This window comes from Xanthomonas axonopodis, assembly GCF_001304695.1.
Classification (GTDB): Bacteria; Pseudomonadota; Gammaproteobacteria; order Xanthomonadales; family Xanthomonadaceae; genus Xanthomonas; species Xanthomonas axonopodis.
This window is the reverse complement of record NZ_JFAQ01000102.1, coordinates 1-53,181: the sequence shown is the minus strand read 5'-3', so window position 1 is coordinate 53,181 and position 53,181 is coordinate 1. Positions and strand designations below refer to the sequence as shown.

Here is a 53,181-nt window from a genome sequence, read left to right as displayed (position 1 = left end):
CTTCTGGGTATCTCGCGCCGGGAGCGGACTTCACATCGACATTTCCCGGCTCGAACCACCCTGTGGTTTGCTAACATGCCTCCGCGCCTTCGGGCGCACAGGCCGGGCGGCAACACGGGGGGATAGGGTCGTCTTCCATAGGGTGCGCCCGAAGGCGCGGAGGCATGTTAGCAAACCACAGGGTGGTTCGAGCCGGGAAATGTCGATGTGAAGTCCGCTCCCGGCGCGAGATACCCAGAAGAGGTCATGGAACGGTCATAATTCGCGCCTGGCGCCGTTTCTCTCTCGACGGCAGGAAGTTGTCCACCCATGTTCTCGTTGCAGACCATTTTCGGTTCCGGCAAGCAGTTCTATGCGCTTCTGAACGAAGCGGCGCAGGCCGCCTACGACAGCACCAGGGCGTTGCACGCCATGATGCGCGAGTCCGACCGCCAGCCCGCGCTGGACGCCTTCAAGCTGGCCCGCCTGCGCGAACGCGCCGTCTCCGACAAGATCGGCCAGGCGCTGGTGGACAGCTTCATGACCCCGATCGAACGCGAGGACATCGAGGCGTTGGGCTCGGCGCTGTACAAGATTCCCAAGCAGGTCGAGAAATTCGCCGACCGCTACTCGCTGGCGACCAAACACCTGGAACACATCGACTTCGCCCCGCGCGCCGCGATGCTGGAGCAGGCCGCCGCGGTGGTGGTGGAGATGGTGGCCGACCTGCCGCACATGAACATCGACCGCATGACCGCGCTCAACGACAAGCTGCGCATGCTCGAAAACGAAGCCGACCGGCTGATGCTGGAGCTGTATCGCGACATCTATTCCGGCCGCCTGGACACGTTGCAGATGTTCCTGCTCAAGGAGTTCTTCGAGATTCTGGAAAAGGCCATCGACCGCTGCCGCGAGGCCGGTGTGGTGGTCTACCAGATCGTGCTGAAGAACAGCTGAGGTCGCCGCGTGCTTACCTTAGTTCTGGTGGTGATCCTGGCCGCGTTGGTGTTCGAGTTCATCAACGGCTTCCACGACACCGCCAACTCCATCGCCACCGTGGTTGCCACCAAGGTGCTCTCGCCTAGTTGGGCGGTGATGCTGGCCGCCGGCATGAACCTGATCGGCGCGCTGAACGGCACCGCCGTGGCGCTGACGATCGCCTCGGGCCTGCTCAATACCAACGTGGTCGAGGTCACCCCGCGGGTGATCCTGTGCGCGTTGCTGGGCGGCATCATCTGGAACCTGATTACCTGGTGGAAGGGCCTGCCGTCGTCGTCCTCGCATGCGTTGATCGGTGGGCTGTGCGGTGCTGGCCTGGCCGCGGCGCACAACAACTGGGACGCGCTGATCTGGTCGGAGAACATCGGCAACTGGGCCAAGAACAAGGGCCTGTTGTGGAAGGTGTTCGTCCCGATGATCACCTCGCCGATCGCTGGTTTCGTGCTCGGCATCGTGGTGATGGTGCTGCTGTGGGCGATCATCGCCGGCATGTCCAAGCTCGGCGGCCCGATCGGGCGGCTGGCGCGGCCGCGCTGGGTCAACGCGTTCTTCGGCAAGGCGCAGATCGCCTCGGCCGCGTACATGGGCTACGCACACGGGCACAACGACGCGCAGAAGACCATGGGCATCATCGCCATGACCCTGATCGGCGCGCAGTCGGCCGGTGCGCTGGACGACCTGCCGAGCTGGTTGTCGTTCCTGCATCCGGGTACCGGCCTTGCGGCCGGTGCCAGTATCCCGATGTGGATCGTGCTGACCTGCGCGGTGGTGATGGCCGCCGGTACGGCGTCGGGCGGCTGGAAGATCATCAAGACGCTCGGCCACAAGATGGTCAAGCTGCACCCCATCCACGGCTTTGCCGCAGAAACCAGCTCGGCGACGGTGCTCACCGTGGCGGCGCATTTCGGCATGCCGGTGTCCACCACGCACAGCATTTCCACCGCCATCATGGGCGTGGGTTTTGCCAAGAACCCGCGTTCGCTGCGGCTGGGCGTGATCGAGCGCATCGTCTGGGCCTGGATTCTCACCATCCCGGCTGCTGGCGGCGTGGCGTATCTGATCCTGACGCTGTTCGAGCTGTTCGGCTGGACCTGAGCGGTGCCGCGCTGCGGTCACGCACCGTCGGCAGACTGCACTGCCGTTGCCGTATCGACCTGTTCCTGGCAGGTTGCCCGCATGCCATGAGTGAGACCCTTTCCCGATGATGCTTGCCCTGGTGTGCGTGTTGTTCGGGTTTGCCTGGTTGATCGACCGCCGCGGATTGCGGCGGTTTTCCCGCGTGCTGGGCCTGGCCAGCTTGCTGCTGGTGTTCGCGGTGGGGTGCGGTCCGTTGCCCTCCTGGATGTTGCAACACCTGCAACGCACCGGGGTCAACGATTTCAACGCGTGGGGCGCGCGCAACGTCATCGTGCTGCTGGGTGCCGGCACCGTGCGCCCGGAAGGTCGCGACGCGGCGGCCGAAGCCAATCTGTTCGCCTACGGTCGCATCGTCGAATCGGCGCGGCTGTACGGGCAATGCCGGCACAGCGGGGGCGATTGCAAGATCGAGATCAGCGGCGGCGATGCACGCGGCCTGGGCCTGTCCGAAGCGGTGGTTTACCAGCGTGTCTTGCTGGGCCTGGGCATTCCGCGGGCAGATCTGATCATGGAGCCGTCGAGCATGAACACCTGGCAGAACGCGCAGTTCAGCCAGCCCTTGCTGCGCGCCTACCGGCCCGATCGCATTGCGCTGGTGTCCTCGGCCACGCACCTGCGTCGCGCCGAATTGTATTTCCGCCATTTCGGCATCGATGCCACACCGGTGCGTGCCGATTGGCTGACTGCCACGTGGTCGATCCTGCCGCAGAGCTACAACTTCACCCTGGCCGATGTCGCCCTGCACGAATACCTGGGCATTGCGCGCTATCAGGTCTACCAGTGGTTGGGGTGGAATGTGAAGGCTAGCGAGCCTGGTGCGTTGTAATCGGGATTTGGGATTTGTAACAGCTGGTGCGCTGCTAGATCTGCTTGGCTGATGTGCTTGCGACGGTGCTTGCCAGTTCCAGGTTGACGATGGCAACGCAGATGCGCGGCACTCGGAAATGATGGTGCTGCCCGATGGCCTGGTCGCCGGCCGCGTGTGCGGCCGGCGCTGGCTGCGCTCAGCGCGTTTCGTACATCGCCTTGACGTCGCTGCGGAACGCGGCCTGGCTGTCGGCGCGGTTGTAGAACATGTGGCCGCCCGGATATTCGCGCACCTGCACGCGTTTGCTGTCGCTGCCCATGGCCGGCATCTGGTCTACCGTCAGGACCGAACCCATGAACGGGCAGGAGAGGTCGTTCCAGCCGTGCGCGATCAACACGCGCAGCTTCGGATCGATCGCCACCGACTGACGCAGCTGGGTCACTGCGCCCTTGCGGAGTTCGTCGTTCCAGTCCCAGAGCTTGTTCACGTCGTAGTTGAGCGCGCGATACTGCGCATCGATCTTCCAGCCGACCACGCGGGTCACGAAGTCCACCATCGCGGTAGTAGTGGGCGCAATAATGCTGTCCAGCAACGGGTCGTTGGCGCGTTGTTCGGCATCGTTGGGAAACGGGTCGAAGGCGGTCACGTTGGAGTCGTAACGGCTGCCCAACTCCCCCTTGTCGCGAAAGACTTCGCGCAGATACGCCTGGGTTTCCAGGCGACCGCCGGAGCGCCGCACGTACGCTGGGTCCAGTCCGGTCATGCGGGTGACCTGCTGCAGCATCGCCTCATGCGCCTGCGGGTCGGTGCGTCCCTTCATCAGCGCCACCGCGTAATCGCCGCGGGTGTAGTCGATCACCTGGCGCATCGCGCTGTCGCTGAGCTGGCCCTGGCGCTCCAGGTGCGCAGCAGCGATCGAGGGAAGCGTCAGCATCCATGCCAGGGGCGACACATCGCCGTTGTCGTCCAGGGTCGGGTTGAGATACGGCGACACCAGCACCACGCCGTTCATCGCCACACCCAGCTGCGTCTGCAGGTAGTGGGTGATGCGCGGGCCGCGGAAGCCGCCGTAGCTTTCGCCGATCAGGTACTTGCGCGCCTGCAGGCGACGGTTCTTGAGTAGCCAGTCGTAGATCACCCGCGAGAGATATTCCACATCTGCTTGCGGGTTGTAGAACTGCTTCTTGGCATCGTCGTCGCCGATCAACGCGCGGCTGAAGCCGGTACCGACCGGGTCGATGAAGACCAGGTCGGTGAAGTCCAGCCACGTGCCCGGGTTGTTGCGCAGTGTGGCCGGTGCCGACGCACTGTCGCCTTCGGCACCGAAACCGACGATCTTCGGTCCGATCGCGCCCATGTTGAGATACACCGATGCGGCGCCCGGCCCACCATTAAACGCGAAGGTCACCGGGCGGTCCTTGCCATCGACGGTGTAGGCGGTGAACACCACTTCGCCTGTGGTCTTGCCCTGCGTATCGCGTACCGGCAGCGTGCCGACCGTGGCGGTGTAGCTCAGGCTACGGCCGGCCACCCGCGTGCTCTGACGCACGCGGGCGTCGGCCGGCAATGGCGCCTGTTTGGCGGCAGCTGCATCGGGTTTGGCATCGCTTTTATCGGTTTTGTCTGGCGCTTCGGCCAGCGCCGTCCCGCTGAGCAGTACGCAGGCCAGCAGGCCGGCACGGAGAAAGAAGGGCATGGGCATCGACATCGGAGCAGGGAGGTGCCGATGCTAGGCCGCTGCAGAGTCCGGTGGATGTGCAGGAAGGCATGGATGTCGCGTGCACCGCAGCTATGGGGGAGCAGGTCCCCAAAGGGTGGATGAGGTGCGGGCGAAGCCTGCTGCACCTAACTGCTGCCTGGCTTCGCCCGTAGCCTCGCCCCATCCCCTCTCCCGCAGGAGAAGGGCGTCAGGCAACGTATTCATCACCGCGGTTAAGACTCCTCGGAATCACGGCAACAACGTGCCGAGGCGGCAGCGGGGGGGCGGAGAGTGGCACTCAGGATGTGCCGCGACGGCAAGTTAGCCAGGATGTCTTCCGAGCCGCGTAGCCAGTCCCCGGCCGCGCTGACGCCCCTTACCGAAGCCAGCAACCGATCGCCCGCGCGTGCACGTACCCTCACTCCAATCCTCACCCCACCCCCTTGCCGACGGGAAAGGGGCTTTCGCTTCTTGGGGCTTCTGAAACTCCCGGTATCCTCAAACTTCCAGCGAGGCCAGATCGCCCTTGGTTTCCAGCCACTGCTTGCGGTCGCTTGCGCGCTTTTTGGCCAGCAGCATGTCCATCAACGAACGCGTCTGCTCGCCGTCGTCGATGGTCAGCTGCACCAGCCGACGCGTGTCCGGGTGGATGGTGGATTCGCGCAGCTGCTGCGGATTCATTTCGCCCAGGCCCTTGAAGCGGGTCACGCTGATCTGGCCCTTCATCTTCTCACGCGCGATCTTGTCCAGCAGCGTGGTCTTTTCTTCTTCGTCCAGCGCGTAGAACACCTGCTTGCCCACATCGACACGGAACAAGGGCGGCATCGCCACGAAGACGTGGCCGGCAGCGACCAATGCGGGGAAATGCTGCAGGAACAGCGCCGTCAACAGCGTGGCGATATGCAGGCCATCGGAGTCGGCGTCGGCCAGGATCACCACCTTGCCGTAGCGCAGCCCGGTGATGTCGTCCTTGCCCGGGTCGCAACCGATCGCGATCGCCAGGTTATGCACTTCCTCGGAGGCCAGCACGCTGCCCGAAGCCACTTCCCAGGTGTTGAGGATCTTGCCGCGCAGCGGCAGGATCGCCTGGAAATCCTTGTCGCGCGCCTGCTTGGCCGAGCCGCCGGCAGAATCGCCTTCGACCAGGAACAGTTCGGTACGCGACAGGTCCTGGCTGATGCAATCGGCCAGCTTGCCGGGCAGGGCGGGGCCCTGGGTGACCTTCTTGCGGACGATCTGCTTTTCGGTCTTCAACCGTGCGCTGGCGCGATCGATGGCGATCTGCGCGATCTTCTCGCCGATCTCCACGTTCTGGTTGAGATACAGGCTGAAAGCGTCATGTGCGGCGCCCTCGATGAAACCGGCAGCCTGGCGCGAGGACAACCGCTCCTTGGTCTGCCCGGAGAACTGCGGGTCGGTCATCTTCAGGCTGAGCACGAAGGTGACGCGGTCCCAGACATCTTCCGGCGCCAGCTTGACGCCGCGCGGCAGCAGATTGCGGAAATCGCAGAACTCGCGCAGCGCATCGGTCAGGCCCGATCGCAGGCCATTGACGTGGGTGCCGTGCTGCGCAGTCGGGATCAGGTTGACGTAGCTTTCCTGCACCAGCTCGCCTTCCGGTATCCAGGCCGCGGCCCAGTCCACGATCTCGGTGTCTTTCTTCAGGCTGCCCACGAACAGCTCGGCCGGCAGCAGTTCGTGCTCGGCCATCTCACCTTTCAGGTAATCGCGCAGGCCGTTTTCGAAGTACCAGCTGTCCTGCTCGCCGGTTGCCTCGTCGTGCAATTTGACGGTCAGCCCGGGGCACAGCACGGCCTTGGCGCGCAGCAGGTGTCGCAATGCACGCACATTGAATTTGGGCGTATCGAAATACTTGGGGTCGGCCCAGAAACGCAGCCGCGTTCCGGTATTTTTCTTGCCGACGGTGCCGACCACTTCCAGCTTGGACGCAGCATTGCCATCGCGGAACTCCATGCGGTGCTCGCTGCCCTCGCGCTTGATGAACAGCTCGACCTTGGTCGACAGCGCGTTGACCACGCTCACGCCCACGCCGTGCAAGCCACCGGAGAAGGTGTAGTTGCGGTTGCTGAACTTGCCGCCGGCATGCAGCCGGGTCAGGATCAGTTCCACTCCCGGAATCTTCTCTTCCGGGTGGATGTCCACCGGCATGCCGCGGCCGTCGTCGGACACCTCGCAGCTACCGTCTCTATACAACGTGACTTCGACCTGCTTGGCGTGGCCGGCCAGCGCCTCGTCGACCGAGTTGTCGATCACTTCCTGCGCCAGATGGTTCGGGCGCGCGGTGTCGGTATACATGCCAGGACGGCGTTTGACCGGGTCCAGGCCCGACAGCACTTCAATATCGGCGGCGTTATAACGGGTGTTCATGTATCTCGTTGGCACGTGAAACGACGCGCAAGTGTGGGGGCTGAGCCGATTTTTTGCACGCGACCGGCGTTCAGTGGGGGGCCGGGCAGCATTGGCTACCCTGGCGTTGGTTTCGAAATCAAACGTCCCCACCTGAGGATGTCACCGAAGCCAAAGAGGACGCCATGAAGTTCAAGCACATACTGATGCTCACCCTCGGTGCGGCCGCAGTCGCAGCGCTTCCCGCCATGGCCCAGGCGGCTCCACAGCAGACCGGACAGGGCGCCGCCGCTCAGAAGGCCGACGACGCCAAGGCCAAGACCGAAGCAGAGCGCAAGGCCGAACGCCGCGCCGCCGCTGCCGCTGCCGCGCAGAAGCCCAAGGCCGATAGCGCTCAGCGCGAGGAAGAGGAAGAAGAAAAACCTGCACGCTGATCGCGCGGACTAGCGACCAGGTGTCACGAACGCCCCGGCATTGTCGGGGCGTTCGCTTTCAGGGAGCCTAAGTTAAGACGACTCAGCAGTCGACCTGCTGGGCTTGGCCGGTACCTGGAACTGGCATGTAAAGCGCGTGCATGCCGTTTGCTGCATGGAGCCTGTTCCTGCAAAGGGTCCGCAATTGCCTGGCGGCCGCCCATCATGTCTGTCAGTCGATCGGGCCCTGCGCGGCCTGCACTGTTTCAACCGGTGATGACCTCGTCGTCACGCAACCCTTGGGCATTCGCCCGTCACCCGCTAAACTATGGCTTTCCGGGAGGCTTCAAGCCCCATGACCCCCCTGATTTTCGTTACCGGCGGCGTAGTGTCCTCGCTAGGCAAGGGCATTGCCGCCGCTTCGCTTGCGTCCATTCTTGAAGCGCGTGGCCTGAAGGTCACGATGATGAAGCTGGATCCGTACATCAACGTAGACCCGGGCACGATGAGCCCGTTCCAGCATGGCGAGGTCTACGTCACCGACGACGGTGCTGAAACCGACCTGGATCTGGGTCACTACGAGCGTTATGTGCGCACGCGCCTGTCGCGCAAGAATTCGGTGACCACCGGCCGCATCTACGAGAACGTCATCCGCAAGGAGCGTCGCGGCGATTATCTGGGCGCCACCGTGCAGGTGATTCCGCATATCACCGACGAAATCCGTCGCTGCATCGACGAGGCCACGGCCGGGTTCGATGTCGCGCTGATCGAGATCGGCGGCACCGTTGGCGACATCGAATCGCTGCCGTTCCTGGAAGCGATTCGCCAGGTGCGCACCGAGCGCGGCGCTGAAAAGGCCATGTTCATGCATCTCACGCTGGTGCCGTACATCGCGGCGGCCGGTGAGTTGAAGACCAAGCCCACACAGCATTCGGTCAAGGAACTGCGCTCGATCGGCATCCAGCCGGACGTGCTGCTGTGCCGCTCCGAGCAGGCGGTGCCGGATTCGGAGCGCCGCAAGATTGCGCTGTTCACCAATGTCTCCGAGCGCGCGGTGATCAGTTGCCCGGATATCGACGTGCTGTATGGCATGCCGCTGGAGTTGCTGCGCCAGGGACTGGACGAACTGGTCATCGAACAGTTCAAGCTGCGCGACAAGGTCGCTGCCGCCGATCTATCGGAGTGGGCGGCCGTGGTGGATGCGGTCAAGCATCCGCTGGACGAGGTCAACATCGCCGTGGTCGGCAAGTATGTCGATCACCAGGACGCCTACAAGTCGGTGGCCGAAGCGCTGCGTCATGGCGGCCTGCGTCAGCGCACCAAGGTCAACCTGAAGTGGCTGGAAGCGCAGGATCTTGAGGGTAGCGACATGTCTGCCTTGCAGGATATCGACGGCATCCTGGTGCCGGGTGGTTTCGGCGACCGCGGTTTCGAGGGCAAGGTGCAGACCTCCAAGTTCGCGCGCGAGCACAAGGTGCCATACTTCGGCATCTGCTACGGCATGCAGGCGGCAGTGGTGGACTATGCGCGCCACGTCGCCGAGCTGGATGCAGCCAACAGCACCGAGAACGATCGCCAGTCGCCGCACCCGGTGATCGGTCTGATCACTGAATGGCGCACTGCCACCGGTGAAGTCGAAAAGCGCGACGAAAAATCCGACCTGGGCGGCACCATGCGCCTGGGCTTGCAGGAGCAGCGCCTGAAGCCCGGCACGCTGGCGCGCGAGGTCTACGGCAAGGACGTGGTGGCCGAGCGTCATCGTCACCGTTACGAGTTCAACAACCGCTATCGCACCCAGCTGGAAGACGCCGGGCTGGTCATTTCCGGCAAGTCGATGGACGACACCCTGGTGGAAGTGGTGGAGTTGCCGCGCGACACGCACCCGTGGTTCCTGGCCTGCCAGGCACATCCGGAATTCCTGTCCACCCCGCGCGACGGGCATCCGTTGTTTATCGGCTTTGTGCGTGCAGCGCGCGAGAAAAAGGCTGGCGGCAAGTTGCTCAAGGAAGCGCGTGCGTGATTTGTGCCTTCTCCCCTTGGGAGAAGGTAGAAGGTGCCCAGAAGGGGCGGATGAGGGTGCGGGCGAAGCCCCACGCACCAAACGCGTCAACTACTACGTGCCAGCCTTACCCTCACCCCAACCCCTCTCCCGATGGGAGAGGGGCTTTATCAATTGGTGACCTGATGAAACTGTGTGACTTCGACGTTGGGCTGGATCAGCCGCTATTCCTGATTGCCGGCCCCTGCGTGATCGAATCGATGCAGCTGCAGCTCGACGTGGCCGGCAAGCTCAAGGAGATCACCGGCAAGCTCGGCGTCAACTTCATCTTCAAGTCGAGTTTCGACAAGGCCAATCGCACCTCCGGCACCAGTTTCCGTGGCCCGGGCCTGGAAGAAGGTTTGAAGGTGCTGGATGCGGTCAAAAAGCAGATCGGCGTGCCGGTGCTCACCGACGTGCACGAATACACGCCGATGAACGAAGTTGCGGCCGTCGTCGATGTCCTGCAGACCCCGGCATTTTTGGTGCGCCAGACCGACTTCATCAAGAACGTCTGCGCCGCCGGCAAGCCGGTCAATATCAAGAAGGGCCAGTTCCTGGCGCCGTGGGACATGAAGCCGGTGGTGGACAAGGCCAAGTCCACCGGCAACGAGCAGATCATGGTCTGCGAGCGTGGCGCGTCCTTCGGCTACAACAATCTGGTCAGCGACATGCGCTCGCTGAGCGTCATGCGCGACACCGGGTGTCCGGTGGTGTTCGACGCCACCCATTCGGTGCAGTTGCCGGGCGGGCAGGGCAGCAGTTCCGGAGGTCAGCGCGAGTTCGTGCCGGTGCTGGCGCGCGCGGCGGTGGCGGTCGGGATTTCCGGGCTGTTCGCCGAAACCCACCCGGATCCGTCCAAGGCGCTGTCCGATGGTCCCAATGCGTGGCCGCTGGACCGCATGGAAGAACTGCTCGAAACCCTGATGGAGCTGGATGCCGTCACCAAGAAACACGGATTTGCGCGCTTTGCGTGAGTTCTGATCAGCGCGCGGTCGCTGCGGCGCACCGCCAGGGCCGGCGGTGGCGCCACGGGCCGTGGGGCTGGTGGGCACTGGCCACGTCGATCGCGGCGTGGGCGTGCATGGTGGGGGTGGTCTTTCTGTTTGCCGCGAGCATCGGCATGCCGGGCGATGGTGACCATGCCATGCAAGCCACGCGGCTGCCGATGCGCATCACGCTGACGATGGCCACGATAGCCGCTGTCGGAAGCCTGGCCACCGGCTCGGCGCGTTGCGGCTGGGTCGCCAGCCTGGTGCGGCGATCGCCGCGCTGATCTTGCTGTTGCTGCTGCTGTCTGGGTTGTCGCTGTTGGGCTTGATGGCCTAGCGGTCCGCCCGCGACGCGCTGCGTATGGCTGCTGCATGCGATTTGGCAATGGACCGGTGTGCAGCGATAATCCGGCAGCTTGTTTCCGGTGTACTTCCCCCCTTACTGGTAACCGAACGGACCTATGACCACTATCGCCAAGATCCTCGCCCGCGAAATCCTCGACTCCCGCGGCAATCCCACGCTGGAGGCCGAAGTCACGCTGGACGACGGTTCGTTCGGCCGCGCGGCCGTGCCGTCGGGTGCCTCGACCGGTACCAAGGAAGCGGTGGAGCTGCGTGATGGCGACAAGACCCGCTACCTGGGCAAGGGCGTGCGCCACGCGGTGGACAACGTCAACGGCACCATCGCCGAGACGCTGAAGAACTTCGATGCGGCCGACCAGCAGGGCCTGGACCGTCGCCTGATCGATCTTGACGGCACCGAGAACAAGGGCCGCCTGGGCGCCAACGCGCTGCTGGGGGTCTCGCTGGCTGTCGCGCATGCCGTGGCCGCCTCGCGCAAGCAGCCGCTGTGGCAGTACCTGTCCACCATCACCGAATCCGACGTGGCCCTGCCGGTGCCGATGATGAACATCATCAACGGCGGCGCGCATGCCGATAACAACGTCGACTTCCAGGAGTTCATGGTGCTGCCGGTCGGCTGCGCCTCGTTCTCCGAAGCGCTGCGCGCCGGTACCGAAATCTTCCATTCGCTCAAGTCGGTGCTCAAGGGCCATGGCCTGAGCACGGCGGTGGGCGACGAAGGCGGCTTTGCGCCGGACTTCCGCAGCAACGTCGAAGCGCTGGACACCATTCTCGAAGCGATCGGCAAGGCCGGTTACACCGCCGGCGAAGACATCATGCTGGGCCTGGACGTGGCCTCCAGCGAGTTCTACGACAACGGCAAGTACAACCTGGTCGGCGAGAACAAGCGCCTGACCAGCGAGCAGTTCGTCGACTTCCTGGCCGACTGGGTGGCGCAGTACCCGATCATCAGCATCGAAGACGGCCTGGCCGAAGACGACTGGGCCGGCTGGAAGCTGCTGACCGAGCGCGTCGGCAAGAAGGTGCAGCTGGTAGGCGACGACCTGTTCGTTACCAACCCGAAGATCTTCAAGCAGGGCATCGATTCGGGTACCGCCAACGCGATCCTGATCAAGGTCAACCAGATCGGTACGCTGACCGAAACGCTGGAAGCCATTGCGATGGCGCACGCGGCCAACTACGCCTCGATCGTGTCGCACCGTTCGGGCGAAACCGAAGACACCACCATCGCCGACATCGCAGTGGCCACCACCGCCACGCAGATCAAGACCGGCTCGCTGTGCCGCAGCGACCGCGTCGCCAAGTACAACCAGCTGCTGCGCATCGAGCAGGCGCTGGGCTCCGGCGCGCGTTACGCCGGCCGCGACGCGTTCGTTTCGATCAAGCGATAAGCCGTGCGCAACTGGCGCTGGCTACTGCTGGTGCTGGCGGTACTGCTGGCTTGGCTGCAGTACCGCTTCTGGTTCGGGCCTGGGAATTCCGGCGAAGTCATGATGCTGGAAGCCCAGGTTGCGCATCAGACACAGGACAACGAAGGTCTGCGCCAACGCAACCAGGCGTTGGCAGCAGAGGTGAAGGATTTGAAGGACGGCGAAGCGGCAATCGAGGAACGCGCGCGCAGCGAGCTGGGCATGATCAAGCCGGGCGAGACGTTCTACCGAGTGGTCGAGGATGCGCCGCTGCCGGCCCCTGCATCGCCTGACGCGACGCCCCCCGCACATCAAGCGCCTGAGCCGATCGATCCGGTGGATCACCCATGACCGGCTCCATTTGGGCAATCGTGCCGGCCGCCGGGCGCGGCACCCGTTTTGGCGGGCCGCTTCCCAAACAATATTTGCAGGCCGGCGGTCAGCCATTGATGGCGTACACGCTGGCGGCGCTGGCGGCGCATCCGGCGCTGGCCGGCATTATGGTGGCAATCGCCCCGGGCGATGCCGATTGGCCCGGCTGGACCGCAGTGCAGTCCAAGCCCGTGCTGACCTGCCTGGGGGGAGCGACCCGCGCAGCCTCGGTGTTGGCTGGCCTGCTGGCCTTGCCCGAGAGCGTGCGTGCCGACGATTTCGTGCTGGTGCACGATGCCGCGCGGCCGAATCTGGCCCTGACCGATCTGGAGCGCCTGCTGGAAATCGGTCGCGGTGACCCGGTCGGCGCAATCCTGGCTGCACCGGTGCGCGACACGCTCAAGCGGGCCGGCGACGATGGCGGTATCGACGGTACCGAGCCGCGCGAACGCCTGTGGCGCGCACTCACGCCGCAGTTGTTTCGTCGCCATCAACTGATCCGTGGACTCACCGAAGCGGCGGCGGCCGGTGTCGAGGTCACTGATGAAGCGATGGCGATGGAGCGGATGGGGCTGCGCCCGTTGCTGGTGGAAGGCGCCGAAGACAACTTCAAGGTGACGACCCCTGCGGATCTGGCGCGCTTCGAATTCGAATTGGCACGCCGCGGCATTGCCGTCGATGCCGACGCGCTGCAGGCGCAGGTCGCCGCTGCGCAGGTCAACCCGCGCGACGCTGCAGCGCAGCTCGCTACCGTCGGCAACGGCAACGACGCCTCTGAGAGCGGATAAGGCGACTGCGTTCACAGCCAGGAAGGCGCGAGGCCGGTGCGCGGTACGGCATGTACAACGCATGCGTTGCGGCTCCAAGCGCGCTGCCCGCACCTAACTGACGACTGCTCGCGACGTATTATTTTCCACCTCAATCATCACAGGTTCTCCATGTCCTTTAATTTCCGAATCGGCCAAGGCTACGACGTGCATGCATTCGGCCCCGGCGACCACGTGATGCTTGGCGGCGTGCGCGTGGCGCACAGCCATGGCGTGCTCGCCCATAGCGATGGCGATGTGGTGTTGCACGCCCTGTGCGATGCGATGCTGGGCGCGCTGGCGCTGGGCGATATCGGCCGGCATTTCCCGCCTTCCGATGCACGCTGGAAAGACGCCGATAGCGCGCAGTTTCTGCAGCATTGCGATGGCTTGCTGCGCGAGCGCGGCTGGCGCGTCGGCAATGCCGACATCACCGTGATCTGCGAGCGCCCCAAGGTTGGCCCGCATGCGGTGGCCATGCGCAAGCGCATCGCCGGCCTGTTGGCGATCGAACTCGATGCGGTCAGCGTCAAGGCCACCACCAGCGAACAATTGGGCTTCACCGGCCGCGGCGAAGGCATCGCCGCACAGGCCGCGGTGTTGCTGGGCAGGATCGCTGCATAATTTGTCCCGACACGCGCAGCGCTTGGCGCCGGAGTCGGCGCCGATGCTGCCAGACGCAATCACCGCGCCGAACGACTCGGTGCACAGCGCGCCAGCTCCGGCGCGAAGGCGAACCACACCATGAGCGAGACCTCTTTGCTGCCGCGTGCGCATGGTGCCGCCGTGCTCAGCGCGGCGATGCGCAGCACCCCGGACGACTTTCAGGTCGACGAGCTACCGGCTTTCGAGCCCTCCGGCGAAGGCGAACACCTGCTGCTCACCGTGCGCAAGCGCGGCCAGAACACGGCCTATATCGCCAAGAAGCTTGCGCACTGGGCTGGCATCGCCGAGATGGGAGTGAGCTATGCGGGCCTGAAAGATCGTCATGCAGTGACCACCCAGCGCTTCAGCGTGCATCTGCCCAAACGCATCGCGCCGGATATCGCCGCGTTGGATGATGCGCAGATGCAGGTGGTCCACAGCAGCTGGCATAACCGCAAGCTGCAACGCGGTGCGCTGCACGGGAACCGCTTCGTGCTGACGCTGCGCCAGGTGCAGGGCGAGCGCGAGGCGATCGAGCACCGGTTGCAGGCGATTGCTGCGCGTGGCATCCCCAACTGGTTCGGCGAACAACGCTTCGGTCGCGATGGCGCAAATGTGGCGGCTGCGCTGGCGATGTTCGGTCATGTGCAAGCTGCCGATGGAACGTTGCTGCCGGCGCCCACATCCAGAAGGCGGCTACGCAACGATCAGCGCTCGATGTTGCTGTCGGCAGCCCGCTCGGAGCTGTTCAATCGGGTGCTCGGCGCACGCGTGGCGCAGGGCAGTTGGGATAGCGCATTGCAGGGCGAGGCGTGGATGCTGGACGGCTCGCGCAGCGTCTTCGGCCCGGAACCGTGGAGCGAGGCCCTGGCAGAGCGACTGGCGCGTTTCGATATCCATCCCAGCGGGCCCTTGTGGGGCGCTGGCCAGTTGCGCTCGGCCGATCAGGCGGCAGCGGTAGAGCAGGGCGCGTTGTCCGACCCGCCATCCGTGGCGCTGCGCCAGGGCCTGGAAGCTGCGGGACTGAAGCAGGAGCGCCGCGCACTGCGCTCGCGACCACAGGGGCTGGACTACCAATGGCTGGAGGCGCAGACCCTGCAGCTTGCCTTCGCGCTACCCCCTGGCTGCTATGCCACCGCAGTGCTGTGGGAATTGGGAGAGGTCACCGATGCAGGTCGCTTCAACGCCGGTGTGCCGTCTGAGGAGTGACTGGGTGCGGCTGTCGGTCGGTCGCATCGCGCATCGTCGATCGCGATCCGGTCATGCTGCTCGCGTAGGCGCGCCCTTGGCCGCAACGACCGCCACCATGAGGCCGATAGTCGCGGCGCTGACCGGGACTCAGCTGCACACGGTTGCCAACGAAGCATCGCACGCATCAATGCGATTCGCGCATGCCTTACGTTCCCCTCAACGGATCAACGCGTGCAATTGCACTTCAACGCCGCGAGTCATGCGCTCGTCGCAATCGGCCTAGCGCCGCGCCAGCAACACCAGCAGCGCCCCGGTACCGCCCTGCGTCGGCGGCGCCGAATGAAACGCCAGCACATCGTTGCGTTGACGCAGCAGTCGGTCCATGAGGTTCTTCAGCACAGGCGCACCGTTGTCCGATCGCATTCCCTTGCCGTGGATGATGCGCACGCAGCCATGCTCGTGCGCGTGTGCTTCCAGCAGGAACTGGCGCAACAACGACTCGGCCTGCGCTGCGGTGGCGCCGTGCAGATCCAGTTCGTCCTGCACCGAGAATTGCCCGCGCTTGAGCCGTTGAAATAGGCGGGTGGGAAGATTCTCGCGCCGATAGCTGGCGGTATCGCCCGCTTCCAGCGGCGCGCTGTCGCGCAACAGACGCGCAAATTCGGTGTGCGCTTGCGCCTCGTCGCGCTCGGCCATGCGCGCGCGCGGCTTGGGGCGCGGCTTGGCGTTGGCCGGTGGGGCGACTTCACGAATCGGCTTGACCGCGCCGATCGCTGCGCGGAACAACGCGCCGTCGTCTTCGTCTTCAGGATGCGACATCTGCACAGCGTACCCGGTCCAAGCGCAGACGCACGCGAAGATCAAGCGCGAAGGCGCGGGACGCATCCGGTATCATGGCTCGGTTTTCCGAGGAGTCCCATGCGCGTACTGGTTAGCAACGACGACGGTGTCGACGCCCCCGGCATCCAGATATTGGCCGAGGCGCTGCGCCATGCCGGTCATGAAGTGATGGTGGTCGCGCCCGACCGCGACCGCTCCGGCGCCAGCAATTCGCTGACGCTGGATGTGCCGATCCGCACTCGCCGCATCGACGCGCAGACCTGCGCGGTGGCCGGCACACCGACCGACTGCGTGCATCTGGCGCTGACCGGCATGCTGGATTACGACCCTGACATCGTGGTCTCCGGGATCAATAACTCGGCCAATCTGGGCGACGACGTGATCTATTCGGGAACCGTATCGGCCGCGATGGAAGGCCGCTTCCTCGGCTTGCCGGCAGTAGCGGTGTCGTTGGTCACGCACAATCACCAAGCGCATCACTACGCCACCGCCGCGCGCGCTGCGGTGGAAATCGTGGCGCGCCTGAAGGCCGACCCGTTGCCTGCTGACACCATTCTCAACGTCAACGTGCCGGATCTGGCATGGTCGGATGTGCTCGGTTTCGAAGTCACCCGTCTCGGCAACCGCCACCGGTCCGAGCCCTGCGTACCGCAGCGCGATCCGCGCGGCCGCACTGTTTACTGGATCGGCCCAGCCGGTCCCGAACAGGATGCCGGCGCCGGTACCGATTTCCACGCCGTGCGTACCGGACATATCTCGATCACGCCAATCCATGTCGATCTCACCCGCTACCAGGCACTGGACACCGTTGCCGGCTGGGTGGGTGGACTGACCGCAGCGCTGGACTGTCCGGCATGACGCCCAGGCTGCGCCTGCAACCGGAATCGGTCGGGATCGGCATGACCTCGCAACGCGTGCGCGACCGCCTGGTCGAGCGCTTGCGCGAGGCCGGCATCCAGGACGAGGCCACGCTCAACGCGATGCGCACCGTGCCGCGGCATCTGTTCATCGATGAAGCGCTGGCCTCGCGCGCCTACGAAGACACCGCGCTGCCGATCGGCCATGGCCAGACCATCTCCCAGCCGTGGGTGGTGGCGCGCATGACCGAGGCGGTGCTGCAGGTGACCCCGACCAAGGTGCTCGAAGTGGGCACCGGCTCCGGCTACCAGGGTGCGATCCTGGCGGCGCTGGGGTTGGAGGTCTACACCGTCGAGCGCATCGGCGACCTGCTGCGGCAGGCGCGCAAGCGCTTCCGGCACCTGGGCATGAATGTGCGCAGCAAGCACGACGACGGCCGCATCGGCTGGCCCGAGCATGGTCCGTACGACGCCATCGTGGTGACCGCTGCTGCACCGGCGTTGGTTGATGCACTGGTCGATCAACTGGCGGTCGGCGGGCGCCTGGTCGCGCCAGTCGGGGGGGCTTCCTCGCAATCGTTGGTGCAACTCACCCGCGGGGCCGATGCCGCAATCGAACAACAGGTTCTGGCGCCGGTCACGTTCGTCCCGCTGTTGTCGGGCATGCTGGATTGAATCCATGAGAGTTCTTCGATGAAGATTTTTGGGCCGTTGTACGACGTGGCCATCCGTTGGTCGCGCCATCGCCGCGCACCCGCGCTGCTGACCGGTCTCAGCTTCGTCGAGGGCTTCATTTTCCCGGTGCCGCCGGAAGTGATGTTGGCACCGATGTCGCTGGCCGAGCCCAAGCGCTCGCTCTGGTTCGCGACCTTAAGTCTGTTGGGCTCGATTTGCGGCGCCCTGGTCGGTTATTTACTCGGCCATTTCGCCTTCGCCGCGCTGCAGCCGCTGATCGAATGGCTGGGCTGGAGCGCAAAGATCCAGCAGCAGATCGAAACCCTGCGCACCCTGGTGGCCGAATCGCCGTGGAAGGCGTTCTGGGCGCTGGTCCTGGTCGGGTTCACCCCGATCCCGCTGAAGATCTTCACCTGGGCCTCGGGCGTGGTCGGCGTGCCGATCCTGCCATTCATCGCCAGCATGCTGGTGGGGCGCGGCAAGCGCGTGTACCTGGTGGCCGGTGCCATCCGCCTGGGCGGCGCACGGGCCGAAGCGGCGTTGCACCGCTGGATCGAGCCGCTGGGCTGGGTTGCAATGGCGGTGCTGGCGGTCGGTGCGGGCTGGCTGGTGTGGAAGACAACCAACGGATGAGCAAGACGCAGATGAATTCGGTACGCAAGACAGCAGTCATGCTCGCAGTCGCCGTCGGGCTGACCGCCTGTAGCAGCGCAACCGTGGTGCGTTCGTCCGGAGCGAACGGTGGCGGATCGTCGTCGCGCCCCAGCGCCGCGCCGCGCCCTTCGGTGCCGCGTCCGGGTGCCACCGTCAACGTGCAGCGTGGCGATACCCTGTACGCAATCTCGCGCCGGACCAATATCACCGCCGCGGACCTGGCCGCCTGGAATGGCCTGTCTTCCCCGAACACCATCTATCCCGGCCAGACGCTCAAGTTGTATCCGCCCGGTGCCAGCAAGCCGGGTGGCAGCGCGCCGGTGGCTGGCGGCACCGTGGCGCCGCCGCGCCCTGCTGCGCCGATCGCCGCACCGGTCAGTAGCGGATTTTCCTGGCGTTGGCCGGCCGATGGCGTCGTGGTGGGCACCTTCGTCACTGGCGAAACCACCAAGCAGGGCGTCGATATCGCCGGCACCAGCGGCCAGGCCGTGCGTGCCGCCGCCGATGGCGTGGTGGTGTATTCCGGGGCCGGCCTGGTCGGCTACGGCGAGTTGATCATCATCAAGCACAACGACCAGTGGCTATCTGCATACGGTCACAACCGCAAGCGCCTGCTCAACGAAGGCCAGAATGTCAAGGCAGGGCAGCAAATTGCCGAAATGGGCCGCAGTGGTGCGTCCCGCGACATGTTGCACTTCGAGATCCGCTACAACGGCAAGCCGGTCGATCCGCTGCTGTATCTGCCGAAGAAGTAAGTTCGGGATTCGCAACGACCTTGGGCTGAACGTGCGCGTCCAGAGTGTTCTCGCTTTCTAGTGCCGGCGAGGCACCACGATTCGATCTCGCTCTTCGCCTGATGGCAACGCGAACTGCGGCTCGCTCTTGCGAATCCCCAATCCCGATTCCCAAATCCCGTCCCAACCAATCAGCCCGGCAACACCATCGCCAACGCCACCCGCCGGCCTTCGCTGGCCAGTACGTTGTAGGTGCGTGCGGCGGCGGCATTGGTCATTGCTTCCAGGCCGATGCCGCGGGTCAGGCAGGCCGCCAGCAGGTCGGCCTTGGGAAATAACTGGCGTTTGCCAGTGCCGAGCAGGATGACGACTGGGTTGAGTGCCAGCACCGCCTCCATGTGGCTGGCCTGGAGGTGCTCCAGCGTCTGGACCGGCCAGTGCTCCACCAGCTCATCCGGCATCAGGATGAAGCTCTGCTGCAGGATCTGGTCGTTCACCTTGGCGTGGCGGCCGTCGGCCGCGCGCAGCGCATAGGTGTAATCGGGATGTTCCTGACTTAAAGGCATGACGAACTCGTTGGCTCAGCTTCGCGGCAGGACGATCTGGCGCTTTTCCTTGCTGGGGCGATACAGAATGGCGACGTGGCCGATGCGCTGTACCAACGAACTGCCGGTCTGCTCGATCAGCTCGGCAATCAGCGCATCACGGGTCTCGCGATCCTCCGATGCCACCTTCACCTTGACCAGTCGTGGCGCTCGAGCACTTCCTCGAGTTCTGCAAGAAATGCCGGCGTGACCCCTTTGCCGCCGGTCTGCAGCAAGGCTTTGAGGTCGTGGGCCTGACCGCGCAGGAAACGGTTCTGGGCGGAGGTGAGAACAATGGACATGCAGGATCGAAGGGGAGCAAAGGGCATTCAGGGTATCATGGCGACCCGTTCGGACCCCTTTGCCAATGGCTTCCCGCAGTAAAAGCAGCCAGCGCTGGCTCAAGGAACACTTCGCCGACCCTTACGTGAAGAAGGCCCAGGCCGAGGGCATGCGCTCGCGCGCGGCCTACAAGCTGGAGGAGCTGCTGCAGCGCGACCGACTGCTCAAGCCCGGCATGGTGGTGGTGGATCTGGGTGCCGCACCGGGCGGCTGGTCACAGCAGGTGCGTAAGTCCATGGGCGACAGCGGCCGGGTGGTGGCGTTGGATATCCTGGACATGCCGGCCCTGGCGGGCGTGGAGTTCCTTCACGGCGACTTCAGGGAGCAGGCCGTCCTATCCCAGTTCGAGGCGATGCTGGGCGATGTGCCGGTGGACCTTGTGCTGTCGGATATGGCCCCCAATAAGAGTGGCATGGATGCGGTCGACCAACCGCGGATTATGCACCTGGCGGAACTTGCCATGGAATTTGCCGACACCCACCTCAAGCCGGGCGGGGCATTTTTGATCAAGCTGTTCCAGGGTGTCGGGTCCGACGACTACATTCGCGAGCTTCGCCGCCGCTATGAGAAGGTGACGATCCGTAAACCGGCGGCCTCGCGCAAGCGCTCCCCGGAAGTTTATGCGCTCGGTCAGGGCAAGCGTGTCCAGATCAAGTAAGCTGCCAATGACCACCGTATTTCAAGCATCGAAGAGTAGAGGGCACCGAAGCCAATGAGGATGAACGACTTGACCAAGAATCTGCTGCTGTGGGTGGTCGTCGCAGTTGTGCTGATGGTTGTCTTCCAGAGCTTCTCGCCGCGGATGGCGGGCGGCGTCGGTGCCGACTCGATCACCTACACCCAGTTCCTGAAGGAAGTGGACTCCGGGCGCGTCAAATCGGTGGATTACACCGATGAGACCAATCTGGCCGTCAACGCGATCCGCTTCAAGCGCACCGACGGCAGCGAAGCCACCGTCTACGGTCCGCGCGACGACAAGCTGGTCGACGTGCTGTACAGCAAGAACATCGAAATGACCCGTCAGAAGCCGTCAACGGGCCCTGGCTTCTGGTCGTTGGTGCTCAATTTCCTCCCGGTCATCCTGATCATCGGCTTCTGGCTGTTCATCATGCGCCAGATGCAGGGCGGTGGCGGCGGCGCGAAGGGTGCGATGAGTTTCGGCAAGTCGCGCGCCAAGCTGCAGGGCGAGGACCAGATCAAGATCACCTTTGCCGACGTTGCCGGTTGCGACGAGGCCAAGGAGGAAGTCGGCGAGTTGGTGGACTTCCTGCGCGACCCGACCAAGTTCACCAAGCTGGGCGGCAAGATTCCGCGCGGCGTGTTGATGGTCGGCCCGCCGGGTACCGGTAAGACCCTGCTCGCCAAGGCGATCGCCGGCGAGGCCAAGGTGCCGTTCTTCAGCATTTCCGGTTCCGACTTCGTCGAAATGTTCGTCGGCGTCGGCGCCAGCCGCGTGCGCGACATGTTCGAGCAGGCCAAGAAGCACGCGCCGTGCATCATCTTCATCGACGAAATCGATGCGGTGGGCCGTCATCGCGGCGCCGGTCTCGGCGGCGGGCATGACGAGCGCGAGCAGACCTTGAACCAGCTGCTGGTCGAGATGGACGGATTCGAAGGCGGCGAAGGCGTGATCGTGATTGCGGCCACCAACCGCCCCGACGTGCTGGACCCGGCGCTGCTGCGTCCGGGCCGTTTCGACCGCCAGGTCGTGGTCGGGCTGCCGGACGTGAAGGGCCGCGAACAGATCCTCCGCGTGCACATGCGCAAGCTGCCGCTGGCCGACGATGTCGTGCCGATGGTCATCGCCCGCGGCACCCCGGGTTTCTCGGGTGCCGACTTGGCCAACCTGTGCAACGAGGCAGCGTTGTTCGCGGCGCGTGGCAGCGAAAAAGAAGTCCGCATGAACCACTTCGACCGTGCCCGCGACAAGATTCTGATGGGTGCCGAGCGCCGCTCCATGGTCATGAGCGAGGACGAGAAGACCCTCACCGCGTATCACGAGGCAGGCCACGCCATCGTCGGCCGCCTGGTGCCGGAGCACGACCCGGTCTACAAGGTCACCATCATTCCGCGCGGCCGCGCCCTTGGCGTGACGATGTATCTGCCGGAAGGCGACCGCTATTCGATGAATCGCGTGGCGATCGAATCGCAGCTGTGCTCGCTGTACGGTGGCCGTGTTGCCGAAGAGCTGATATTCGGCGGCGACAAGGTCACCACCGGTGCATCCAACGACATCGAGCGGGCCACCAAGATGGCGCGCAACATGGTCACCAAATGGGGTTTGTCCGACGAACTCGGCCCGGTGGCCTATGGCGAGGAAGAGGACGAGGTGTTCCTGGGCCGTTCGGTGACCCAGCACAAGAATGTCTCCGACGAGACCGCGCGCAAGATCGACGAAGTGGTGCGCTCGATCCTGGACAAGGCCTACAGCAAGACCAAGACCATCCTTACCGAGAATCTGGACAAGCTGCATGCCATGTCGCAGCTGTTGCTGCAGTACGAGACCATCGACGTGCCTCAGATCGACGCCATCATGGAAGGCCGCGAGCCGCCGCCGCCGGCGGGTTGGGGCAAGTCCGACAAGGACGGAGGCAACAATAACGACAAGGGTAGCCCGCGTCCATTGCCGCCCATCGCCGGACCCGCCGAGCAACTCTAGGCCGGCCGTGCACTGATCTGCGAGGCGTCCATCAAGGCCGGGGAGCGATTCCCGGCCTTGATGCGTTATCGGGCTGCAGCCATGCCCACGTGTGGGCGACCACCACCATCCCAGGAGACACCGCCGATGTTCGATACCGCCCTCACACTGGATTGCGCCGGCCGCAGTCTGCGACTGGATGCGCCGCAGGTGATGGGCATCGTCAATGTCACCCCCGATTCGTTCTCTGACGGCGGCCAGCATGCGAGCTGCGACGCGGCGATCGCGCATGGGTTGGCGCTGGTGGAGCAGGGCGCTGCGGTGCTGGATATCGGCGGCGAATCGACCCGCCCGGGCGCCACGGCGGTCTCGGTGGAAGAAGAATTGCAGCGGGTCATTCCGGTGATCGAAGCGCTGGCCCTGCGCACCAGCGTGCCGATCAGCGTGGACACGTTCAAACCGGAGGTCATGCGCGCGGCGGTCGCGGCCGGCGCCGGCATGATCAACGACGTCTATGCCCTGCGTTCGCCCGGTGCGCTGGATGCGGCGTCGGATTTGCGCGTGCCGGTGGTCCTGATGCATGCGCGCAGCGCGCCGCATGCCATGCAGGATGCGCCGCACTACGACGATGTCGTGGGTGACGTGCACCGGTTTCTGGCCGAGCGCATCTTCTCTGCCGAGATGGCCGGCATCGACAAGCGCCGGCTGGTCCTGGACCCGGGCTTCGGCTTCGACAAGACCATCACGCACAACCTCACCCTGCTCGCGCAGCTGCAGCGCTTGCAGGAATTCGGTTTGCCGGTGCTGGCCGGGCTGTCGCGTAAGCGCAGCATCGGCGAGCTGACCGGGCGCCAGATCGCTGCCGAGCGGGTGCACGGCTCGGTGGCCGCGCATCTGATCGCCGCGCAACATGGTGCACTGCTGTTGCGCGTGCACGATGTGGCCGCAACCGTGGATGCGTTGACGGTGTGGAAGGCGATGGCGGCCATTCCCGTCCCGCGTGTCAGCGCGCTCGCTGCGCCCACGTTTCGTTGGCCGGACGAGGACTGATGCCTGTCGACCAACGCCCGCTGGCGATCGCCGTGATGGGCCCCACTGCCAGCGGCAAGACTGCGCTGGCGCTGGAAGCGGCAGAGCGCTGGAATGGAGAAATCGTCAGCGTCGATTCGGCGCTGGTGTACCGCGGCCTGGAGATCGGCGCGGCCAAGCCGGACGCGGCGATGCGCGCGGCGGTTCCGCATCATCTGCTCGACCTGCGCGATCCCTGGCAGGTGTACTCGGCAGCGGAGTTCGCCACCGACGCACGCCAAGCAATCGCGCAGATCGTGGCACGCGGCAGGTTGCCGATTCTGGCCGGCGGCACGGGGCTGTATTTTCGTGCGCTGCTGGAAGGCTTGTCGCACCTGCCCGAGGCCGACCAGGCCGTGCGTGCCTCCATCGCAGCCGAAGCGAAACAGGTCGGTTGGGCCGGTTTGCACGCACAACTGGCTCGTGTGGACCCGGTTGTGGCAGCGCGCATCCATGCGACCGACCCGCAGCGGATCCAGCGGGCGCTGGAGGTCTACCGCATCAGCGGTCGGCCGATCAGTGAGTGGCAAGCGCTACCGCCAGGGCCGCGCCTGCCGGTGCGCGTGTTGAAGGTGGTCTTGGCGCCACGCGAGCGCGCGGTGCTGCATGCACGCATCGCACACCGGATGGATGCGATGTTGGCGCAGGATTTTCTGGGAGAAGTGCAGCGTTTGCGCGCGCTGCCGCAGATGCAGGCGGTGTCAGCGCCGCTGGACCTGCCGGCCGTGCGCGCGGTCGGCTACCGCCAGGCCTGGGAGTATCTGGACGGGGCTGGCAGCCTGGCCGAGTTCCGCGACAAGGCGATCCAGGCGACCCGGCAACTGGCCAAACGTCAGCTCACCTGGCTGCGCGGCGAGCTCGACGCGCGCTGGTTCGACCCGCAGCGTGACCGCGATCAATTGGAGGCCGCAATTGTCGGCTTCCTCGCTGATCGTCCGGCTGTACGGCAGGCTTCAGGCGTGTAACATCCCGTTTCCGGGGCCGGCTGGGGATGGCAGGTGTCGACCGGAACAATAAGAACAATAATGAAGAGGATTTTTCGATGGCTAAGGGGCAATCTTTACAGGACCCATTCCTCAATGCGCTGCGGCGCGAGCGGGTGCCCGTGTCGGTGTATCTGGTCAATGGCATCAAGCTGCAGGGCACGATCGAATCGTTCGACCAATTCGTGGTCCTGCTGCGCAATACCGTGAGTCAGATGGTGTACAAGCACGCCATTTCCACGGTGGTGCCGGCGCGCAACGTGCGCGTGGGGCCGGGTGGTGGGTATGTGCAATCCAATGAAGGCAATCAGGCGGAAGATGACGACGTCGAGCAGTAACGGAGTAGTGCGTGTTTGATCGGTCCCGCAAGGGTGAACACGCGTTGTTGATACAGACCCACTCCGGCGGGCCTGCCGAAGAGGATGTGATGGAGGAGTTCGCCGACCTTGCAAAGTCGGCGGGCGCCACCGTCGCCGCCACGCTCACCGCACGCATCGATAAGCCCACCCCGTCGACCTTGATCGGTAGCGGCAAGCTGGAAGAGGTCAAGGCCGCAGCCGAGGCCACCGGTGCCGATCTGGTGTTGGTCAATCACACCCTGTCGCCTGGCCAGGAGCGCAACCTGGAGCGCTATCTGGAGCGGCGTGTGATCGACCGCACCGGGTTGATCCTGGACATCTTCGCGCAACGTGCGCGTAGCCACGAAGGCAAGCTGCAGGTGGAACTGGCGCAGTTGCGTCACATGGCCACGCGGCTGGTGCGTGGCTGGACCCACTTGGAGCGTCAGCGCGGTGGCTCCATCGGCCTGCGCGGCCCGGGCGAAACCCAGCTGGAAACCGACCGCCGCCTGCTGCAAAAACGCGTCGAACAGTTGCAGCAGCGGCTGGAAAAGGTCGAGGTGCAGCGCACCCAGATGCGTCGTGCACGGATGCGCAGCGAATTGCCACGGATTGCACTGGTCGGTTACACCAATGCCGGCAAGTCGACGCTGTTCAATGTGTTGACCGGTGCAGAGGCTTACGTGGCAGATCAATTGTTCGCCACGCTCGACCCTACCGTGCGACGCATTGCGTTGCCCGGCGGCAGCGCGATCCTTGCCGACACGGTCGGCTTCGTGCGCGATCTTCCGCACGAACTGGTGGCCGCGTTCCGCTCCACGCTGTCGGAGGCGCGCGATGCCGATCTGTTGCTGCACGTTGTCGATGCAGCAGACCCGTTGCGCGAAGAACGCATCCTGCAGGTCGATGAAGTGTTGCAGGCCGTCGGTGCCGGCGATCTGCCGCAGCTGCTGGTATTCAACAAGATCGACAAGATCGAAGGCGCCGAGGTGCGCCACGACGTGCAGGACGGCATTCCTGACCCGGCACGCCGCGAGCGTGTGTGGATGTCGGCGCGCGACGGGCGTGGGCTGGAAGAATTGCAGCATGCGCTCGGCCAGCGGCTGGATCTGCGCCACCTGACCGGCCAGCTACGGCTACCACCGTCTGCCGGCCGCCTGCGTTCCAGGCTGCATCAGCTGGAAGTGGTGCGCAATAAGCAAACCGACGAAGACGGTTGGCTGCTCGAGGTCGATCTGCCGATGGTCGAGGCCGAGCGATTGGCCGCCAGCGAGGACGGGGCACCACTGCGCGCGATGCTGCCGGATCGTCGCGAAGACTGGGAAGCGTGATGGAAGCGGCGCGGTCGGTAGTCCACGACTGTGCTGCTGCTTCAAAGCAAAGGGGGCAAGGGCATACCGGGTCGCTGTGCGGCAGTTGCCAGGCCTCCTCCTGGTCAGCCGGAATTGACAGAAACCCCGGACGGCTAGTGGGTGCTGCGGAAGAGGGCAATCGTGCGCTCAAGCGGCGCACGCCTGGCCTCAGTGATGCGGTGCGCTAGCTGCAGTGATTCGGTAGTCTGGAGGCGGCGCTGTACGTTGACCGCGTGCGGCATGCAATTCGGCGCACCTACAAGCCCGTGCAGACCCAGCGTGCCGTATCGGCCGCACATCGCCACTGAACCTGGGCCACCTCACGCCCAGCCGAAATCGGCGCCAGCGGCAGACAGGCGCGACGAATTGGGCTAAAACGTCAGCTGCCCCCTCCTTGCCGTGCCCATGTCTTTTTCCGCCGATTCCGAACTGCAGCAGCTGGCCGAAGCTCTCGGGCAGCAATTGCTCGCCGCGCGCGAGCGCCTGGTCACTGCCGAGAGTTGCACTGGTGGCTGGATCGCCAAGGCAGTGACCGATGTCGCCGGCTCCTCGCATTGGTTCGATTGCGGGATGGCCGCCTATAGCTACGAGGCCAAGCAGGCGCTGCTCGGCGTCCGCCCACAGACCCTGGAAGTGCATGGGGCGGTCAGTCGCGAAACGGTGATCGAAATGGTCTCTGGCGCGCTGGTGAATTCCGGCGCGAGCATCGCGGTGGCGGTAACCGGCATTGCCGGGCCCGGCGGTGGCAGCGACGACAAGCCGGTCGGCACGGTCTGGATCGGTTGGAAACGTCGCGGCGGTTATGCCGCGGCGCAACTGTTCCACTTCAATGGCGACCGCGATGCAGTACGGCGTCAAACCGTGGCTGCAGCGCTGCGTGGATTGAGCGCGTTGCTTTAACTACCGGCAGGTTCGCTGGATGGCGTTTGGCAATAGCTTCATGGTATGCGCCATTTTGAGCGTGATATCGCGCGGCAGCAAAGCCGAAGTGCTGAGGCAGTGCCGCATGCCCAAAGAAACCTATCGGCAGCTCGTCATCGACAAGCCACTGCAGCCCACTTCGCAAAACGCGTTTCTGCGTGCGCCACGCCGCGATGGCCTGACCTTGCGACTGCGCGATTGAGGTGCATGCACCTGACGAAAGCACGCGGCATCTTGCAGGTGCGCTACGTAACGCATTGCAACCTGCGCTGAGCTTGGAGCGGGTGAGGGCGCGACAGCGGCGGGCAGATCGGCTACAAACAAAGTCTCGTCACCGCCTAGTGTGCCAATGCGTTCGCTGCTTGCCTCAATCTCATCTTCCCCGGCGCTGCAGGCTGCTGTGCAGTGCAGTGTCGCGCAGCGTCTGAGCGCAGCCTGCTCGCAGGCGGTGCACTGATGTGGGAAGCACTCGGCACGGTACGTGATCTTGGGCGGCTGCAGGAAATCGCCTCGGTTCTGATTCGCTACGGCTTCGGTGATGTGGTGCGCCGTATCGGCATGGCCGATGTGCTCGAGCGCGCCGGCAGGCTGTTGCATTGGCAGAACGCCGAAGGCCGTTTGCGCATGTCCGCAGCGATGCGCGTGCGGCGTGCACTGGAAGAGCTTGGGCCCACCTTCGTCAAACTCGGACAGGTGCTGGCCACGCGCGTGGATCTGCTGCCACCGAAGTGGATCGAAGAATTGAGCGAGCTGCAGAACGCGGTGCCGGCGCTGCCGTTCGAGCGGATCCGCCCACAGCTGGTTGCTGCGCTGGGCATGGAGCCGGAAAGCGTCTTCGCGCGCCTGGACCAACAAGCGCTGGCGGCCGCATCGCTCGCACAGACGCACCGCGCGTGGTTGGTCGATGGCACGCCGGTGGTGTTGAAGATCCGGCGTCCCGGTATCGGCGACACCATCGATGCCGACCTGCGCTTGCTCGCGCGGCTTGCCGAAATCGTCGAAACCCGCGCGCCGGATCTCAAGCGTTATCGTCCCGCCGAGGTGGTGCAGCAATTCACCGTCTCGCTGCGGCGCGAGCTGGATTTCGCTGCCGAGGGGCGCAACGCCGAACGTATCTCCGCCAACTTCGCGCACGACGCGCAGGTGGTGGTGCCGGCGGTGTACTGGGAGTGGACCTGTGAGTCGCTCAACGTGCAGGAATTCATCGATGGCATTCCGGGGCGCGATCTGCTCGCCGTCGACGCAGCCGGCCTGGACCGCAAGGCGCTCGCGCGCGCCGGTGCCGGCATCGTGCTCAAGATGGTGCTGCAAGACGGCTGCTTCCACGCCGATCCGCATCCGGGCAATATTTTCTATCTGCGCGACGGGCGCATCGCGGTCATCGATTTCGGCATGGTGGGGCGCGTCTCCGAGCAGCGTCGGTTTCAGGTCGCGCAACTGCTGCATGGCATGGTCAGTTACGACGCCGAAGCGGTGATCGACGTGCTGCTGGAATGGGCGGGTACCAGCCTGGAGATCGACGAGCCACGTCTGCAGCAGGACATCGGTGCGTTCGTCGACGAGTATCGCGGCGTGCCGCTGAAAGAACTGCGCATCGGCGCAATGCTCGGCGACGTCACCTCCATCCTGCGCGATCACGGGCTGACGCTGCCATCGGATCTGGCACTGATGATCAAGGCGTTTCTCACCCTCGAAGGCATGGGGCGCCAGCTCGATCCGGACTTCGACATGGCCACCGAGGCGCGCCCATATCTGGAACGCGTGGTGTTGCAGCGCTATGCGCCGCGCGCCATCGTGCGGCGCGGCCGGCGGACCGTGACTGGTGCGATCGATCTGATCGGCGATCTGCCACGCGACCTCAAGCGCCTGTTGCAAGCCGCACGCCGCGGCAAGCTGCAGCTTCAGATCGAAACACGCGCATTGCGCGAGTTCGGCGAGCAGGTCGACCGCGCCGCCAACCGCCTCACGATGGGTATCGTGACTGCCGCCTTGGTGATCGGCTCCTCGATCGTCATGAATAGCGTCGGCGGAAGCGCCAGCCGCTGGTTGCTCGCGCTGGGCGTAGGCGGTTTCATCGGCGCGGCGCTATGCGGCATCTGGATCCTGTTTTCGATCTGGCGAAGCCGGCGCTAGCGCACTAAGCGCGGCATCCTGGTGGCGTGCGGGCAGGGCGCGACGAACACTTGCGCAGACGCTCGTTAGTAGTAATACTACTAACCATGGACCTGACCGATACCCAGCAAGCAATCCTGGCCTTGATCGCCGAGCGCATCGATGCCGATGGTGTTCCGCCGTCGCAGACTGAAATCGCGCGCGCGTTCGGCTTCAAGGGCGTCCGCGCGGCGCAATATCACCTCGAAGCGCTGGAGCATGCGGGTGCGATCCGCCGCGTCCCAGGCCAGGCTCGTGGGATACGGCTGGCCGGGCATGCTGCGCAGACACGCACGGCTCCTGTGAGCGAGACCGCTCGCGACGACGTGCTGCGTCTGCCGGTGCTGGGCCGCGTGGCCGCAGGTCTGCCGATTGGCGCCGATATCGGCTCGGACGACTTCGTTGTACTGGATCGGGTGTTTTTCTCGCCGTCGCCAGATTATCTGCTCAAGGTGCAAGGCGATTCGATGCGCGACGAAGGCATCTTCAACGGCGATCTGATCGGCGTGCACCGCACCCGCGACGCGCGCTCGGGGCAGATCGTGGTGGCGCGAATCGATGAGGAAATCACGGTGAAGCTGCTGAAGATCGGCAAGGACCGCATCCGGCTGTTGCCGCGCAATCCAGACTACGCGCCCATCGAGGTGCTACCGGATCAGGATTTCGCGATTGAAGGCCTGTATTGCGGGCTGTTGAGGCCTAACCGCTGAGGTCTGTGCCGATGGCCGTGCCGGCGTTTCTCCGAGCTGGCGCCGCAGGATTCCCCGCTGCCACGGGGCCTTCCGCATCCCTAATTTGAGTGTGTCGCCTGCAGTCTCAGCCTGTGCGATACACCGCCGCTACATTAGCCCCATACCGAAAATCACTGACGAGGATCACCCAGATGGACGAGAACAAGAAGCGCGCCCTTTCCGCCGCACTGAGCCAGATCGAAAAGCAATTCGGCAAGGGCTCGGTCATGCGTATGGGCGACCGCGTCATTGAGGCGGTCGAAGTCATCCCGACCGGGTCGCTGATGCTGGATATCGCCCTGGGAATCGGCGGCCTGCCGAAGGGCCGCGTGGTCGAAATCTATGGTCCTGAATCCTCCGGCAAGACCACCTTGACCCTGCAGGTCATCGCCGAGTGCCAGAAGAAAGGCGGCACCGCTGCCTTCATCGATGCCGAGCACGCACTGGACCCGATTTATGCGGCCAAGCTGGGCGTCAACGTCGACGACCTGCTGCTGTCGCAGCCCGATACCGGTGAGCAGGCGCTGGAAATTGCCGACATGCTGGTGCGCTCGGGTTCGGTTGATATCGTGGTAGTCGACTCGGTTGCTGCACTGACGCCGAAGGCGGAAATCGAAGGCGAGATGGGCGACCAGTTGCCAGGTTTGCAGGCTCGCCTGATGAGCCAGGCGCTGCGCAAGCTCACCGGCAATATCAAGCGCTCCAACACGCTGGTGGTCTTCATCAATCAGCTGCGCATGAAGATCGGCGTCATGATGCCGGGCCAGAGCCCGGAAGTGACCACCGGCGGCAATGCGCTGAAGTTCTACGCCTCGGTGCGTCTGGATATCCGCCGTATCGGTGCGATCAAGAAGGGCGACGACATCATCGGCAACCAGACCAAGATCAAGGTGGTCAAGAACAAGCTGGCGCCTCCGTTCAAGCAGGTCGTGACCGAAATCCTTTACGGCGAAGGCATCAGCCGCGAGGGCGAACTCATCGACATGGGCGTGGAAGCCAAGTTGGTCGACAAGGCTGGCGCCTGGTACAGCTACGGCGATGAGCGCATCGGGCAGGGCAAGGACAACGCGCGGACCTACCTGCGCGACAACCCGCAGGTTGCAGCCCGGCTGGAAGCCGAGCTGCGGGAGAAGTTCCAGCCTGCCGAAGCACCGCGCGAGGCAGGCGACGACGAAGACAAGGAATAAGTTGCAGCTGCACAACATCGCCAGTCACCGGAGCGGGTTCGCCTGGAGTCGGTGACGGTGACGGTGATGCTGTTGGTGAGCGATGGACGGAGCTCGCGCGGTACGCGACCGCGCCATTGCCCCCACGCCTGCCTGGCGCTGGGGCAGCAAGTCGAGCGTGTTTGAAGTTTTTCTATCGCGAGGACGGCGGAGTCAGTGCTGTCGCTTCTCGCGGTAGATCTATCGAAGGCCAGGAGGGCAGGCGCCATGGACGGCGCATTGATGTCGTAACTGATCTTGGCGATTCGAGGCACCTCAACGATGGACGAGCAAGAGCCCGCACCAAAGCGGGGGCGCCGGTTCAAGGAACAGACGCCGCTCCAGCGCGCACTCGGCCTATTGGTGCAGCGCGAACATTCGCGTAAGGAATTGAACCGCAAGCTGCTGGCCCGCGGGATCGAGCCAGATGCGGCGCAAGCGGCTGTCGATCGGCTCACGGACGAGGGATGGCAGGACGACACCCGTTTCGCTGCTGCAGTGGTGCGCAATCGCGCCGGTTCGGGTTATGGCCCGCTGCATATTCGTGCCGAGCTCGGAACCCATGGCCTCGATAGCGAGGCCATCAGTGCCGCCCTGGCGACCTTTGAAGGGGATTGGACCGAAAACGCGCGCGACCTGATCCGCCGGCGGTTCGGCGAACAAGGCCCAATCGACCTTCCGCAGCGGCGCAAGGCTGCCGATCTGCTGGCCCGGCGGGGTTTCGACGGCAACAGCATTCGCGCCGCCACGCGCTTCGACCTTGAGGACTGAGGGCGTCAGGCCTGCTACCCTTCGTGGTTTCAGGTTGTTCCGCTCATCTGCGCCCACATGTCATTGGGTGACCGGGACTGCCGCCCGCCCAATGCCAGCACATGAACGCACCTGCCAAATTCAGCACTTCTCAGATCCGTCGTGACTTCCTCGCGTTCTTCGAGGGGAAGGCACACACCATCGTGCCATCTGCGCCGCTGGTGCCGGGCAACGACCCCACCTTGCTGTTTACCAACTCCGGCATGGTCCAGTTCAAGGACGTCTTTCTTGGCGCGGAGAAGCGCAGCTACGTGCGTGCTGCAGACGTACAGCGCTGCCTGCGTGCCGGTGGCAAGCACAACGATCTGGACTCGGTGGGCTACACGGCGCGCCACCACACTTTCTTCGAAATGCTCGGCAACTGGTCGTTCGGCGATTATTTCAAGAAGGACGCCATCGCCTGGGCATGGGAACTGTTGACCCAGGTCTGGAAGCTTCCGGCCGACCGCCTGCTGGTCACCGTCTACCACACCGACGAAGAAGCCTTCGCGTTGTGGCGCGACATGATCGGCATCCCGGAAAGCCGCATCGTGCGCATCGGCGACAACAAGGGTGCGCCTTACGCCTCGGATAATTTCTGGCAGATGGCCGATACCGGCCCCTGCGGCCCGTGTACCGAAATTTTCTTCGACCACGGCGATCACATCGCCGGTGGCCCGCCGGGGTCGCCGGATGAAGATGGCGACCGCTTCATTGAGATCTGGAACCTGGTCTTCATGCAGTTCGACCGCCAGCCCGACGGCACCCTGGTGCCGCTGCCGGCGCCGTGCGTGGACACGGGCATGGGTCTGGAGCGTCTAGCTGCCATCTTGCAGCACGTCCATACCAACTATGACATCGACCTGTTCCAGGTGTTGATCGGCAAGGCCAGTGCACTGACCGGCATCACCGATCTGGAGAACAAGTCGCTGCGGGTGATCGCCGATCACATCCGCGCCTGTTCCTTCCTCATCGTCGATGGCGTGCTGCCCTCCAATGAAGGGCGCGGTTATGTGCTGCGTCGGATCATCCGGCGTGCGCTGCGCCATGGCTGGATGTTGGGCGTGCGCCAGCCGTTCTTCAGCAAGATGGTGCCCACGTTGGTGGAGCTGATGGGCGAAGCCTATCCCGAGCTGGTGGTGGCACAGGCCACCGTGGCGCGCGCCCTGTTGGCCGAAGAAGAGCGCTTTGCCGAAACGCTGGATGCCGGCATGAAGATCTTCGACGAGGTCGCATCGCGCTCGCAGGACATCATCCCGGGGGCCGACGCGTTCCGGCTGTACGACACTTACGGCTTTCCGGTCGACCTGACTGCCGACATCGCGCGCGAGCGCGGCATGCGCGTGGACCTGGAGGGCTTCGAGTTCGCCATGGAGCGCCAGCGCGAGACCGCACGTGCGGCTGGCAAGTTCGGCGGCGGCGTCGCATTGCCGGCGGACCTGGTCGCCAGCATGTCGCCGACCGTATTCCTGGGTTACGAAGCGCACGATGCCGATGCCCTCAAGGTCGTGGCACTGGTCAAGCAGGGCCGCCCGGTCGAACGTGCGGAAGCAGGTGATGAGGTGATCTTGTTCACCGATCGCACGCCGTTCTACGCCGAGTCGGGTGGCCAGGTCGGCGACAGTGGTCAGCTGAGCGGCCCCGGTGTTTCGATCGAAGTGACCGATACGCAGAAGTTCGCCGGCCAGTTCCACGGGCATGTCGGTCGCATCAGCGAAGGCGCGGTCGCGCTTGGCGATGTGCTTGCCGGCGGGATCGATACGCAACGTCGCGGGAAAACCATCCTCAACCACTCGGCAACGCATTTGCTGCACGCCGCCCTGCGCGAAGTGCTGGGAACGCATGTGCAACAGAAGGGCTCGCTGGTTGCGCCTGATCGCCTGCGCTTTGACTTCTCGCACTTTCAGCCGATCACTGCGGACGAGCTCGCTGTGATCGAGCGCAAGGTCAACGCTGAAGTGCGCACCAACCATGGTGTGGAAGTGCACAACATGGCCATGCAGGAGGCGCTGGATTTCGGCGCGATGGCGCTGTTCGGCGAGAAGTACGGAGAAAACGTCCGCGTGCTCAAGATGGGCGGCTATTCCACCGAGCTGTGTGGCGGTACCCACGTCACCCGCACCGGCGACATCGGCTTGTTCAAGATCACCTCCGAAGGCGGCGTGTCGTCGGGCGTGCGTCGTATCGAAGCGGTGACCGGGCAGGGCGCATTGGACTATGTAGCTGACGAGGAGCGTCGCCTGCTCGAAGCGGCGAATCTGCTCGGCGGCAACACCACCGAGGTGGTGGATAAGGTGCGCGCACTGACCGAGCGTCAGAAGCGGCTGGAGCGCGAGCTCGAATCGCTCAAGGCCAAGTTGGCGTCGGGTGCGACTGCCGATTTGGGCGCTGGCGCGATCGATGTTGCCGGGGTCAAGGTGGTGGCAGTGCGTCTGGAAGGCTTCGATGCTAAGGCGCTGCGCGATGCGATGGATCGCCTGAAGCAACAGCTCGGCGATTCGGTAATCGTGCTGGCGGGCGCTTCGGGCGGCAAGGTGGCGCTTGTCGCTGGTGTGAACGGCAGCCCAACTGGCAAGGTGAAAGCAGGGGAACTCCTCGGCCATATCGCCAGTCAAATCGGCGGCAAGGGCGGTGGCCGTCCGGATCTCGCCCAGGGTGGTGGCGAGGACGGGCCCGCCCTTGCGACTGCATTCGACGGTGTCCCCCTCTGGGTCAAGCAACACTTGGGCTGAACACTTGTCCTGCTATGCCTTGCTGGCTAGCAGGATGTCCCGCTACCATTTCGGGTCTATTCCCTTTACGTAGGACGCGTCTCACTCAGGAGGCCGTCGATGCTGGTGGGAAATCCACCGGTTCCAGGAGATTTACAAAATGTTGATCCTCACTCGCCGGGCAGGCGAAACCTTGATGATCGGCGACTCGGTCACCGTGACGGTTCTCGGCGTCAAGGGCAATCAGGTGCGTATCGGTATCACTGCACCCAAGGATGTGGCTGTGCATCGCGAAGAAATCTATCAGCGCATCCAGCGTGGGGATGAGCCGGTTGCCTCCGGCGCACATCACGGCGACAATTCTTCGAATTGATCGTTGTCAAGGGTTTACGTTAGCCCCTCTTACCCGGTATTCTTCGCGGCCTGCCACAGACACTGCGGCAGGTAGCAAAAAACTGGAGCGATGCCCGAGTGGCTGAAGGGGCTCCCCTGCTAAGGGAGTATAGGGTCAAAAGCTCTATCGAGGGTTCGAATCCCTCTCGCTCCGCCAGTGTTCTAAACGCCCGCAAATCAATGATTTGCGGGCGTTTTTATTTGTGCCGTGCGTTCGTCGAGAAGGCGATATTGGGTTGAGAGCGTCGCCCGGCACTGCGGCACTGAGCGTCGTTCCGGTTTCTGCGGCATCCGCAGGTGCTCGCTGACCTCAGCTCGATTCTGCAGACGCGTCCTGGAGCGTACTCTGGCTAGCAGCCTGCGCGGCGAAAGGGTAATGCTGTGCGCGTCGCCAGTGGCAACAGTGCTTGCGGAAGGGCCGGCTCTGAGCTCGACTGCTGGCCGGAGGTTTGCCACGATTTTTCGCGTCTCTCACCAGCTCACACATCTCAAGCATGAGAGTTGCTAGTTGGCGAGGACCTTGTCTGCTCGCATCGCTCTACAGTCGATAGTCAGGCGTTAGGCGCCTGCAGTGCGATCGCGAGTTGCATTGCTTGCTTACGAAGAGGTCTTGCCCTGCTTGCTCGCTGCCAGTCCGACAGATCTCGGCGCAGCTCTGCGACATGTCGTTCCATCCGCATGGTTGTGGCATGCGCTTGCAGGCATGGGCGCACGACACGCGATGAGGCGGCAATCCAACGTCTTGTACGCCAGCGTGCCGTGCGGCGCATCGAGCGAGAGGCGCCGACGTAAGCGATAAAGCCTCGTATCGATGGCGTCTTGGACGCTTCCGGTTTCTGCTGCTCTGCGCATGCAGGCGCCAGGCGAATGGCAGCGCTGCTTCCACGCTAAAGATTGAGCATTGATCTGTCGCTGCCGTGAGTGGATCGGTGCACCAATCCACTCGTCTGAATCATCAAGGAGTAAGGATCAAGACCAAAACCAAGACCAGGATCGATGACCTAGCGTGAAAAGCCTATCGATGTCCGGCGATCGAGGTTGGCAGTGCAGCGATTGAGTCTTACACCATAGCGATCGCCTGCCCGGGATGCCACGAAAGGAACTCAAGGCGGGTGTCATTAACGCTGCGCGCAGAGCGCGCCGCCTCTGCCTTACACATCTGAACCGCCCTGTAGATGCGGCACGTGGTGGGGGTCAAGTAACCGACGCATGGGTCGCTAAGGACGTGAACCATATCTCGGATGTTGACGTGATGCGCCTATCGCACCTGCTTGGACGAGTGTTCTCCTTCCGGGGTCGCGGGCTGCACCACAAGGTGGCAGCGGTGGACCGGGTGATGGCGGTGATCGAGTTCGACCTGGACGGTCGCATTCTGGATGCAAACCCGAACTTTCTGGCCCTGATGGGGTATCGGCTGGACGAGGTGGTCGGTCAGCACCACCGCATGTTCGTGACGGCCGCAGATCGCGACAGCGAAAGCTATCGGCACTTCTGGGAGGGGCTGCGGCGCGGCGACTTCAATGCCGGGCGCTTTTGCCGGCTGGATAAACGCGGGCACGAGGTGTGGATCAATGCCTCCTACAACCCGTTGCTGGATCGATCCGGCAAGGCGTATCGCGTGGTGAAGTACGCCACCGACATCACTGCGCAGGTCCGCCAGACAGCCGATTTCGAGGGGCGTATCGACGCTATCGACAAGGTGATGGCCGTCATCGAGTTCTCGCTGGACGGCACGGTGCTCGCGGCCAACCAAAACTTTTTGCAAGTGATGGGCTACCGGCTCGAGGAGATTCGCGACAAGCACCATGGCATGTTCGTCGATGCCGGTACGCGCCAGTCGGCTGCCTATCGCGCGTTCTGGGATTCGCTCGGGCGCGGTGCCTTCGATACGGGCCGCTATCGTCGCATCGGCAAGGACGGCAGGGAGGTGTGGATCCAGGCGTCCTACAACCCTGTGCTCGACGGGCACGGGCGTCCGTACAAGGTAGTCAAGTACGCCACCGACGTGACCCGTCAGGTGGTCGATTCGGCCGATGCGGACGGGCGCATCCGGGCGATCGACAAGGTCATGGGGGTGATCGAGTTCGACCTGGAAGGCAACGTGCTTGGGGCGAACGAGAACTTCCTGACCATCATGGGGTACCCGGCGGCCGAGGCGATCGGTCAGCACCACAGCGTGTTCGTGGATGCCGCCTACCGCGCATCCGATGAGTACCGGCAGTTCTGGGCGAAGCTGGCAAGCGGCCAGTTTGATGCGGGACGTTATCGCCGACTGCGCAAGGATGGCAGTGCGGTGTGGATCCAGGCCTCCTACAACCCGATCATGGATGTCTCCGGGAGGCCTTACAAGGTGGTCAAATACGCAACCGACGTCACCGACCAGGTGCGTTCGGCCGAACGGATGCGCGATTTGATGCTGCAGACCATGAGCATTGCGCAGAACGTGCAGCGCGAGGCGCACCATATTTCCGTAAGCAACCAGGAGCTGGTCAGTCGCGTGTCTACGCAGTCTGCTGCCGTGGCGCAGACCTCGAGCACGATCGATCAGCTGGCCGCAACGGTGCGGGCCAATTCCGAGAATGCCGGTTCGGCGCGGCGCATGGCCGAAGACTCGGCAACGATGGCGCGGCGCGGTGCCGACGTCATTGCCGACGTGGTCAAGACCACCGCCGGCATCCGCTCGGCGACCGACCGCATTGGTCAGATCATCGAGGTCATCGACGGCATCGCATTTCAGACCAACATCCTGGCCCTGAACGCTGCGGTCGAGGCGGCGCGGGCAGGCGAGCAGGGACGCGGTTTTGCGGTGGTGGCGACCGAAGTGCGTAGCCTTGCGCAGCGCTGCAGCGTGTCGGCCAGGGAGATCCGGTCCTTGATCGACAATGCGACCGATCAGGTCGGCGATGGCTCGCGCCTGGCCGAACAGGCCGGTGTGGTGATGCAGGACATGGTGACCTCGGTACTGCGCGTCACTGCGACCGTGGAGCAGATCGCCGCCGCCAGCCATGATCAGGCGCTGGACATTTCCAGCGCCAACACCGCGTTGCAGTCGATCGGCGTGCAGGCGCGCGACCAGGCGCAAATGGTTGGCGACCTGGCGCGTTCGGCGCGCGTGCTGGAAGGCGATGCGGATGCGCTGTTCGCCTTGGTCAATGGCGATGCGGATGGCGGGGCGGATTGTGCGCCAGTGCAGGTCGATGCGCAGGCTGCGCGGCGCGCAACATCGAGGGTGGCGTGATGATGGTTCACTGCGTCGCATACGCGACATAGTGATGTTCCCTGAGATCTTGCAACTACGTTGTAGTGCATCTCGGCGCAAGTGGTCAAACCTGCGGTGCGGAGGTATTCGCTGCCATCAGCGTCGCTGCGATGACATACAGACCGTTGCACTGATGATGCGCACTGCGATTGGCAACTTGTAAAGCGCAGATCGCAACCCGCAGTCGCGAGTCGCATTTCCGTCTCATGGATCTTGGGTGCGAAGGTACAGGGTGCAAGCCACGACCCACGAGCTGCCATGTCACGGCTGGCCAACTCCAAGAGGCTTCGCACAACACAAGGCGCGCGTGAGCGGGCTTTGTCTGTTTCGGCACTGACCAGCGCATCGCACATGAATCCTGGGCGGGTAGGCCATCCATCCAGCCCTGGTTGCTTACTTGGGCAGGTCGAACACCAGGACTTCGGCATCGCGTGCGTCGGCCAGTACGATTTCCGGCTCGCCGACGATCTGTACCGCGTCGCCAGCCGACAGTGCCTGCCCGTTGACGCTCAGGCTGCCGCGGGCCACCTGCACATAGCCAATGCGGCCTTCGGCCAGCGGCTGCTGCAGACGCGCCTCGCCATCCAGGATCGAGGCATACAGGCGTGCGTCCTGGTGCAGGCGCAGCGAGCCGTTGTCACCGCCTGGCGAGGCGATCAGGCGCAACTGATTGCGTTTGCTGTCGGCATCGAAGTGCTTTTCTTCGTAGCTTGGCTCGATGCCGGCACGCTCGGGCAATACCCAGATCTGCAGGAAGTGCACGGGCTCGCTGGCTGAGTGATTGAACTCGCTGTGCGTCACGCCGCTGCCGGCGCTCATGCGCTGCACGTCGCCGTAATGCAGGACCGAGCCGGTGCCCATGCTGTCCTTATGTTGCAGCGCGCCGCCCAGGACGTAGGAAATGATCTCCATGTCGCGGTGTGCGTGGGTGCCGAAGCCTTCGCCCGGCTGCACCTTGTCCTCGTTGATCACCCGCAGCGGGCCAACGCCCATGTGGCGCGGGTCGTGATAGCTGGCAAAGGAAAAGGTGTGGCGCGAGGACAGCCAGCCATGTTCGGCGCGGCCACGGGTTTCGCTCTTGCGGACATTCAACATGCTGCTTCTCCTTGAAAGATTCGGAATTGGCGCTGGGCGAATCGGTGTCCAGCGGCTTGATGCGTAGTCTCCGCCTCTGCGTCCGGCACAAAAAGCGAGTAGATTTTGGCGCTATCATCGAAAATTTCGAACAATGAAAATCAGCCTGGAAGCGCTGCAAATCCTGGATGCCATCGACCGGCGTGGCTCGTTCGCTGGCGCAGCCAAGGTGCTGTTCAAGGTGCCTTCGACGATTTCCTACACGGTGTCCAAACTGGAAGAGGATCTGGGTGTGCAGCTGTTTGCGCGGGTGGGGCCCAAAGCCACGCCGACCCAGGCTGGCCGCGAGCTGTTGCGCGAGGGGCGCCACCTGCTGCGTGCCGCGCAGGAGCTGGAGGTGCGGGTGCGGCGGGTAGCCTCAGGCTGGGAGTCGGATTTTGCGATCGGGCTGGATGCGGTGCTGCCTGCGGCCTTGCTACAGCCGCAGATCCTGGACTTCTACACCGTGGCCGACAGCACGCGGCTGCGCGTGCTGAGCGAGTCGTTGTCGGGCAGTTGGGAGGCGCTGCTGGACAGGCGCGTGGACCTGATCGTGGCGGCGGGCGAGGGGCCCAGCGGTGGCGGCTATGTGGCCGAGCCGATCGGCACGTTGCGGTTCGTGTTTGCCGTGGCATCCATGTACCCGCTCGCGGATGCCGGCCTGCTGGGCGCGGCGGAGCTGGCCGACCACCGTGCGATCGCCGTGGCGGACTCGGCGCGGCGCCTGCTGCCGCGCACGGTCGGGCTGCTCTCCGGGCGCGATGTGCTCACCGTGCCCGATATGCAGACCAAACTGCTGCTGCAATTGGCCGGCGCCGGCTACGGCTTTCTGCCCGAACCGTATGCGCGCGGTGCGCTGCAGCAGGGCCGGCTACGCGAGGTGCAGGTGGAAACCCGCAAGCCCGACGAAACCTTTTATCTGGCATGGCGGCCGGGCGAAGAGGGAGAGGCATTGAGCTGGTGGCGACGCGCCTTGCGCAGCGAGGGCCTGTTCGAGCGCTGGTTGCACGCCTTGGCCGCAACGTATCGTTCCGTCGCCGCCGGGCAGTCGCCGCTGTGAGGGAAGGCGGATAATGGTCGCCCGCCGTCGCGCAGGGTCGTCGCATGCAAGGCTTGATCGAGCAGTACGGATTGGCGCTGGTGTTCGCCAACGTGCTGGCGTTGTCGCTCGGGCTGCCGGTGCCAGCATTGCCGACCCTGGTGCTGGTCGGCGCCAGCTATGCGTTGCAAGGTGGCAGCGATGCCTGGCTGGCCGGGCTTGCAGCGTTGGCGGTGTCTGTCGCGGCAAGTCTCTTGGGTGATCTGGTCTGGTATCTGGCCGGTCGCCGCTTCGGTAACCGCACCTGCAGTCGCTGTGTCGGCTGTCGCTGTCGCGCGACAGCTGCATGAAGCAGACCGAGTGCTTCTTTTCGCGCTGGGGCGTGCGCGTGCTGGCAGTGGCCAAGTTCGTGCCGGGCTTGTCGATGGTCTCGGTGCCGATGGCCGGGGCAATGCGGGTACGTCCTGCGGCGTTCCTGCGATACGACGCCTTCGGTGCAGCGTTGTGGGCGCTGGTCGGCCTGAGTGTGGGTGCTGTGTTCGCACGTCAGGTGCAGGACGTGCTCGCCTTGCTGTCCGACCTCGGCTCGGGCGCGATCGTGGTCTTGGCCGCGTTGCTGGCCGGCTATGTCGGTTGGCGCTCGCGACGACGGCAGAGCCTGTTGCGATCGCTGGAGCATGCGCGCATCGCGGTAGAGGAGCTGGTGCCGTTGCTGGATGGCGAAGAAAGCCTGCGGCCGACCGTGCTGGATATCCGCGCCCCGGGCTATCGCCAGTTGCAGCCATACACGATTCCCGGCGCCGTGTTCGCCGACGAGCGTCAGCTGGCGCAGATCCTTGCCAGCGTGCCGCGCGACCGCAGCGTGGTGATCTACTGCGCGTGTCCGGACGAGGTGTCCGCAGCATGGTTGGCCGCGCGGATGCGCGAGCGCGGGTACCACGATGTGCGGCCGCTGCTGGGCGGTCTGGATGCATGGCGCGATGCCGGGCATCCGGTGACATCGCTGGTGCCGGTGGCGCTGGTTGCCGACACGAACCCGACTGCTGCCACGGCCTGATTGCACTGGATGCGGCGCCTGTGGTGACCTCGGCGAGCGTTTCGCTGCGAGATCGGCATCGCCCGACGTAACGGCACGCTGCAATCCAGTGCGATGCGCCTCATCGTCTGCTTCGGCAAAAACGACGGGCAAAAAAAAGACCAGCAAGCTGGTCGTTTTCTTCAAGATTGGTGCGCCCGGAGAGATTCGAACTCCCGACCGCCTGGTTCGTAGCCAGGTACTCTATCCAACTGAGCTACGGGCGCATATCTTGTTTGACTTGCAGATCTGACGCAGGGCGATCGGATCTTTTTAACGAAAAACAGCGTGTTGGTGCTGCCTTTTTCTTGTTCTGAGGATGGTGCGCCCGGAGAGATTCGAACTCCCGACCGCCTGGTTCGTAGCCAGGTACTCTATCCAACTGAGCTACGGGCGCCTCGTCAGGAGCGGAATTATGCGGACGACCGACGGGCCCGTCAATCCCTTTGTGAAATTGCAGCGTCGTTGAAGTGGTGGTCAGGCGCGCAGCGCTGCGACCACGGCCGCAGGCGTTTTCATCCAGGCGAAATGATCGCTGCGTGTGCCCAGTTGCTCATCATCCAATCGCACATGGTTTGGGTGTGCCTGCGGCATCTTGTTGAGTAACGCGTGCAGCGCACCTGCCGGGCCCCACGTGTCGCGTGCAAGGGTCACTGCGCGGATCGGGACGCGCAGTTGGCCCAGTGCCTGTTCCAGATCCCATGGCGCGCCTGCCGCGCGATAGCGATTGCTGCGGCCGATCTGTGCCCAATCGGCAATCAGGCTACGTGCTTCGGTGCCGCCAAAGCCGAGCTTGCGCCCGTGCAGCACGCCTTGCCTGCGCGCCAGCCACGGCAACAACCCAAACGCCAAGGGCAGGCCGTAACGCATCGGGGCGGGAAAATTGCGCCAGTACGGCGAGCCGCTGGCCACCAGCCAGAGCTGGGCGAATTGCGCAGGATGCAGCGCGGCATAGCAGCACGCGAGCTGACCGCCAAGGCTGTGTCCACCAACAATGCGCGGCAACTGCGCATCATTGATATCGAGTAGCGCGTGGCTGGCGGGGAGATCGTCTGCAAGCAGCGTGCGATAGCCCCAATCGTGCTCACGCGACGGGTGTAGCGTGCTACTGCCGTTGCCGCGCCATTCGTGCAGATACACCGCAACCCCGGTGGACGCGAGCGCCTGTGCGAAGGGTTGGTAATGCCGCGCTGCCACGCCCAACGCAGGCAGCCACAGCAGCGTTGTCGTCGGGTGCGGTGGCGCACAACGGATGATTTGCCAGCGGTGCCCATCTGCAGCGCTGGCGAGCAGTGTATCGGTCTGCACGCTCATGCGCCGGGCGCGGCGCCGAAGTGGTCGAGCACCAGCACATCGCTGTGGCCGGGGCGTTGGCCGAGGCGGATGGCGCGTGCAACGTAATCGATCGCCGCTTCGCAGGCATTGAGCAGCGACAGGCCCTGACACAGCTGCGCGGCGATGGCCGCCGACAGGCTGCAACCGGTGCCGTGCGCATCGACCTGCAGGCGCGGGTGCATGAACACGTCCTGGGTCACGCCGTCATCGAAGCGGTCGAGCACGCGTGCGCCTTCGTGCAGATGTCCGCCCTTGAGCAGCACGGCGTTGGCACCCAGGTCGAGTAAGGCGGCGGTGGCATGTTCAGCGGCGTCGGCGCTGTCGATGCGGCGGCCGGTCAGCAGCTCGGCTTCGGGCGTATTGGGGGTCACCAGGGTGGCCAGCGGCAGCAAGCGCGTGCGCAGCGCGCCCAGTGCCGCATCTTCGAGCAGGCGCGCGCCGCTGGTGGACACCATCACCGGGTCGAGCACCACGAACGGCGGGCGATATCGCTCAAGCAGGTCGGCCACGCAATGAATGACCTCGGCATTGGCCAGCATGCCGAGTTTGACCGCCTGGATCTGGAAATCGGCGAAGCAGGCATCCACCTGCGCCTGCAGAAAGGGCAGTGGTGGAAGATGCACGGCGGTGACGGCGCGGGTGTGTTGCGCGGTCAATGCGGTAATCGCCGACAGCCCGTGCACGCGGTGTGCGGCGAAGGTCTTGAGGTCGGCCTGGATGCCGGCGCCCCCGCCGGAGTCGGAGCCGGCGATGCTCAATGCAGACAGCGTACTGGGCGTAGTCATGTGGCGATTCTGCACTGCTGGCCGGAGGATGTGCGCATCATCCTGTGCGCCAGCGACGCCATTGCAGGTAGGCGACATAGCCGGCACCGGTCAATCCGGTGAGGCTGGCCGGCAGGTAGAGCGCGTCGTACTGCCAGCGCTGGAACAGCAAGATGCCGAGGATGCTGCCGCCGAGAAAACCGCTGATGATCAGTGCGCTCAGCGCGAGGCGGCGCACCTGCAGCGAGCGCCCGCGCAGCAGGTGCCCCAGGCCGATGCCCAGGTCGGTGAACATGCCGCTCAAATGCGTGGTGCGGACCGCTGCACCGCTGAGGGTGGTCGCCATCGCATTCTGCAGGCCGCAGGCGCCAGCGGCGCACAGGACACCACCGACATGATGCAGCTTGAACAGCGCAATGGCGCCCAGCAACAGCAGGGCCTCGATCAACAGCGCAGCGCCGTAGCGCTGTCCAAGCCGCAAGACATCGTCTTCAATGATCAGTCCACTGAGCATGGCGCCTGCGCAGAAGGCGATGAGAATGCCGCAGAGAAAGCCGATGTCTGGAGCTGCGTCTTGCGCCAGGGCAACGCCGAGCAGGCTGGTCGTGCCGGTGAGGTGGCTGACCACTTGGTGTTCGGAGCCCAGGTAGGCCACCATATTGACCATGCCGGCCACGGCCGACAATGCCACCGCGCCAATCCAGACCCAGCGCGGCAGCAGGATTCCCATCTCGGGTCAGGGGCTACCGTTGATTGCGATCTGCGAGAACGTGCCGGTCTGCGGGTCGTACAGCGCACCCCAGAACATGCTGCCGCCGTCGCAGACCTGGATCGCTTCCCGCGCCGGTTTCACCGGCGGGTCGTTGGGGAGCTTGAACGCATTGATGTAGATCAACTGCTGGCCCTGGATCACCACACCCACGTATTGGCGGTCGAACTCGCGCGGCTCGGCAATGGTGGGCGTCAACGCATCCTGCCGCGCTTCGAGCTGTTCGATCTGCTGATGGCTCGGCGCCCAATAGCCGCTGATCTGGCCGGGATGCCGCGCCGGGCTGTCGCGCGAGCAGGTCTGCAACACCTGTTCGGCCACGCTCTGCCGGGTGATGATCCAGGACTGCCCGTTCTTGAGATTGGTCGGCACGCTGGCTGGCCCCTGCGTGGTGGCGCAGCCGGCCAGCGCGATCACCGCGAGCGCCACCGCGCCGCGATATGCGCGCATCACAACACCTCCGACGCGAAGTCGGCCAGACGCGAGCGCTCGCCGCGACGCAGCGTGATATGCGCGCTATGCGGCCATGCCTTGAAGCGATCCACCGCGTAGGTCAGCCCCGACGTGGTTTCGGTGAGGTAGGGGGTGTCGATCTGTTCGACGTTGCCAAGGCACACGATCTTGGTCCCAGGGCCGGCGCGGGTGATCAGGGTCTTCATCTGCTTGGGCGTGAGGTTTTGCGCCTCGTCCAAAATCAGATACCGCGACAGGAAGGTGCGGCCGCGCATGAAGTTCATCGAGCGGATCTTGATGCGACTGGCGAGCAGGTCGTTGGTGGCTGCACGGCCCCACGAGCCGCCCTCCTGGTTGTGCGTGAGCACTTCCAGATTGTCGGTCAGTGCGCCCATCCACGGGGTCATCTTTTCTTCTTCGGTGCCCGGCAGGAAACCGATGTCTTCGCCCACGCTGACGGTGGCGCGGGTCATGATGATTTCCCGGTAACGCTGCTGGTCCATGGTTTGCGCCAGGCCTGCGGCCAGTGCGAGCAAGGTTTTGCCGGTGCCGGCGGTGCCGAGCAGGGTGACGAAGTCGATCTCCGGATCCATCAGCGCGTTGAGCGCGAAATTCTGCTCGCGGTTGCGTGCCACGATGCCCCAGACCGCATGCTGGCCGCTGCGGAAATCGTCGACCAGGCACAAGGCGGCCTTGCCGCCGCCCACCTTGGCCACGCGCAGCTCCACCTCATCGTCGCCAGGCAGGTACAGGTACTGGTTCGGATACCAGTCTTCGTCCTCGGCCAGGACGATTTCGTAATGCGTGCGGCCGCGTTCGTTCCAGCTGCGCAGATCTTCGTTGTGCTTCTGCCAGAAATCTTCCGGCAGTTCGATCGCACCGGTGAACAGCAGGCTGAAATCGTCCAGCGCACGGTCGTTCTGGTAGTCCTCGGCGGCCAGGCCGCTGATATAGGCCTTGATGCGCAGGTTGATGTCCTTGGACACCAGAATGACCGGCACATCCGGGTTTTCTTCGCGCAGCGCCAGTACCGAGGCCAGGATCTTGTTGTCCGGCAGCATTTCGCCGAAGGTGCGGCCCGGATCGATGGGCTTGATCTGGAAAAACAGCCGGCCGATCGCGGCCTGGCCCTTGAGCTGGATGCCCTGCGGATGGCTGAGCAGGATGCCGGCCTGGATCTGCTCGGCGTTGGTGTTCTCCAGCAATTCGTCCAGGAACCGGCTCACCTGGCGCACATTGCGGCTGACTTCGGAGGTGCCCTTCTTGGCGTTGTCGAGCTCCTCGATCACCTGCATCGGCAGGAACACATCGTGTTCCTCGAACTTGAACAGCGCGGTGGGATCGTGCATCAGCACGTTGGTGTCCAGCACGTAGATGCGCTTGCCTCGGGTCATTGGGTCTTCCAAGTGATGGAGCAGGGGCGAGCCATCACGCCTGCCGGGGCAGGGTGATGGAGGAAGCGGGAAGCGAGGGGTGTCACTGTTTGGCGTGCGCCTTTACTGCGGCCAGCACGGCCTCGGCATGGCCGGCCACCTTGATCTTGCGCCATTGCTGCACGATGCGACCCTCGGGCGACAGCAGGAAGGTGCTGCGCTCGATGCCGAGCACCTGCTTGCCATACATGTTCTTTTCCTTGATCACGTCGAAGGCGCGGCACAGCGCTTCATCGCTGTCGCTGATCAACGGGAAGGTGAAGCCTTGCTTGGCGCAGAAGTTGTCGTGCGACTTCACCGAATCGCGCGAAACACCCAGCACCGCGGCGCCGGCTTTTTTGAACTGTGGCAGCAAGGCGTTGAAGTCCAGGCCTTCGGTGGTGCAGCCGGGCGTGCTGTCCTTCGGGTAGAAGTACAGCACCAGCCATTTGCCGGCATAGTCGCGCAGGGTGGTCTGGGTGCCGCCGGACAGCGCCAGCGGTAGGTCGAAGGTTGCAGCGGGTAATTCCAGCACAGCGTCGGTCATCGTTGCTCAGCCCAAAGTGGAGGGGCGTACGGCGCGGTCATGCCGGGCCGACGTCCATCCCATCATAAGCAACCACATGGAAGCGTTTGGCAAGTGCGTCGAACTGCGCATTGCGCTGATTCAGCGACTCGATGGTGTGGTGTTCTTTCTTGTCCACATGCAGGAAGTACGACTCTTCATCATCGCCGTCGTCTTCGTCGCGTTCGCCGAGGAAGATGTCGATGACGCGATAGCCGTCCTGGGCCAGTTGCTCGGCGAGTTTCTGCAGCGGCTCCTGCGCAGGATCGGCGAAGAAGTATTCCCAGCGCAGCGGGCCGTCGAGATTCCAATCGGTCTCGGAGCGGATGTGGTTGAACATCTGTGTTAGCGCAGAGATCGCGATGGCCATTGATGGGTGCCTTAGAACTTCATCGGGTCCATGATCGCGTCGAGATTGAGGTGATCACAGAATTCCAGGAAATCATCGCGCAAGGCGGCGATGTGCATGTTGGCCGGCACGCCGATCGTCACCTGCGCCGAAAACATCTCCGCGCCGGTCTGCATGGCGCGGTAGCGCGTGCTCTGCAGGTTTTCGATGGTGATGCCCTGGCGGTCGAAGAAATCGGTCAGCTGGAACAGGATGCCCGGCTTGTCGGCGGCAATCACTTCGACGATGTACGGCAGCAGATTGGACTGGGTCTGCTTGGGGCCGGTGCGATACCACACCAGCTTCAGTCCTTCTTCGCGTTCGAGCCGGGTCAGCATGGCTTCGAGCTTGGCGACCGAATCCCAGGAGCCGGTCGCCAGTGCGGTGACCGAGACGTCGCGCCCCACCGTGGCCAGACGGGCGTCCACGAGATTGCAGCCGCTGTCGGCGATGCGGCGAGTGACGGGCAACAGGGGGGACTCCGGATGCGTCGTGTAGGCGTTGATCAGGAGGTGATTTTCGGTCGGCGAAGGCCGGGGTGTAGAGTCGGTCAAAGGGGCTTCCGGCATTGCATCAGGCTGAATGGCCGCCCGGGCAGGCGCCCTGGCGGTGACCAGCATACTTGCCCGTGCTTTCGCGCCGCAAGTAACATGCAGGCGGTCGCAACCCGCGCGCGCGGGCCTTTTCCTGTCATGTAAGAGCAGCAGAATTTTGTCCCTTTCCGGCATCATCACCGCGCTGGCGACCCCCTTCGGTCCCGATGGCGCACTCGACCTGGATGCCTGGCGGCGGCTGCTGGAGCAGCAGTTGCGCGGCGGTGTGCAGGGAATCGTGGTTGCCGGCTCCACCGGCGAAGCGGCGGCATTGAGCGAGGACGAATACGACACGCTGCTGCGCGCTGCTGTGGCGCAGGTGGCCGGCAGTGTGCCGGTGCTGGCCGGCACCGGCTTGTCCGGCACGGCAAAGACCATTGCGCAGACATGTCGCGCTGCGGCGCTGGGCGCGCAGTACGCGCTGGTGGTGACGCCGCCGTACGTGCGTCCGACCCAGGCCGGCTTGAAGGCACACTTTCTGGCGGTGGCCAACGAAGGTGGCCTGCCGGTGGTGCTGTACAACGTGCCGGGTCGCACCGGTTGCGACCTGCTGCCGGAGACGGTGGCCGAACTGGTGGGCCATCCGAACATCGTCGGTATCAAGGAAGCACGGAGCGAACCCGAGCGCATTGCCGCGCTGTTGGCGCTGCGCAGCGCCAGTTTTGTGGTGCTCAGCGGCGACGACGGCAGTGCGGCGCACGCGATGTTGTCCGGCGCTGCCGGGCTGATCTCGGTGGCTTCCAACGCCTTGCCGGCGGCGTACCGGCGCCTGTGCGATCTGGCCCGCGATGGCCAGCGCGATGCCGCCACCGCCTGGGACGCGCGGTTGAGCGAGTACCACAGCTTCTGCGGCATCGAATCCAATCCCACCTCGGTCAAGGCGCTGCTGCAGCGCGCCGGGATCGGCCACGGCCTGCGCTTGCCGCTGCTGCCTCTTTCTGCGGCGCACCAGCCTGCTGCCGACCGCCTTGCCGCCGACGCCATTGCGTTGGAAACGCTTTCCAGCCGCGAAATGCTCGCGGCCTGACCCAGGAGATCTATCGATGCGTCATTCCGTTTCCCCCGTCCGCGTGCTGTCGCTCGCGTTGCTGGCGACCGCCACCGTCGCTGCCACGAGCGGTTGCAGCTGGTTTCACAAGGGCGCGCGCGGCGACTATGCGCTGGCCCCGGAAGCCCGCCCGCTGGAAGTGCCGCCGGATCTGAACCTGCCCGACACCTCCGGTGCGATGAAGGTGCCGACGCTGGCCTCCACCACGCAGCAGAACAGCAACACGCCGCCGTCGGCGAGCGCCAACAGCGGTTTCACCGTGCCGGGCGAGCGCGACGAGGTGTTTGCCAAGGTGGGCGCGGCACTGGCCGATATCCCAGGCCTGACCATTGCCAGCAAGGCGCAGATGCTCGGCTCATACGACGTGAGCTACGAGGGTTCCAGCTTCCTGGTGCGCGTGGTCAAGGTCGATGCCGGCAGCTACGTGTCGGCAGTGGACCCGCGTGGCATGCCAGCAACCGCAGCCGCGCCGGTGGCGGTGATCACTGCGCTCAAGGGCAAGCTGGGCGGCTGAGGCCGGTTCGGTTTGCTGGATGGCAAAACGGGCGTCCTGGGCGCCCGTTTTGCGTTGGTGCGGAGTTTCCTGCGCTTGCTCTGCAGAGGCACGCGGCCATATGGATGCGTTGCGTCTGGCCCGTGCAACTCAGCGCTGTAGCAGCGTCAATTTGTTGGGCTTACCATCCCATTCGGCGGCATCCGGCGCCGGTTCCTGACGCACGGTCAGCACCGGCCAGGCCTTGGCGAGTTCGGCGTTGAGGGCCACGAAGGCTTCCTGGCCCGCTGGCACGTCGTCTTCGGGATAGATCGCGTTGGCGGGGCATTCCGGCTCGCACAGGGTGCAGTCGATGCACTCATCCGGGTCGATGACCAGGAAGTTCGGGCCGACGTGGAAGCAATCCACCGGACAAACCTCGACGCAATCGGTGTATTTGCACTTGATGCAGTTTTCGGTGACAACAAAAGGCATGGCGGAATCCGGCGTTTAGCCTTCCGATTCTAAAGCAGTCGCGTGATGGGTGTGGAGGTGTCGGCGTTTTGCTGCTGGCCTGTCAGGCCAGCCCGCGCTGCCTGGCCAGCGCGAACAACCCTGCCGCAGCCAGATCTTCCGGATGCAACTGGCTTTCGACGCCCAGATGCTGCAACGCCAGTGCGTAGCGTTGCGCCAGAGCAGGGCTGCCGACCAGATGCACGATGGCGTGACCGCCGCGATGCTCGCGCAGTTCGTGGCCGATCAGCAGGCCCGAGAGGTAGGACGGCAGCGCCGCGGAGGACAGGCGTTGGAACAGGCCGAGCGTGCGGGTGCCGAACAGGTGGTGGCTGAGGCCGCCGGGGGCGTTGCTGCGGTCGACACCTTGCACGAATGCGCCAGCGTCCAGCTCGGCGTGGTCGTCATCCATCAGCTTGCCGAGGATGCTGTGCTGACGCAGCACGGCGTACAACTCGCCGGTCATGACGGTGGAAAAATCTGTCAGCTGGCCGTTGGCGATCCGCGCCCATTTGCTGTGCGTGCCGGGCAGGCAGGCGACATGCGCGCCGTCGCCGAGTGCGGCGATCAGTCCGACCAGTTGGGTTTCTTCGCCGCGCATCACATCGGGCACGCCGGCTTGTTCGCCGGTGCTGACGCCGGGCACGAACCACAGCGCGCGGCCGGGCAACAGGGCGTCGTAGCAGCGCATCGCACGGGCGAGTGCGGCGGTGTCGGCCGGGCAGGGCAGGTAGGGTTGCTCGACCCAGCCATTGCGGCTGCCGATCATTCCCGAGAGCAGCAGCGGGCCGTCCCAGCCGTCGACCAAGCCAGCCAGCACCTCGTCGAAGCGGCCCTGGCAGGCCAGGATGCCGGCGCTACCGCGGCGCTGCTCACGGACGTTGCCGTGGGCATCGAGCAGATAGCCGCGCAGGCTACTGGTGCCCCAGTCGATGGCGATCACGCGCTCGCCACCCGGTTTTCGGGCAGGCCGGCGATGGCGAGCTCGCAGACGAACAGGCTGCCGGCCTCGGGCATGCGGGCTAGTTCATCGGCGCTATGGTCCAGACGCGAGCTGATCACGTGCAGGCGGTCCAGCGCGGCACCGCCGAAGGCGCTGCAAGTGGGATGCTTGATCGGCAACTGCACGATGCGCTCCACGCTGCCGTCGGGGCGATAACGCACCACGCGCGACGCACGCCATTGCGCATTCCACAGGTGGTCTTCGCTGTCGATGATCGAGCCGTCCGGCTCGGCGTCATCGCGATCGAGGGTGGTGAACACACGCGTGTTGCTGGTTTGCGCCGTCTGCGGGTCGTAATCGCAGCACAGGATCTGCGGGCGCACCGAATCGCAGTAATACATGGTGCGGCCGTCGAGGCTGAAGCAGATCGAATTGGGAATGGACACGCCCGGCAGCGGCAGGGCGCGCAAGCCATGCTTCAGCGAAAACTGGTAGAACGCACCGCGTGCGGCCTTGCTGTCGTGCTCGTCCATGGTGCCGAACACCAGATTGCCAAGCCGGTCGACGCGGCCATCGTTGCTGCGCGTGAGCGGGTTGTCCGCTTCCACGTCTGCCAGTTTTTCGAAGGGCACGTCTTCTTCGATGGTGTCCGGATCGACAATGCCGATTGCCTTGGCCAGCGCAACCAAGACGCGGCCATCGTCCATCAGGCCGATGCAGCCGGGGCGGTCGGGCAGCGTCCAGTAGCGCGTCTGCGCGCTGGACGGATGATGCCGCCACAGGCGTTTTTCGCTGATGTCGACCCAGTACAGCGCTTGGCGCTGCTCGCACCACAGCACGCCTTCGCCATGCGTGCAGCGGCTGTCGACCGCCAGCACGGCGGTGTGTTCGGGCGTGCTCACCATTCGGCGATGCTTCCATCGCTGTGGCGCCACACCGGGTTGCGCCAGTCAGGCGGGTTTTCGTTTGCGCGCTTGAGCATCTCTTCGTCGATCTCCACACCGAGCCCGGGTTTGGGCAGGGCCGCAATGCTGCCATCCACGCAGTGAAAATCGTCTTTGTTGATGACGTAGTCGAGCAGGTCCGCGCCTTCGTTGTAATGGATGCCGATGCTCTGTTCCTGCAGCACGGCGTTGTGCGAAACGAAGTCCACGTGCAGACACGCGGCGAGTGCGATCGGGCCGAGCGGGCAGTGCGGGGCGAAGCCCACATCGTAGGCTTCGGCCATCGCGGCGATCTTGACGCATTCGGTGATGCCGCCGGCATGCGACAGGTCCGGTTGCACCATGCCGATGCCGCCGGCGCACAGCACGTTCTTGAACTCGAAGCGCGAGAACATGCGCTCGCCGGCGGCGAGCGGAATGGAGGTGCTTGCGGCAAGGCGCGGGTAATACTCGGCCTGTTCGGCCAGCACCGGTTCCTCGACGAATAACGGCTTGAACGGTTCGAGCTCGCGCAGCAGCGCCTTGGCCATCGGCGCGCCGACGCGGCCGTGGAAATCGATGCCGAAGTCGATGGTGTTGCCGCAGGCTTCGCGGATTTCGGCCACCTTGACCACGGCGGCATCGACGGCGCGCGCGCTGTCGATCAGCTTCATTTCTTCGGTACCGTTGAACTTGAAGGTGTCGAAACCCAGCGCGCGGTAGTCGGTGATCTGCTGGATGATGGCGCCCGGGCGGTCGCCGCCGACCCAGCGGTAGGTCTTCATGCGGTCGCGCACCAGTCCGCCCAGCAATTCGTACACCGGCACGCCCAGCGCCTTGCCCTTGATGTCCCACAGTGCCTGGTCGATACCGGCGATGGCGCTCATCAGGATGGCGCCGCCACGGTAGAAACCGGCGCGGTACAGGGTCTGCCACAGGTCGTTGATGCGCGCCGGATCCTTGCCCACGACATAGCCGGCCAGTTCGTGCACGGCAGCCTCCACCGAGCGCGAGCGGCCTTCGATGACCGGCTCTCCCCAACCGGTGATGCCCTCGTCGGTCTCGACCTTGAGGAACAGCCAGCGCGGTGCGGCGTGATAGGTGGTGAGGCGGGTGATCTTCATCCTTGCAGTTCCTGGTAGGCCTGCACGAAGGCGCGTGCATGCGTCTGGGTGGTTTCGAGCGATTGGCCGGGTTTGTACAGTTCGCCGCCGATGCCGGCACCGGCGGCGAACTGGGCGATGAAGCCGGCCAGGGTCTGCGGGCTGACGCCGCCCACCACGTACACCGGGATGTGCGTGGGCAGCACCGAGCGCAGCGCGCGCACATGCGC

At 64.5% G+C, this 53,181-nt stretch carries 48 protein-coding genes, 3 tRNA genes, 1 other RNA gene and 5 pseudogenes; 36 read left to right on the top strand and 21 right to left on the bottom strand.

The window, feature by feature from the left end; translation table 11 throughout:
- The first annotated feature begins 309 nt into the window (after positions 1-309).
- The 3 genes from XAXN_RS10665 (at position 310) to XAXN_RS10655 (ending at position 2,941) form a co-directional block, all read left to right on the top strand.
- Positions 310-936: a DUF47 domain-containing protein gene (locus XAXN_RS10665; RefSeq protein ID WP_054319534.1), complete on the top strand. Its 627-nt coding sequence runs from the start codon at positions 310-312 to the stop codon at positions 934-936.
- Positions 937-945: 9 nt separating this feature from the next.
- Positions 946-2,073 carry an inorganic phosphate transporter gene (locus XAXN_RS10660; protein ID WP_054319533.1) on the top strand — a complete coding sequence of 376 codons (1,128 nt, stop codon included), beginning with the start codon at positions 946-948 and terminating at the stop codon, positions 2,071-2,073.
- Positions 2,074-2,179: 106 nt separating this feature from the next.
- Positions 2,180-2,941 (top strand): YdcF family protein, encoded by a 762-nt coding sequence (locus tag XAXN_RS10655; RefSeq protein WP_054319532.1) that lies wholly within the window; start codon positions 2,180-2,182, stop codon positions 2,939-2,941.
- A 178-nt stretch (positions 2,942-3,119) separates the two neighbouring features.
- Here the strand turns inward: XAXN_RS10655 and XAXN_RS10650 are convergent, their stop codons facing one another.
- On the bottom strand, positions 3,120-4,619 hold the full coding sequence (locus tag XAXN_RS10650; protein WP_054319531.1) for a S10 family peptidase: 1,500 nt from the start codon (positions 4,617-4,619) through the stop codon (positions 3,120-3,122).
- Between the two features lie 501 nt (positions 4,620-5,120).
- Positions 5,121-7,010 carry a DNA topoisomerase IV subunit B gene (gene parE / locus XAXN_RS10645; protein ID WP_054319530.1) on the bottom strand — a complete coding sequence of 630 codons (1,890 nt, stop codon included), beginning with the start codon at positions 7,008-7,010 and terminating at the stop codon, positions 5,121-5,123.
- A 164-nt stretch (positions 7,011-7,174) separates the two neighbouring features.
- Between parE and XAXN_RS10640 the strand changes: the two genes are divergently transcribed.
- The 10 genes and pseudogenes from XAXN_RS10640 (at position 7,175) to truD (ending at position 15,236) form a co-directional block, all read left to right on the top strand.
- Positions 7,175-7,423, top strand: a complete 249-nt coding sequence (locus XAXN_RS10640) for a hypothetical protein (protein WP_054319529.1) — start codon at positions 7,175-7,177, stop codon at positions 7,421-7,423.
- 334 nt (positions 7,424-7,757) lie between these two features.
- Positions 7,758-9,422, top strand: a complete 1,665-nt coding sequence (pyrG, locus tag XAXN_RS10635; protein ID WP_054319528.1) for a CTP synthase — start codon at positions 7,758-7,760, stop codon at positions 9,420-9,422.
- 164 nt (positions 9,423-9,586) lie between these two features.
- Complete coding sequence (kdsA, locus tag XAXN_RS10630) at positions 9,587-10,417, top strand: 3-deoxy-8-phosphooctulonate synthase (RefSeq protein WP_054319527.1); 831 nt, start codon at positions 9,587-9,589, stop codon at positions 10,415-10,417.
- A 107-nt stretch (positions 10,418-10,524) separates the two neighbouring features.
- Positions 10,525-10,769 (top strand): annotated as a pseudogene (locus XAXN_RS10625) (hypothetical protein).
- Between the two features lie 124 nt (positions 10,770-10,893).
- On the top strand, positions 10,894-12,186 hold the full coding sequence (gene eno, locus XAXN_RS10620; RefSeq protein ID WP_054319526.1) for a phosphopyruvate hydratase: 1,293 nt from the start codon (positions 10,894-10,896) through the stop codon (positions 12,184-12,186).
- Positions 12,187-12,189: 3 nt separating this feature from the next.
- The gene (gene ftsB / locus XAXN_RS10615; protein WP_042822092.1) at positions 12,190-12,555 is read left to right on the top strand and encodes a cell division protein FtsB; all 366 of its coding nucleotides are present in this window, start codon (positions 12,190-12,192) and stop codon (positions 12,553-12,555) included.
- On the top strand, positions 12,552-13,364 hold the full coding sequence (ispD, locus tag XAXN_RS10610; protein ID WP_054319525.1) for a 2-C-methyl-D-erythritol 4-phosphate cytidylyltransferase: 813 nt from the start codon (positions 12,552-12,554) through the stop codon (positions 13,362-13,364). Before ftsB ends, ispD begins: the two co-directional genes overlap by 4 nt.
- Before the next feature lie 50 nt (positions 13,365-13,414).
- Positions 13,415-13,491, top strand: a non-coding RNA gene (locus XAXN_RS21205) — sX9 sRNA.
- Between the two features lie 23 nt (positions 13,492-13,514).
- Complete coding sequence (gene ispF / locus XAXN_RS10605) at positions 13,515-14,006, top strand: 2-C-methyl-D-erythritol 2,4-cyclodiphosphate synthase (protein ID WP_054319524.1); 492 nt, start codon at positions 13,515-13,517, stop codon at positions 14,004-14,006.
- 120 nt (positions 14,007-14,126) lie between these two features.
- Complete coding sequence (gene truD, locus XAXN_RS10600) at positions 14,127-15,236, top strand: tRNA pseudouridine(13) synthase TruD (protein ID WP_054319523.1); 1,110 nt, start codon at positions 14,127-14,129, stop codon at positions 15,234-15,236.
- Positions 15,237-15,497: 261 nt separating this feature from the next.
- On the opposite strand, the gene XAXN_RS10595 is transcribed toward truD, so the two are convergent.
- Positions 15,498-16,037 (bottom strand): Smr/MutS family protein, encoded by a 540-nt coding sequence (locus XAXN_RS10595; RefSeq protein ID WP_054319536.1) that lies wholly within the window; start codon positions 16,035-16,037, stop codon positions 15,498-15,500.
- Positions 16,038-16,136: 99 nt separating this feature from the next.
- Here XAXN_RS10595 and surE point away from each other — a divergent pair, with 99 nt between their 5' ends.
- From surE to XAXN_RS10575, 4 genes are read left to right on the top strand one after another with little or no spacing between them, the layout of a single operon-like run.
- Positions 16,137-16,916, top strand: coding sequence for a 5'/3'-nucleotidase SurE (gene surE / locus XAXN_RS10590; protein ID WP_054319522.1), 780 nt, complete (start codon positions 16,137-16,139; stop codon positions 16,914-16,916).
- The gene (locus tag XAXN_RS10585; RefSeq protein ID WP_054319521.1) at positions 16,913-17,590 is read left to right on the top strand and encodes a protein-L-isoaspartate(D-aspartate) O-methyltransferase; all 678 of its coding nucleotides are present in this window, start codon (positions 16,913-16,915) and stop codon (positions 17,588-17,590) included. Before surE ends, XAXN_RS10585 begins: the two co-directional genes overlap by 4 nt.
- Positions 17,591-17,608: 18 nt before the next feature.
- Complete coding sequence (locus tag XAXN_RS10580; RefSeq protein ID WP_042822105.1) at positions 17,609-18,223, top strand: YqaA family protein; 615 nt, start codon at positions 17,609-17,611, stop codon at positions 18,221-18,223.
- Positions 18,220-18,999: a peptidoglycan DD-metalloendopeptidase family protein gene (locus XAXN_RS10575; protein WP_054319520.1), complete on the top strand. Its 780-nt coding sequence runs from the start codon at positions 18,220-18,222 to the stop codon at positions 18,997-18,999. Before XAXN_RS10580 ends, XAXN_RS10575 begins: the two co-directional genes overlap by 4 nt.
- A gap of 170 nt (positions 19,000-19,169) precedes the next feature.
- Here XAXN_RS10575 and XAXN_RS10570 read toward each other — a convergent pair whose 3' ends face one another.
- Both XAXN_RS10570 and yhbY read right to left on the bottom strand, forming a co-directional pair.
- A complete protein-coding gene (locus XAXN_RS10570) occupies positions 19,170-19,544 on the bottom strand; it encodes an Mth938-like domain-containing protein (RefSeq protein ID WP_054319519.1) in 375 nt (124 codons plus the stop codon).
- Between the two features lie 15 nt (positions 19,545-19,559).
- A pseudogene (gene yhbY / locus XAXN_RS10565) lies at positions 19,560-19,864 on the bottom strand (ribosome assembly RNA-binding protein YhbY).
- A gap of 65 nt (positions 19,865-19,929) precedes the next feature.
- On the opposite strand from yhbY, the gene rlmE reads away from it, so the two are divergent.
- The 15 genes from rlmE to XAXN_RS10485 all read left to right on the top strand — a co-directional run bounded on the left by rlmE (position 19,930) and on the right by XAXN_RS10485 (position 38,422).
- Positions 19,930-20,562 carry a 23S rRNA (uridine(2552)-2'-O)-methyltransferase RlmE gene (rlmE, locus tag XAXN_RS10560; RefSeq protein ID WP_054319518.1) on the top strand — a complete coding sequence of 211 codons (633 nt, stop codon included), beginning with the start codon at positions 19,930-19,932 and terminating at the stop codon, positions 20,560-20,562.
- Between the two features lie 60 nt (positions 20,563-20,622).
- A complete protein-coding gene (gene ftsH, locus XAXN_RS10555) occupies positions 20,623-22,563 on the top strand; it encodes an ATP-dependent zinc metalloprotease FtsH (protein ID WP_054319517.1) in 1,941 nt (646 codons plus the stop codon).
- 126 nt (positions 22,564-22,689) lie between these two features.
- The gene (gene folP / locus XAXN_RS10550) at positions 22,690-23,592 is read left to right on the top strand and encodes a dihydropteroate synthase (RefSeq protein WP_054319516.1); all 903 of its coding nucleotides are present in this window, start codon (positions 22,690-22,692) and stop codon (positions 23,590-23,592) included.
- On the top strand, positions 23,592-24,575 hold the full coding sequence (gene miaA, locus XAXN_RS10545; protein ID WP_054319515.1) for a tRNA (adenosine(37)-N6)-dimethylallyltransferase MiaA: 984 nt from the start codon (positions 23,592-23,594) through the stop codon (positions 24,573-24,575). Before folP ends, miaA begins: the two co-directional genes overlap by 1 nt.
- Before the next feature lie 77 nt (positions 24,576-24,652).
- The gene (gene hfq, locus XAXN_RS10540; RefSeq protein WP_005915027.1) at positions 24,653-24,931 is read left to right on the top strand and encodes an RNA chaperone Hfq; all 279 of its coding nucleotides are present in this window, start codon (positions 24,653-24,655) and stop codon (positions 24,929-24,931) included.
- Positions 24,932-24,942: 11 nt separating this feature from the next.
- The gene (hflX, locus tag XAXN_RS10535; RefSeq protein WP_054319514.1) at positions 24,943-26,262 is read left to right on the top strand and encodes a ribosome rescue GTPase HflX; all 1,320 of its coding nucleotides are present in this window, start codon (positions 24,943-24,945) and stop codon (positions 26,260-26,262) included.
- Between the two features lie 426 nt (positions 26,263-26,688).
- Positions 26,689-27,183, top strand: coding sequence for a CinA family protein (locus tag XAXN_RS10530; RefSeq protein WP_042822117.1), 495 nt, complete (start codon positions 26,689-26,691; stop codon positions 27,181-27,183).
- Between the two features lie 477 nt (positions 27,184-27,660).
- Positions 27,661-29,337, top strand: coding sequence for a 2-polyprenylphenol 6-hydroxylase (ubiB, locus tag XAXN_RS10520; RefSeq protein WP_054319512.1), 1,677 nt, complete (start codon positions 27,661-27,663; stop codon positions 29,335-29,337).
- Between the two features lie 86 nt (positions 29,338-29,423).
- On the top strand, positions 29,424-30,065 hold the full coding sequence (lexA, locus tag XAXN_RS10515) for a transcriptional repressor LexA (protein ID WP_054319511.1): 642 nt from the start codon (positions 29,424-29,426) through the stop codon (positions 30,063-30,065).
- Positions 30,066-30,238: 173 nt separating this feature from the next.
- Entirely contained in the window at positions 30,239-31,273 is a 1,035-nt protein-coding gene (gene recA, locus XAXN_RS10510) for a recombinase RecA (protein ID WP_054319510.1), read from the top strand.
- 300 nt (positions 31,274-31,573) lie between these two features.
- Positions 31,574-32,062 carry a recombination regulator RecX gene (gene recX / locus XAXN_RS10505; protein WP_054319509.1) on the top strand — a complete coding sequence of 163 codons (489 nt, stop codon included), beginning with the start codon at positions 31,574-31,576 and terminating at the stop codon, positions 32,060-32,062.
- 101 nt (positions 32,063-32,163) lie between these two features.
- Positions 32,164-34,812: an alanine--tRNA ligase gene (alaS, locus tag XAXN_RS10500; RefSeq protein WP_054319508.1), complete on the top strand. Its 2,649-nt coding sequence runs from the start codon at positions 32,164-32,166 to the stop codon at positions 34,810-34,812.
- A gap of 139 nt (positions 34,813-34,951) precedes the next feature.
- On the top strand, positions 34,952-35,164 hold the full coding sequence (csrA, locus tag XAXN_RS10495) for a carbon storage regulator CsrA (RefSeq protein ID WP_054319507.1): 213 nt from the start codon (positions 34,952-34,954) through the stop codon (positions 35,162-35,164).
- An 84-nt stretch (positions 35,165-35,248) separates the two neighbouring features.
- Positions 35,249-35,341: transfer RNA gene (locus XAXN_RS10490), tRNA-Ser, on the top strand.
- Positions 35,342-36,463: 1,122 nt separating this feature from the next.
- Positions 36,464-38,422 (top strand): methyl-accepting chemotaxis protein, encoded by a 1,959-nt coding sequence (locus XAXN_RS10485; RefSeq protein ID WP_054319506.1) that lies wholly within the window; start codon positions 36,464-36,466, stop codon positions 38,420-38,422.
- Between the two features lie 414 nt (positions 38,423-38,836).
- Here the strand turns inward: XAXN_RS10485 and XAXN_RS10480 are convergent, their stop codons facing one another.
- Positions 38,837-39,538 carry a pirin family protein gene (locus XAXN_RS10480; RefSeq protein WP_054319505.1) on the bottom strand — a complete coding sequence of 234 codons (702 nt, stop codon included), beginning with the start codon at positions 39,536-39,538 and terminating at the stop codon, positions 38,837-38,839.
- A 133-nt stretch (positions 39,539-39,671) separates the two neighbouring features.
- On the opposite strand from XAXN_RS10480, the gene XAXN_RS10470 reads away from it, so the two are divergent.
- The gene (locus XAXN_RS10470; RefSeq protein WP_054319503.1) at positions 39,672-40,616 is read left to right on the top strand and encodes a LysR family transcriptional regulator; all 945 of its coding nucleotides are present in this window, start codon (positions 39,672-39,674) and stop codon (positions 40,614-40,616) included.
- Between the two features lie 44 nt (positions 40,617-40,660).
- Positions 40,661-41,652, top strand: a pseudogene (locus XAXN_RS10465) (DedA family protein/thiosulfate sulfurtransferase GlpE).
- Between the two features lie 168 nt (positions 41,653-41,820).
- Here the strand turns inward: XAXN_RS10465 and XAXN_RS10460 are convergent.
- The 10 genes and pseudogenes from XAXN_RS10460 to XAXN_RS10415 form a co-directional block, all read right to left on the bottom strand.
- Positions 41,821-41,897: transfer RNA gene (locus XAXN_RS10460), tRNA-Arg, on the bottom strand.
- A 93-nt stretch (positions 41,898-41,990) separates the two neighbouring features.
- Positions 41,991-42,067: transfer RNA gene (locus XAXN_RS10455), tRNA-Arg, on the bottom strand.
- Positions 42,068-42,107: 40 nt separating this feature from the next.
- Positions 42,108-42,984, bottom strand: a pseudogene (locus XAXN_RS10450) (alpha/beta hydrolase family protein).
- Entirely contained in the window at positions 42,981-43,790 is an 810-nt protein-coding gene (gene thiD, locus XAXN_RS10445; protein WP_054319501.1) for a bifunctional hydroxymethylpyrimidine kinase/phosphomethylpyrimidine kinase, read from the bottom strand. The pseudogene XAXN_RS10450 and the gene thiD overlap by 4 nt, the downstream one beginning before the upstream one ends.
- 37 nt (positions 43,791-43,827) lie before the next feature.
- Positions 43,828-44,499, bottom strand: coding sequence for a YoaK family protein (locus XAXN_RS10440; protein WP_054319500.1), 672 nt, complete (start codon positions 44,497-44,499; stop codon positions 43,828-43,830).
- Positions 44,500-44,505: 6 nt separating this feature from the next.
- Positions 44,506-44,988: a hypothetical protein gene (locus XAXN_RS10435; RefSeq protein WP_054319499.1), complete on the bottom strand. Its 483-nt coding sequence runs from the start codon at positions 44,986-44,988 to the stop codon at positions 44,506-44,508.
- A complete protein-coding gene (locus tag XAXN_RS10430) occupies positions 44,988-46,385 on the bottom strand; it encodes a PhoH family protein (RefSeq protein WP_054319498.1) in 1,398 nt (465 codons plus the stop codon). The genes XAXN_RS10435 and XAXN_RS10430 overlap by 1 nt, the downstream gene beginning before the upstream one ends.
- A gap of 82 nt (positions 46,386-46,467) precedes the next feature.
- Positions 46,468-46,950 (bottom strand): peroxiredoxin, encoded by a 483-nt coding sequence (locus tag XAXN_RS10425; protein WP_042822139.1) that lies wholly within the window; start codon positions 46,948-46,950, stop codon positions 46,468-46,470.
- A gap of 37 nt (positions 46,951-46,987) precedes the next feature.
- Positions 46,988-47,338 carry a ribonuclease E inhibitor RraB gene (locus XAXN_RS10420; protein WP_054319497.1) on the bottom strand — a complete coding sequence of 117 codons (351 nt, stop codon included), beginning with the start codon at positions 47,336-47,338 and terminating at the stop codon, positions 46,988-46,990.
- An 11-nt stretch (positions 47,339-47,349) separates the two neighbouring features.
- A complete protein-coding gene (locus tag XAXN_RS10415; protein ID WP_134980278.1) occupies positions 47,350-47,976 on the bottom strand; it encodes a glycine cleavage system transcriptional repressor in 627 nt (208 codons plus the stop codon).
- Between the two features lie 91 nt (positions 47,977-48,067).
- On the opposite strand from XAXN_RS10415, the gene dapA reads away from it, so the two are divergent.
- Entirely contained in the window at positions 48,068-48,976 is a 909-nt protein-coding gene (gene dapA / locus XAXN_RS10410) for a 4-hydroxy-tetrahydrodipicolinate synthase (protein ID WP_054319496.1), read from the top strand.
- A 16-nt stretch (positions 48,977-48,992) separates the two neighbouring features.
- The gene (locus XAXN_RS10405; RefSeq protein ID WP_054319495.1) at positions 48,993-49,511 is read left to right on the top strand and encodes a hypothetical protein; all 519 of its coding nucleotides are present in this window, start codon (positions 48,993-48,995) and stop codon (positions 49,509-49,511) included.
- Between the two features lie 129 nt (positions 49,512-49,640).
- Here the strand turns inward: XAXN_RS10405 and fdxA are convergent, their stop codons facing one another.
- The 5 genes and pseudogenes from fdxA to XAXN_RS10380 all read right to left on the bottom strand — a co-directional run.
- Positions 49,641-49,964, bottom strand: coding sequence for a ferredoxin FdxA (gene fdxA / locus XAXN_RS10400; RefSeq protein ID WP_042822145.1), 324 nt, complete (start codon positions 49,962-49,964; stop codon positions 49,641-49,643).
- Positions 49,965-50,046: 82 nt separating this feature from the next.
- Positions 50,047-50,925, bottom strand: a complete 879-nt coding sequence (locus XAXN_RS10395) for a 2-dehydro-3-deoxygalactonokinase (RefSeq protein WP_054319494.1) — start codon at positions 50,923-50,925, stop codon at positions 50,047-50,049.
- Positions 50,922-51,830, bottom strand: a complete 909-nt coding sequence (locus XAXN_RS10390; protein WP_054319493.1) for an SMP-30/gluconolactonase/LRE family protein — start codon at positions 51,828-51,830, stop codon at positions 50,922-50,924. The genes XAXN_RS10395 and XAXN_RS10390 overlap by 4 nt, the downstream gene beginning before the upstream one ends.
- The gene (gene dgoD, locus XAXN_RS10385; RefSeq protein ID WP_042822150.1) at positions 51,824-52,972 is read right to left on the bottom strand and encodes a galactonate dehydratase; all 1,149 of its coding nucleotides are present in this window, start codon (positions 52,970-52,972) and stop codon (positions 51,824-51,826) included. Before dgoD ends, XAXN_RS10390 begins: the two co-directional genes overlap by 7 nt.
- Positions 52,969-53,181, bottom strand: a pseudogene (locus tag XAXN_RS10380) (2-dehydro-3-deoxy-6-phosphogalactonate aldolase); the annotation flags it as partial. The gene dgoD and the pseudogene XAXN_RS10380, both read right to left, overlap by 4 nt.

Bases quoted from the DNA above. Each gene is read 5' to 3' on its own strand.
- XAXN_RS10405 (WP_054319495.1), top strand. From the start codon at position 48,993: ATGCGTCATTCCGTTTCCCCCGTCCGCGTGCTGTCGCTCGCGTTGCTG.
- XAXN_RS10415 (WP_134980278.1), bottom strand. From the start codon at position 47,976: ATGCTGGTCACCGCCAGGGCGCCTGCCCGGGCGGCCATTCAGCCTGAT.
- XAXN_RS10575 (WP_054319520.1), top strand. From the start codon at position 18,220: ATGAGCAAGACGCAGATGAATTCGGTACGCAAGACAGCAGTCATGCTC.
- XAXN_RS10420 (WP_054319497.1), bottom strand. From the start codon at position 47,338: ATGGCCATCGCGATCTCTGCGCTAACACAGATGTTCAACCACATCCGC.
- XAXN_RS10390 (WP_054319493.1), bottom strand. From the start codon at position 51,830: ATGGTGAGCACGCCCGAACACACCGCCGTGCTGGCGGTCGACAGCCGC.
- XAXN_RS10585 (WP_054319521.1), top strand. From the start codon at position 16,913: ATGACGCCCAGGCTGCGCCTGCAACCGGAATCGGTCGGGATCGGCATG.
- rlmE (WP_054319518.1), top strand. From the start codon at position 19,930: ATGGCTTCCCGCAGTAAAAGCAGCCAGCGCTGGCTCAAGGAACACTTC.
- surE (WP_054319522.1), top strand. From the start codon at position 16,137: ATGCGCGTACTGGTTAGCAACGACGACGGTGTCGACGCCCCCGGCATC.
- truD (WP_054319523.1), top strand. From the start codon at position 14,127: ATGAGCGAGACCTCTTTGCTGCCGCGTGCGCATGGTGCCGCCGTGCTC.
- lexA (WP_054319511.1), top strand. From the start codon at position 29,424: ATGGACCTGACCGATACCCAGCAAGCAATCCTGGCCTTGATCGCCGAG.
- XAXN_RS10580 (WP_042822105.1), top strand. From the start codon at position 17,609: ATGAAGATTTTTGGGCCGTTGTACGACGTGGCCATCCGTTGGTCGCGC.
- ftsH (WP_054319517.1), top strand. From the start codon at position 20,623: ATGAACGACTTGACCAAGAATCTGCTGCTGTGGGTGGTCGTCGCAGTT.
- kdsA (WP_054319527.1), top strand. From the start codon at position 9,587: ATGAAACTGTGTGACTTCGACGTTGGGCTGGATCAGCCGCTATTCCTG.
- XAXN_RS10530 (WP_042822117.1), top strand. From the start codon at position 26,689: ATGTCTTTTTCCGCCGATTCCGAACTGCAGCAGCTGGCCGAAGCTCTC.
- miaA (WP_054319515.1), top strand. From the start codon at position 23,592: ATGCCTGTCGACCAACGCCCGCTGGCGATCGCCGTGATGGGCCCCACT.
- fdxA (WP_042822145.1), bottom strand. From the start codon at position 49,964: ATGCCTTTTGTTGTCACCGAAAACTGCATCAAGTGCAAATACACCGAT.
- XAXN_RS10595 (WP_054319536.1), bottom strand. From the start codon at position 16,037: ATGTCGCATCCTGAAGACGAAGACGACGGCGCGTTGTTCCGCGCAGCG.
- XAXN_RS10480 (WP_054319505.1), bottom strand. From the start codon at position 39,538: ATGTTGAATGTCCGCAAGAGCGAAACCCGTGGCCGCGCCGAACATGGC.
- ubiB (WP_054319512.1), top strand. From the start codon at position 27,661: ATGTGGGAAGCACTCGGCACGGTACGTGATCTTGGGCGGCTGCAGGAA.
- XAXN_RS10570 (WP_054319519.1), bottom strand. From the start codon at position 19,544: ATGCCTTTAAGTCAGGAACATCCCGATTACACCTATGCGCTGCGCGCG.
- XAXN_RS10440 (WP_054319500.1), bottom strand. From the start codon at position 44,499: ATGGGAATCCTGCTGCCGCGCTGGGTCTGGATTGGCGCGGTGGCATTG.
- parE (WP_054319530.1), bottom strand. From the start codon at position 7,010: ATGAACACCCGTTATAACGCCGCCGATATTGAAGTGCTGTCGGGCCTG.
- XAXN_RS10430 (WP_054319498.1), bottom strand. From the start codon at position 46,385: ATGACCCGAGGCAAGCGCATCTACGTGCTGGACACCAACGTGCTGATG.
- XAXN_RS10650 (WP_054319531.1), bottom strand. From the start codon at position 4,619: ATGCCCTTCTTTCTCCGTGCCGGCCTGCTGGCCTGCGTACTGCTCAGC.
- csrA (WP_054319507.1), top strand. From the start codon at position 34,952: ATGTTGATCCTCACTCGCCGGGCAGGCGAAACCTTGATGATCGGCGAC.
- hfq (WP_005915027.1), top strand. From the start codon at position 24,653: ATGGCTAAGGGGCAATCTTTACAGGACCCATTCCTCAATGCGCTGCGG.
- XAXN_RS10665 (WP_054319534.1), top strand. From the start codon at position 310: ATGTTCTCGTTGCAGACCATTTTCGGTTCCGGCAAGCAGTTCTATGCG.
- XAXN_RS10470 (WP_054319503.1), top strand. From the start codon at position 39,672: ATGAAAATCAGCCTGGAAGCGCTGCAAATCCTGGATGCCATCGACCGG.
- folP (WP_054319516.1), top strand. From the start codon at position 22,690: ATGTTCGATACCGCCCTCACACTGGATTGCGCCGGCCGCAGTCTGCGA.
- thiD (WP_054319501.1), bottom strand. From the start codon at position 43,790: ATGACTACGCCCAGTACGCTGTCTGCATTGAGCATCGCCGGCTCCGAC.
- recA (WP_054319510.1), top strand. From the start codon at position 30,239: ATGGACGAGAACAAGAAGCGCGCCCTTTCCGCCGCACTGAGCCAGATC.
- eno (WP_054319526.1), top strand. From the start codon at position 10,894: ATGACCACTATCGCCAAGATCCTCGCCCGCGAAATCCTCGACTCCCGC.
- pyrG (WP_054319528.1), top strand. From the start codon at position 7,758: ATGACCCCCCTGATTTTCGTTACCGGCGGCGTAGTGTCCTCGCTAGGC.
- ispF (WP_054319524.1), top strand. From the start codon at position 13,515: ATGTCCTTTAATTTCCGAATCGGCCAAGGCTACGACGTGCATGCATTC.
- ispD (WP_054319525.1), top strand. From the start codon at position 12,552: ATGACCGGCTCCATTTGGGCAATCGTGCCGGCCGCCGGGCGCGGCACC.
- dgoD (WP_042822150.1), bottom strand. From the start codon at position 52,972: ATGAAGATCACCCGCCTCACCACCTATCACGCCGCACCGCGCTGGCTG.
- recX (WP_054319509.1), top strand. From the start codon at position 31,574: ATGGACGAGCAAGAGCCCGCACCAAAGCGGGGGCGCCGGTTCAAGGAA.
- XAXN_RS10425 (WP_042822139.1), bottom strand. From the start codon at position 46,950: ATGACCGACGCTGTGCTGGAATTACCCGCTGCAACCTTCGACCTACCG.
- XAXN_RS10435 (WP_054319499.1), bottom strand. From the start codon at position 44,988: ATGCGCGCATATCGCGGCGCGGTGGCGCTCGCGGTGATCGCGCTGGCC.
- XAXN_RS10655 (WP_054319532.1), top strand. From the start codon at position 2,180: ATGATGCTTGCCCTGGTGTGCGTGTTGTTCGGGTTTGCCTGGTTGATC.
- XAXN_RS10640 (WP_054319529.1), top strand. From the start codon at position 7,175: ATGAAGTTCAAGCACATACTGATGCTCACCCTCGGTGCGGCCGCAGTC.
- alaS (WP_054319508.1), top strand. From the start codon at position 32,164: ATGAACGCACCTGCCAAATTCAGCACTTCTCAGATCCGTCGTGACTTC.